The following is a 42,016-nucleotide window of genomic DNA, read 5'->3' on the forward strand; positions in this document are numbered from 1 at the left end:
GGGTAGTTGACGTCGCGACCCGCGCGCGGGCAAGTCCGTACCAAACCACGGCATACCCGCGCTGACTCCATCACCACTCAGAACCGATAGCCGACACCTCCGAGGATCACGTCCGTATCGCGGCTATAGCGCGTGACCACGCGGTTCCACGTGACCCGCGCAGCCCAGTGCTGTGTCAAGCGATATGACGCCGAGACGGAGATGAGCCCCGAGAGAATACCGTCGCCAGTATCACGCTCGTCAGGATGCTCGCCGTGGTGGATTGCCGCGTAGATGCCCGCGCCGAACCCGAGCGTGAGACGCTCGTCGAAGAACGCGCGCGTGAGCCAGAGCTGCGCCGTCGCGCCATCGCGCCGCGCCGAATTGCCGTTGCCCTCGTGCAGATACCCCACCGTAGCGTCGAGAAAGGAATTGATGCCGCGCCGGTACTCGATCGCCTCGGCCGCCGAAGTCTGCGATTCGAGGCTGTTGAGGATCGTCTCGCCCGCCATCAGCGTGATCTCGTTGTTTGTCACTTTCTGCGTGCGCGGCAACGCGAAATCGCGCGGGCCTGGCGTGTCGGGCGCGTCGAGCTGATAGCCCACGCCCAGCATGAGCGATGTCGTCGATGGCCCGCGCGACACCTGCACGCGGTTGAGCTGCAGGTTCGCCGTCCAGCGATGCGTGGAGTACCACGTGGCGCGCGCACTGTAGAGCACGCCCCAGCCGTGCGTATCGGACCAGCCTTGACCCTGTGACGCGGCTTCGGTGTCGAAATAGCGATACGGCCCGACACCCAGCGCGAACACGAAGCGGCGCTGCGCGAGCGGCAAACGCGCCCACGCCTGGATGGCCTGGCCGTCGCGATGATGATCGGGAATATGGCCTTCGTTCAACCACACAATGCTGCCGGCAAAATACTGGCCGAAACCCTCCGTGTAATCCATTTGCCACGAATAGGTATGGTCGGCGCCGCTTTTGAGCGGCCCTGTGTAGAGCGTGAATTCCTGCGCGCAAACCGACCCCGAAGCCATGGCGAGCGCGCTGCCGACAACACCGGCTGCGGCTAGCGACGTGATGTTTCTCATTGAGTGCGTTGGCGCCTTGCGGTTTGGATGGCGAGACTCGCTGCAAGGAAAATGTATGCAACGAAACGCGGAGCATACCGCGCGGCGACATTTCTTGTGTGAACCCACTCTTTCAGTTAATTACGAGATATCGCAGCACAAAATTCTGATTTTTATTTCGCTATCCTAATTACATGATAAAAAAAGAAACGCCGCACAGAAGTGCGGCGCTTTTCCCTACAGTCAGCTTCGCAATCGGCGCAATTTCAGTGCACGTGATGGCAGACGCGCTCAGCGTGATGGTGAACGTGCTCGACGTGGCACACCTCGTGGTGATACGGTGCAGCGACAGCAGCGAGCGGCGCGAAAAGCGCGGCGCAGGAAATCAGGGCGAACAGGCGGACAGCGGGCTTGATAACGGCGTTCATGACTCGGCTCTTGCGTGTGAAAACAGCGTGGGTTGGAACCAAAAGCCAGCACTGTATCGCAGAGTGTTCCGCGGCGTATTACACGGATGTAACGGGCGTAGCGCTCGATGAAACGGCCTTGACACGCGTTGCTGGACAAGACCGGGGCGCGGTGGCTGCTCAAATACTGCGCTCGCCGCCCTCTTCATGCGTGAGGCGCCGCAGCAGTTCGCGACCGCGGGTGGTGAGGCGCAGCGTGGCGTCGCCGCCTGCCTCGTCCATTTCGACGAGACGGTAGCGCTGAAGCGCCAGGAAATCGGAATCGAGCGTCTGAATAGGCGCGTCCGCATCACGGATCAGCAGCAATGTCGCTAGTTCGTGGTGGCTGAGCATCGGGTCTCTCCAGTTGTTGGCCAGAGTCAGCGTTTCAGCGCCGATTCCAGCCACATGCCCGAAAAGCATTCGACCGAAGGGCCGTGGGCTTGAGTCACCCCAGCATAGCGAGTCAATCGTACAGTTTCGCTACAGTCGTGTTTCGCTGTGTTACGTGCCGGTGTCTGAAGCAAGACAGCGGCGCGCAGCTGCACGATATGCAGTCTGCGCGCCGCTCGCTCAACGCCTCTTCAGCCTTAATTGATTTCGAGGCGCTTACTGGCGCTTGCGGCCCGCTTCGGTAGCGCTAGTGTCAGCACACCATCCTTGTATTGCGCGCTCGCCTTTTCATCATCGATTTCCGCGGCAAGCGTGAACGCGCGGCTCACGCTGCCCGCATAGCGCTCGCGACGCACAACGCGCTCACCTTCCTTCAGCTCGCTGCCCCGCTCGACTTTCGCGGCAATCGAAACGAGATTGCCATCGATTTTCACGTCGATGTCGTTCCGATCGACACCGGGCATTTCGGCCCTCACCGTGAAGCCGGCCTCGTTTTCCGTCACGTCAATCCGGATACTGGCCGCCTGCCCTTCCACGCCGCTCGTGGCACGCATCGGCCGGAACAGCCCGTGAAACAGATCGGGCACAATTTCCATCGAAAACGGATCGTTACGCGAGATATTGCTCATTGATGCCTCCATGGGCCGAACGTTTTTCGTGTCCACGCAACGATGATGTTGCATCGGATTCCTAAATTCACCGTCAGTTAGCGCGTGTGCATGACACCTCTGCGGCCAATGACGGAGAATCGCTTGCAACGAAGCGCGCCGCTCGCGCGGCGCGGTCGGTGCCGCTCACCGTTCCAACATGAAGGCGCCTCGCGCGTTTGCAAGCCCCTTTTTTTGCCGCGCGCGAAATTATTGCGTCGCAGCGCGGCGCGTCATTGCATGTGCATGCCGCCGTTGATCGCGATATCGGCGCCGGTGATGAACGCCGCGTCGTCCGAGCAGAGGAACGCCACCAGTGCCGCGACCTCGTTCGGCTGGCCGAGGCGGCCTACCGGAATTTGCGGGAGGATGCGCGCGTCCAGCACGTCTTTCGGCACGGCTTCCACCATTTGCGTGGCGAGGTAGCCCGGCGACACGGTGTTCACCGTCACGCCCTTCTTCGCCACCTCCAGTGCGAGCGCCTTCGTGAAGCCATGCATGCCCGCTTTCGCCGCCGAATAGTTGGTCTGCCCGAAAGCGCCGCGCGAGCCGTTGACCGAGCCGATATTGATGATGCGCCCGAAGCCGCGCTCGATCATGCCGGGCAAGAATGGCTTCGTCACGTTGAAGAGCGCGTCGAGATCGGTGCGCAGCACGGAGTCCCAGTCGGCTTTCGACATCTTCACGAAGCTGCGGTCGCACGTAATACCCGCATTGTTGATGAGCACGTCGACCTGGCCGAGATCGTCGAGCGCTTGCTGTGCCGCGCGCTCGCAGGCCTCGCAGTCGGCGACGTTCATTTGCTGACAGCCGAAGTCGCGGCCTGCCGCGCGTTCGGCGGCAAGCCAGGCATCGGCGCGCGTGTTCGCCGACGAGCACGAGACTGCGACGGTCATGCCCGCGTCGTGCAGGCGCCGGCTGATCGCCTCGCCTAGTCCGCCCATGCCGCCCGTGACGAAAGCAACGCGCTTAGTGGCCATGCTGGCCTCCGCCCGCGCTCACGCCCTGCGCGCGGCCTGCGCCCGCCGCGTTGCCCGGATGCGCCGCGCCATTGGCGGCACTGCTCATCGCACGCTCGAATGCGTTCATCCACTCGCGCATCGGCAACGCGCCCGGCACCTTGGACGCGTTGGCTTGCGCGCCCGCGCAGGCCTCTTGCCACTGCTGCGTGAAGTCTCGCGCGCTGTCCGACCACGTGCTCGCGCCCTGCATTGCCGCCGCGACGCTCTCTTGCCAGAGCGTGGTGCTCGCGCCGAGATAGTCGCGCCAGACCGATTGCGTGGCGACCGCGAAATCGGTCCAGTCGCGCGCGGTACGCAGCGATTCGAGCAGGCCTTCGACCGCCCCGCGGTCGCGCTCGATGCGGCGCTGCTCCAGCTTCAACAGCTGCTCGCGCCATTGCTGCTGCCCGACGAGCAAGCGCAGCGCGGCCGACGTGTTGGTACGATACGTGTCGAATGAGGCGCCCAACGCGTTACCGAGCGAGGCGGCGTCGAATGAGGGAAGGGAAGCGGTAGCCATGGTCAATCTCCTCCTTATGTAGCTTTCGCCCGGCGCGGCCGGATGCGTTTGCTGCCAAAGGGACCGCGGTGGACCGCGATGGGACGCGGGCTGCGGCGAGCGAAATGAAAGCGCTTCACGCGCGACGGTAGGGAACGGGATGCTTCGGAGTGCCGTGTGTTCGCAAGACAGCCGGCTCAAGCCAACATCATAGGCAGGAAGACGGGCTCCCGCGCGACGAATGGGCGATTTGTCGCGTGATCGCCGTCATAATTCGAGATAGTTGATGCGCAGCGAGTCAAAACCAGGCTTTTCATTGCTGTTTTTTCGCGACGGATCGTAAGCGTGGGAACGCTGCGCGGCCGATCGCGCCCTCGCCGCTGACCGGCCGGTGGAACCGGGCGCCCCAGTCAGGCGGATGGCGCCTCTTCGTCGCGCACCAGCATGACCGGCCGGTCCGCCATGCGCAGGAACGATTCGGCCACGCTGCCGAGCAACAGGCGCTTCATGCCCGACAAGCCTCGCGTGCCCATCACGACGAGGTCCGCACCGTCCTCGGCGGCGATGCGTGAGATCACCGCGGCAATCTCCTCGCCGCTCGCATCTGCTGCGCGCGTGGAGCCCGGCACCTGAGCCTGGGCGAACACCAGTTTCGCTTCTTCGAGCGCCGCCGTTGCTGCGTCGTTTTCCGCCGAGTGGCGCGCCTGTTCCTCGGCGAAGCCCGAACTCACGTCCACGAGCCGTGCCGGATGCCGCACGACACACAGCGCCTGAACGGCGCCGCCAGTCGCTTTCGCGATCTTCACGGCCTCGTCGAGCGCGCGCCGGCCGCTGCGGCTGCCATCGACCGCTACCAGAATCTGCTTGTACATCATGGACCTCCCGGGCCTTGCCCATGTTGCGCGGCATGATCGCCGCGCGCGTGCCAGGTGAGCGTCGCGCGCAGCGGGCAGCCGGCCGTTGCGGGGCGCACACCGGCTCCCGGTGCGCGCTATCCGAATAAAGATTGTTGTAGCGCATTTGGGTACGGATGCGCGCCCCGGTCAGTGCGACCCGTTGTCTCCATTGCGTCAGCATCGTGACTCACCTGACCGAAGGCACGTTCAGCACATCGTCAACACCGCCGCGCCCGTGAGCCGTCCCTCGCGCAAATCGGTCAGCGCCTCGTTCGCGCGTGCGAGCGGGTACGGCGTGGTCTCGATTTCGAGCTTTTGCCGCGCGGCGATCGCCATGAAAGTGGCGCCGTCCTCGCGCGTGAGATTCGCCACCGAGACGATGCGCCGCTCTTCCCACAGCCATGCGTAAGGAAACGAAGGAATGTCGCTCATGTGGATGCCGCCGCACACGACCGTGCCGCCCTTCGTCAGCGCCCGCAGCGCCGCGGGCACGAGCGCGCCGACCGGCGCGAACAGCAGCGCAGCGTCGAGTTCCTCGGGCGCCCGCTCGTCGCTGCCGCCGGCCCACGTTGCACCGAGGCGCCGCGCGAACTGCTGCGCCGCAGCATCGCCCGGACGCGTGAACGCGTAGACCGTGCGCCCCTGGTGGCGAGCGACCTGCGCGACGATATGCGCCGCCGCGCCGAAACCGTAGATGCCGATGCGCCGTGCATCGCCCGCCATCGCTAGCGAGCGATAGCCGATGAGTCCCGCGCAGAGGAGCGGCGCGGCCTCAACGTCGCTGTACTGGGGCGGCAGATGGAAGCAGTAGCGGAAGTCGGCGACAGTGCGCGTGGCATAGCCGCCGTCGATCGTGTAGCCGGTGAAACCGGGCGCATCGCAGAGGTTCTCGCGCCCGTCGGCGCAGAAACGGCAATGGCCGCAGGTATGGCCGAGCCACGGCACGCCCACACGGTCGCCGGGCGTGAAACCCGTCACGCCTGCCCCGAGCGCCGCGACCGTGCCGACGATCTCGTGGCCGGGAATGACTGGCCTTTTCGGGTGATCGAGATCGCCGTCCACGACGTGCAGGTCGGTGCGGCACACGCCGCACGCGCGCACATCGATCAGCAGTTCGCCTGCGCCCGGCGCCGGGTCGGGTAGATCGGCTTCGCGCAGCCGCGGACTATCGCCGTCGAACAGCATTGCCCGCATCGCCATCCTCCTCGCCAAAACGCGGCTGACGCGCCGCATCGATCACCATAAAACCATGTTATGCAATCGGGCCGCGGGCTGTCGTGCATTGCACGCTTCAGCGCAGCTACACGGCCCGATGCGACTCACAGCCGCGGGACACCCACGCATGGCGCGCCGCGCGATCGTGGCAACATAAGAGGAATCCCGCAGGACCACGAGGGGCCGCCGCCCGGCCACGCGCGCGGTGTAAGTCCGCCGTGCGAGCCTCAGGCTCGCGCCACGCGCGCCGCCGCGCTGCGCACGCAGTCCGCCTCGGTCCGTCTTCCGCCGCCGCGCAACCGGAGCCCCGCATGAACGCTACCGACACCCCTGCCCACCCGCCGCTCTCCGACGACCTGCTGCGCCGCATGGACGCCTGGTGGCGCGCCGCCAACTATCTCTCGGTTGGCCAGATTTATCTGCTCGCCAATCCACTGTTGCGCGAGCCGCTGCAACTCGCACACGTGAAGCCGCGCCTGCTCGGCCACTGGGGCACGACGCCGGGCCTGAACTTCCTCTACACGCACCTGAACCGGATCATCAACGCACGCGATCTCGACGTGCTATTTCTTGCGGGGCCGGGCCACGGCGGCCCCGCCGTCGTCGCGAACACCTGGCTGGAAGGCACCTACAGCGAAACCTGGCCGAACGTGCCGCTGGACGCAGAAGGCATGGCCGTGCTCTTCAAGCAATTCAGCTTTCCGGGCGGCATTCCGAGCCACGTCGCGCCGCAAACGCCGGGATCGATCCACGAAGGCGGCGAACTCGGCTACGCGCTCTCGCACGCCTACGGCGCGGTATTCGACAACCCGGATCTGATCGTGGCCTGCGTGGTGGGCGACGGCGAAGCCGAGACGGGCCCGCTCGCCACGGCCTGGCACTCGAACAAGTTCCTCAATCCCGCCACCGACGGCGCGGTGCTGCCCATCCTCCATTTAAATGGTTACAAGATCGCGGGGCCGACAGTGCTCGCGCGTATAGGCGACGAAGAACTCGGCTCGCTCATGAGGGGCTATGGCCACGAGCCGATCTTCGTGGAGGCCGAGGAACCTGACGTTGCGCATCGCCTGATGGCCGCCGCGTTCGACACGGCGTTCGACGACATTGCGCGCATCCAGAAGGCAGCGCGCGAACTCGCGGACGAACACGGCAACCTCCCGCCCGGCTATGTGCGCCCGCGCTGGCCGATGATCGTCATGCGCACGCCCAAGGGCTGGACGGGCCCGAAGACCGTGGATGGCCAGAAAACCGAAGGCTCGTGGCGCTCGCACCAGGTGCCGCTCGCCAACATCGCGAAGCCGGGGCATCTCGCGCTACTGGAAAGCTGGATGCGCAGCTACAAGCCCGAGGAACTCTTCGACGCGCAAGGCCGCCTCGTGCCTGAAATCGCCGCGCTCGCGCCGCACGGCGAAAAGCGCATGAGCGCAAACCCGCGTTCGAACGGCGGCGGCCGTGTGCGCGAACTGCGCGTGCCGCCCTTCGAGCACCACGCCGTGGACGTGCCCGCCCCTGGCCAGGTGGACGCCGAAGCCACGCGCGTGATGGGCGCGTTCCTGCGCGAAGTGATGCGCGTGAACGACGCCACGCGCAACTTCCGCATCTTCGGGCCCGACGAAACCGCGTCGAATCGCTGGAGCGACGTATTCGACGTGACGTCGCGCACCTGGCTCGCGGAGGTCACGCCCGACGACATCCAGCTCGCCACCAACGGCCGCGTGATGGAGATGCTCTCCGAGCACACCTGCCAGGGCTGGCTGGAAGGCTATCTGCTCACGGGCCGCCACGGGTTCATGTCGTGCTACGAGGCGTTCATCCACATCATCGACTCGATGTTCAACCAGCACGCGAAGTGGCTGAAGGTGATCCGCGAGATTCCGTGGCGGCGGCCGCTGCCCTCGCTCAACTATCTGCTCACCTCGCACGTGTGGCGCCAGGACCATAACGGCTTCAGCCATCAGGACCCGGGCTTCATCGACTATGCGGTGAACAAGAAGTCGGACACCGTGCGCGTATATCTGCCGCCTGACGCCAACACGCTGCTCGCCGTGACCGACCACGTGCTGCGCACCTGGAACCGCATCAACATCATCGTGGCGGGCAAGCAGCCGCAGGCGCAATGGCTCGACATGGACGCGGCCATTCGCCACTGCGCGGACGGCATCGGCATCTGGCAATGGGCAAGCAACGACAACGGCGGCGAGCCCGACGTGGTCATGGCCTGTGCCGGCGACGTCCCGACCATGGAGACGCTAGCCGCCGTGGACCTGCTGCGCACCTGCCTGCCCGACCTGAAGATCCGCGTGGTCAACGTGGTGGACCTGATGACGCTCGAACCAGCCGACCGCCATCCGCATGGCCTGCCGGACGCCGACTTCAACGCGCTCTTCACGACCGACAAGCCCGTCATCTTCGCGCACCACAGCTATCCCTCGCTGATCCATCGGCTCACGTACCGGCGCGCCAATCACGCGAACATTCACGTGCACGGCTTCATCGAGGAAGGCACGACGACGACGCCGTTCGACATGACGGTGCTCAACCGGCTCGACCGCTACCACCTGTGCGAAGCGGTGATCGACCGCGTGGACGGACTCGCCCAGCGCGCGGCGCACCTGCGCCAGACACTGCACGACAAGCTGGCCGCGCACCGCCGCTACGTGGACGAGTACGGCGACGACATGCCCGAAATCCGTAACTGGCGTTGGCCGGCGGCGCGCACCGCGCAGGGCGGACCCGAAACGGCTTAGTCACGCCGTGTGCCGCTCAAGCCGAAGCCGGCTTCGCGCGCCCGAACACGCGCGCGAACGCGGTAACGAACGTGTCGAGCCGGTTCGATTCGAGACAGTCGATGCCCGCTGCGCCCACCCTGCCGTTTCCGCCGGGGAACGCGCGGCAAAGTTCATCCGCGCCGCGCGGTTCCGCGAGCGGCGCGCGCACGCTCACCGCGTAGTTGCCATCTGCGTTCACGCTCAGCACCGCGTGCGCGCGCGAGGGTTCCTCGTTCGCGAGTACGTTGGCGAACACGCCCCGCACGCGGCGCGCCCACGGCTCGTCGGGCAACACGCAAACGCTGCCGTACTGGAGCGCGATGAGCGGCGCGATGGCCTGGGCCAGTTTGAGATCGTCGTGACGGCAACGGGCGAGCTGTCCGACGATGGGCTCCGAGGCGATGAAATCGAACGGGTTGGCAAAAGCCTTCATCGCCGCATACAGATCGAGCGGCGCGATCACGAGATCTTCGACGCAGTCGCCGTAAGCGTTGTAGTTGATCGACTCGCCAAGCTCGCGCAGCTGTTCGGCCTGCGCGGCGTCGAGCGCGGCCTGCTGTGCAAGCGCTTGCGCCGTGTCGGGCAGGTTGTCGCCCCAGGCCGCCGCGATCGCCCACGGCCGGTAGCGGCCGGCGAGATGCCGGTCGACGAGCACGCTCGTGCAGACCTGCGCCGTCGTGTCGATGTGCGCGACGAGATTCCTGCACATGGGCAGGTCACCCGCGTGGTGATGGTCGAAATATTCGACCGCGACGTCCTTCGCGAGCAGCGCGGTGAGCGCCTTGCGATTCACGTCGAACGAAATGTCGAGCACCGTGAGCGAGTCGCCGGGCTGAGCGGGCACGCGCTCGACGAGTGCGATGTCGCGCTTCGCGCCGGTGATGAGCGTCGCCTCGCGCGGCCTTGCGAGCCGCAGTTGATGGAGCGCGCAGATGCCGTCTGCGTCGCCGTTGAATACGTCGAAATGCGCCATGTCGCCGAGATTCCGTTGGGTTGAACTTGACAGTATCGCGCAGCCTCGCCGTATTGCACAAAACGTGCAATGCGGCGAGGCCCATGCAGGCCGTTTCGGTCAAAGCCTTGACATGCCGCGCAACAGCCTTCCCGCATTTGCTCGCGGTATGCTGGTTCTGACACGTATCGCCCCGTAGCCCTCGATTCCCACGATAGCCACGCCGATGTCCGACACGCCGATCTCACGCCATGTCCTCAACCGTCAGCGCGCGGCGCGGCGCCACAGTCGCCTCGTGGACGCCGCGCTCGCGCGCGCCTCCACGTATGCGCACCCGGCCGGGCGCATCGTGCGCATCGAAACGCATATTTCCGTGGTGTATCTCGCTGGGCGGTACGCGTACAAGATCATGAAGCCCGTCGATTTCGGCTTCGTCAATTTTGTGCAGCTCGATGCCCGACTCCGCTGCTGCGAAGCTGAGATTCGTCTGAATGCGCCCTTCGCGGGACCGATTTATCGCGACACAGGCGAGCTTTTTTTTGACGGTCGGCGTTGCAGGCTCAGGCGCGGCGTGCGCGGCGACGTAAGCGTCGTCGACTATGCGGTTCGTATGCGCCGCTTCGACCAGCGTCTGCTGTTTTCGAACCTGCTCTCGCACGGCGAACTGAGTACGGTCGATATCGATGCGGCCGCAACCAAACTCGCCGTGAGCCATCGGCATGCGCGCCGGGCGGGGCGCGGGCCGATGGCGCCCGCGGCGCGCCTCGGCACAGCTGCACTGCTGCGCGAACAGGTGCTCGCGGCGCTCGCGCCCCTCGAAGCGGATCCGCGCACGGCGCACGCTGTGGAAAGCGCCGCGTTGCGCGCGACTTGCGAAAACGAACTCGCACGCCTCGCGCGGCACCTCGACGCACGCCGCGCGAACGGATTCGTGCGCGCTTGCCACGGCGACCTGCATCTCGACAACATCGTGCGGTACGGGCGGCACGCGCTGATGTTCGATTGCATCGAGTTCAGCGACGAACTGCGCTGGATCGACGTGACCTGCGATCTTGCGTTCCTGCTGATGGATCTGCGCGCGCACGGCCACGCGGCATATGCCCACCGCCTGCTCAACCACTACCTCGAAGCGACGGGCGATTTCGCGGGGCTCGCTGCCTTGCGGCTCTATGTCGCCTATCGCGCGCTGGTGCGGGCATTGGTCGCGATGCTCAAGGCGGGATCGCCTGCCCGGTCCGACGCGCAAGCGAGCGCAGGCGCCGCCTCGCGCTACCTGGCGCTCGCGGCCGGCGAAGCGCGCGCCATGCGCGAACACGCGCCCTGGCTCCTGCTGTGCCACGGCTTTTCTGGCTCGGGAAAGTCGGTGGCAAGCCGCGCGCTCGCCGAATTGAGCGGGGCGATCCGTGTGTCGAGCGATCTCGAACGCAAGCGGCTCGAACCCTTCGCGCCGCCCTCGCTCGATGCGCTGCCGCCAGGCGCCTACACGCAAGCCGCGCTCGACGCGCACTACGTACGCCTCGTCGCCCATGTGCGCGACGTGCTGAACGCGGGCTACACGGCGCTAGTCGATGCGACGTTTCTCAAGGCGGCGCACCGCGCGCGCTTCGCAGCGCTCGCGCGTGAGCTGAACCGGCCGATGCTGATTTTGAACTTCCACGCGCCGCAAGCGCGGCTCGCCGAACGTGTGAACGCCCGCGCGCGCGGGCCACGCGACGCTTCCGACGCCGGCGCCGACGTGCTCGCGGCGCAGTTCGCGCAAGCGGATCCACTAGACGAGCACGAGCGGCAGCGTACCGTTGATCTCAATACCGACGTGGAGATCGAGGCATTCTCGCGCGAGCCATGGTGGGCACCGCTGTTCTCACGCATGCGCGCGGAGAATGGGGGAATTTGATTCTGCGGCAGACTCATGATCCGCCGCCGGAGCCCTGCGCCCTGACCGCTTATCATTCCACGAAAGGCCGCACGAGCGGCCAGCGCAGCGTGGACGCCACCGGCAAGCGCGGCTTGCGGCCGACTGGCGCGCGCCACGGCTGCATGCGTGCGGCCATTGCCGTGCACAGGGCGAGGCCTTCCTCGCCATGCAGACGCTCCATGGCGTGATGCACGAGACCGGCGTCGAACCACAGCTTGAAGCGGCGATGGCAGGTGCGGAAATCGGGATACTGCTCGGGCAACTTCGACCAGACCGAGCCGGTGGCCAGTACCCAAAGGATGCCCGCGAAAACGAGACGAGGATTGTGCGCCGGGCGCCCGCGACGACGACCGTCAACGCGGATTTCGTGAAACATGGGCGCGATGCTGCGCCACTGCGCATCGGTGAGTTCTGGAGATATGCGGGAAGACATCTGATGGTCCCTGTGAGGTTATCTGACACAACAGGACTAAAGTAGCCTCACAGCCCACAAGAAAATATCGGACTTTGCCTAAAAATCGAGATGAACTCGCCAGTTCGGCGTCGGCACACTAACCGGCGGCCGTGGCCAGTGCTGCGCTACACTGCGCCATCCCGGCTTCGATGACGGATTTCCGATGGCCCCTTCATCCAGTTCAAAAGCCCGGCACGGCCGGATCCGCGTCGGCGTGGGCGGCTGGATCTATGCGCCGTGGCGTGGCGCGTTCTATCCCGGCGCGCTTGCGCAGCGCCGCGAGCTGGAATATGCGAGCCGTCATCTCTCGACGCTGGAAATCAACAGTACGTACTACGGCGCGCAACGCCCGGAAAGCTTCACGCGCTGGCACGACGAAACCCCCGAAGACTTCGTGTTCTCGCTGAAAGCCCCGCGTTTTGCGATGAATCGGCGTGTACTGGCCGAAGCCGGGGCAACGATCGAGCGCTTCCTGGGCGGCGGCGTGTTGAACCTGCGCGACAAGCTCGGGCCGATCAACTGGCAGCTTACGCCAGGCAAGCGCTTCGATCCGGAGGACTACGCACGATTTCTCGAACTGCTGCCGGGCGAGGCCGAAGGCCGCCCGCTGCGCCACGCGCTCGAAGTGCGCGACGCGAGCTTTTGCACGCCGGAATTCGTCGCGCTCGCGCGCAAGCACAAGGCGGCGATCGTCATCAGCGGCGATTCCGACTACCCGCTGATCGGCGATACGAGCGCGCCGTTCGTCTATGCCCGCATCATGGGAACCTCGCAGGATCACCCGCAGGGCTATGCTCCCGCCGATCTCGACCTCTGGGCGACGCGCGCGCTCGCCTGGTCGCGCGGCGAAGCACCCGACGACCTCGCCACCTACGCGAAGCCGCTCACCGCGAAGGCCGGCCGGGACGTGTATCTCTACGTCATCAGCGGCTTCAAGGAACGCAACCCGGCGGCAGCCATGGCGCTGATCGAGCGCCTCGGCGCGAGCTAGCCGCGCACGGCGAAACTCATCCGACATGTAAAAGTCCGTAATGTTGTCGCAATGATTTCGTCAGTAGCGAGTTGATATACATCAACATGCAAAGTTGCAACGCAGCGGGATACTGCATTGATGCGTTGCGGGCACTACCGCTCCCGCCGCCCAATCGCACCACGGAGCTCCCTGCCTTTGCAAACCGCAATCGAATTCACTATCCGCACCGGTGTCCTGCTACTCATCATTGCGCTCTGTCATGCCGCTGCACAGCGATTTCGCCTCTCCGATTCGTTAGGCCTGACCAGCGCCGGCGTGCTGCTCGGCGCTGGATACCTCGCCTTGCATCACTTCGCGCCCGTCTTCACCGCTTCGACCGTCGTGCCCTTGATCACGCCATCGCTTCCGCCCGAGGCCTATCTCTGGATATTCTTGCCGCCCATCCTCTTCGAAGCGGCGATGCAGGTCGATACGCGCGGGCTTCTCGCCGATCTCGCGCCCATCCTTTTGCTCGCGATCGGCGCGGTGGTAGCCGCTGCGGCCGGCGTTGGCCTCGCCACGTGGATCAGCAGCGGCGAGAGCCTGATCGTGTGCCTGCTGCTGGGCGCAATCGTCAGCACGACGGATCCTTCCACCGTGATCGCGCTCTTTCGCAACAGCGGCGCGCCCGAACGCCTGATCCGACTGGTCGAGGGCGAAAGCCTGCTCAACGATGCCGCCGCCATCAGCATCTCCACGCTCCTCACCGGCGCGCTGGTGCTCACGCCGTCCGCTGCGCACACGCACGCCTATCCGCTCGCAGCCTTCCTCGTTTCGCTCGTCGGCGGCTGCGCGTTCGGGGCGCTCGCGGGAGCGCTCTTCGTCGCTACGTCGAGCGCGCTGCGCAGTCTGCCCTTTTCCGAGTACGCGCTCTCGCTCGCGCTGCCCACGCTGCTCTATCCGGCCGCGGAACACTGGCTTCACGTTTCTGGCGTGGCCGCAGTGGTGTGCGCGGGTCTCGCGGCCAACCGGCTCATGCAAACACGCCGGCCCGCCGCGAGCCAGGGGCTGTTTCGCCAGCTATGGGCGTACCAGGCTGGCATAGCCTCCGCCGCTGTCTTTCTGCTCGCGTCGGCGCGCGTGCCCGGTCTGGTGGACAAGCTGAATATGCGCGACATCCTCCCGCTCGGGCTCGCGCTGGTGGCCGCCACCCTGAGCCGCTTCGGGATCCTCACGATCTTCCTGCCGCTGCTGAGCCGCCTTCGCATCTGTAAGCCGCTGCCGCGCGCGCATCAATGGCTGATCGCATGGGGCGGTGTGCGCGGGCCCGTCACGCTCACGCTCGCGATTTGCGTCGCGCGCAACGACGCGCTTTCGCCCGACACCCGCGCGTTCGCTGCGGCCATGGCCGCCGCCTTCGTGCTACTGAATCTGCTCTGCAACGGCCTCACGTTAGGGCGTGTTGCGCGATGGCTCGGCATCGCGCAACGCACTTCCAGCTAACGCGCGGCGCGCGCCGCGATGGCGTTCGTGGGATAGCCGGTCAGGCCCACGCTTTCGAGAATGCGGGCAGCGGCTTCGAGTATCGCGTCAACAGTGGCGGCGGAACGGCGCTGCACGGGGCGCTTGCGCGGGTCTAGCAGCGCGGGGCGGCTTCGGCCGCGGGCGGCTGGGTCATGGCGGGAATTGCGCAGCGGGCATCGAATGTGAGCAATGGCTCGTATTTTTCCGCCCTCGGCGCACCCGCCAGAAATCGCCTCGAAGCGTTGCATTGAAGCGGCGTGCGTAACGCAACGTGCAGCCCTTACATCGTCACACATTGCGTTACGCCGGTCACACGCCGCTGACCTCCCCCCGTCATTTGGCACGGAAGCGAAACACCGCGCCTCAAATCTGCCGGCGCATTTCCGCCGCTGGCAGCTTCATCATCTGCCGGTACTTCGTGACCGTGCGGCGCGCCACCTGCACGCCCTGCTTTTCGAGTTCCTGCGTGAGGATGACGTCGGAAAGCGGGTCGCGCGGATCTTCGGCGCCGATCATCTCCTTGATGAGCGCGCGCACCGCAGCCGCCGAGCACGTGCCGCCCGTGCGCGTCTCCAGCTCGCGCGGGAAAAAGCGCTTGAACTCGAAGATGCCGCGCGGCGTGGCCATGTACTTGTTGCCCGTGGCGCGCGACACGGTCGACTCGTGCAGGCCCAGTTCTTCAGCGACATCGCGCAGCAGCATGGGCCGCAGCGCGATTTCGCCGTACTGGAAAAACGCCTTCTGACGCGCGACGATGCACTCGCCCACGCGCAGGATCGTCTCGCAGCGCTTGTGCGCGTTGCGGATCAGCCAGCGCGCTTCCTGCAGTTGTTGGGCGAGCGGCGAGCGGCTCGTCTGATCCGAGCGCGCGAACATCTCCGCATAGAGCTTGTGGATGCGCGCCCGCGGCTCGATGGCCGGGTTCACGCTCACCACCCACTTTCCGCGCACCTGACGCACGATCACGTCGGGAATGACATAGCCGCCGTCCGCACGTCCATAGTGGTTGCCCGGTTTCGGATCGAGGCGGCGCACGAGCGCACTCGCGGCCTGCAGCGAGGCGGCGTCGCAGCCGAGCTGGCGCTGCAGCTCCCCGTGCTCGCGGCGCGCGAGGCGCTCGAGATGCTGCGAGACGATCTGCATCGCCAGTTCGCGATGCGGGGTGTCGTGAGGCATCGCATCGAGCTGAAGTACGAGGCATTCGGAGAGCGAACGCGCACCGATGCCGGGGCGATCGAGCGTCTGCACCACGCGCAGCGCCACACGCAGACGGTCCTCGTCGAGCGTGTCGCCCGCGCCCTCCATGTCGGCGAGATCGGCGAGGTCCTGCCGCAGGTAGCCGTCGTCGTCGAGCGCCTCGATCACGATCTGCGTTGCGATCCGGTCAAGGTCGTCGAGCGGCGAGAGGCGCAGCGCCTCATGCAACTGCTCGCGCAGCGTGAGCGGCACGCGCACCCAGTCGGAGGCCTCGGAATCGCCATCCTCGCCGCCGCGATAGCTCGACGTGCGCAACGCGCCCGACGAAGGCATCTCGGCGGTATAGCCCGAGCCTTCGTCGCTGTAGCTGGCCTCGGCGTACGAGGTCTCGGCGTAGGGAGACGTCTCCTGCGGCATGCCGCCATCGAGGTCGGACTCGCCCGCGCCTTCCGTCGCCATGGCGGGGGCTTCGGCCATGGGTGCCGCCGCTGAGCCGATGCCCGCCGCGCCGTCGGCCGCTTCGGCGGCCTCGCCGGTCTCCGAGGCGGGCGCAACATATTCGAGGAACGGGTTGGTGTCGAGCGCCTCGCGCAGCTCCTGCTGGAATTCGAGCGACGACAGCTGCAGCAGCCTCACCGCCTGCTGAAGACGCGGCGTGAGCGCCAGATGCTGGCGCGCGTGTAACGCGATGGAAGGCATGGCAATCCCGTTTTGTTGAATTGAGTGGTAGCACCCCTCATGCAACAGCCATGCCAGTTTTTACAACGCACTGTTTTGAAACGGGATCGGCGTTGCAACATAGGCTGCGCGAGTCACTTTTCCGACCCCGCCGTGGAGATTTTTACAAAGGTACGGAAAAATTGTTGCGCGTGCCGGGTGGGGAAACCGTGGCCGCATGAAGCGGCGGCGATCCCGCATAGTGGGCCGCGCAAGCGGCTTCCGGCTGGCTTTCAACGGCGCACCGAGCGAGCACGGACGCGGCGAGGCACGCACCTTGCGGAGGGAAGCCGCGACCACAACCAGAAAGGGAGTAGCCATGAAGCGCATTCTGATCCTCAAAACCGCGGCTGGCGCCGCCTGCATGACGTTCGCACTGATGGCCGGTGCGCAGACCACGACGAACAGTTCCGCGCCCGCGGGCAGTTCGGAATCCATGGGCCAGCATGTTGACGACGCAACCATCACGACCAAGGTCAAGGCCGAACTGCTCGGCGCGAAGAACGTGAAGTCCGAGCACATCCACGTGAAGACGCGTAATGGCGTGGTCTCGCTGACCGGCACCGTGCCGAGCGCCGAGGACCGCGACAACGCCAAGCAGGTCGTGGAAGGCGTTTCGGGCGTGAGTTCGGTGAAGAACCATCTGAAGGTCTCGGCGGCGAGCTGATAGCTCCGCCGGGCCACCGGATCGAGCCAGTTTCAAGCCAGACCGCGCCGGCGGCTTCCCCCGCCGGCGCTTTTCATGCCAGCTTCATCCCTGCCTCATTCCTCTTCCTGCCGCGATTGTCTGAGCTGTGCGCGCCGCTGCTCGCCCTGACGCGCGAGCATCCAGCCCGGATACTCTGCGGGCAGTCCGCTCGCCTCGCCAAGCACGCCTAACTCTTCGACACTGAGCTTCACTTTCGTCGCGGCGATGTTGTCGTCGAGCTGGTCCACGCGTTTCGCGCCGATGATCACCGATGTCACCGCCTTCTGATGCAACAGCCACGCGAGCGCGATCTGCGCGACCGACACGCCTTTGGCCTGCGCGATCGGCCGCATCGCGTCCACGCAGTCCCATGCACGCTCGCGGTTCACGGGCGGAAAATCGAAGGTCGTGCGGCGGCTGCCCGCCTCGCCTTGCTGGTCGCGCCCGTACTTGCCGCTCAAGAGCCCGCCCGCGAGCGGACTCCAGACCATCAGTCCGAGCCCTTCGCTTTCCAGCATCGGCACGAGTTCGCGTTCGAGATCGCGCCCCGCGATCGTGTAGTAGGCCTGCAGCGACTCGAAGCGCGCGAGCCCTTCGCGCTTTGCAATGCCGAGCGCCTTCACGATCTGCCAGGCCGCCCAGTTCGAAACGCCGACGTAGCGCACGTGCCCCTGCTGCACGAGCGCATCGAGCGCGCGCACCGTCTCCTCGATCGGTGTAACGCGGTCGAAGGCATGAACCTGATAGAGGTCGATGTGCTCGAGCTGCATGCGTTTCAAGCTCGCCTTCGCGCCGTCCATGATGTGATAGCGCGTGGCGCCGCGCTCGTTCGGCGACGAGCCCATTTCGCCGAACACCTTGGTCGCGATCACCACCTGCTCGCGCGCGATCTTGAGGTTCTTGAGCGCCTGGCCGGTGATCTGCTCGGAAACGCCTTGCGAGTAGACATCGGCCGTGTCGATGAAATTGACGCCTGCGTCTAGCGCGCGTCCAACAAGCCGTTCGGCGTCGGACTGCTGGAGATCGCCGATCTGGTTCCAGATGCCGGCGCCGCCGCCGAACTCATCGTGCCGAGGCAGAGTTCCGAAACGAACAGGCCGGTGCGACCCAGTAGGTTGTAACGCATGGTGTGACTCCGTCGTGGTTCGAGGGAAAGTCCAACGCGGCGAGGATACTGCGTTCGCGGCGCGCCTGCCGGACGGCCGCCACGGCTTGAAACGCCGCAAGGCGGCCGTACATCCGTGCTTACGCACTGCAACGCCAGCACCCGGCCCGCCCCGTGCCAGGCAGGCGCGCACGAAAGCTGCGAGACTGGCAGACGTGCAATGCTGCCGCCTCTGCCGCCTGCTATCCGCATGACAACGCCTTCGCCCGTATCCGATCCGCACGCGTCCGAAGCTGCCGCCAATCCCGACGGCGCGGACAGCGACGTGCTCGCGCGCTTTCATCCGGCCGTGGCCGGCTGGTTCCGGCGCAGCTTCGACGCGCCCACTGCCGCGCAGCGCGCCGCATGGCCGCTCATCGCGAGCCGGCGCGCGACGCTGGTGGCCGCCCCGACCGGCTCGGGCAAGACGCTCACCGCCTTTCTCGCCGCGCTCGACGAACTGGTGTGCGAAGGCCTCTCGAACGGCGGCGCGCTGCCCGACACGACGCTCGTCGTCTACGTGTCGCCGCTCAAGGCGCTCTCCAACGACATCCGGCTCAATCTCGAACGGCCGCTCGAAGGTATCGGCGCGGAACTCGCGCGCCTCGGCTTGCCGCCGGTCGACATCCGTACCGCGGTGCGCACCGGCGACACGCCGCAGCCCGAGCGCGCAGCGCTCCGAAAACGCGCACCGCACATTCTCGTCACGACGCCCGAATCGCTCTACGTGCTGCTCGGCTCCGAATCGGGCCGCCGCATGCTGGCGAGCGCGCGCAGCGTGATCGTCGACGAGATTCACGCACTCGCGGGCAACAAGCGCGGCTGCCATCTCGCGCTGAGTCTCGAGCGGCTCGACGCGTTGCGCGGCTCGCGCCTGCTGCGTATCGGGCTTTCGGCCACGCAAAAGCCGATCGAAACCGTCGCGCGCTTTCTGGTGGGCATGGGCGACGCGGCGCAAGATCCGAACGCCAGGCCGCCCGCGTGCGAGATCGTCGATGTGGGCCATACGCGCACGCGCGACCTTGCGATAGAAATGCCGCCCGTGCCGCTCGAAGCCGTGATGGCGAACGATGTGTGGGAGCGTGTGTACGACCGCATGGCCGAACTCGTCGCCCTGCACCGCACGACGCTCGTGTTCGTCAACACGCGCCGCATGGCCGAGCGCGTGGCGCGCCATCTCACCGACCGTCTGGGCGCCGAAGCCGTGGCCGCGCACCACGGCAGCCTCGCGCGCGAGCATCGTTTTCTCGCTGAGCAGCGGCTAAAGAGCGGCGATCTGCGCGTGCTCGTGGCGACGGCGTCGCTCGAACTGGGCATCGATATCGGCGACGTCGATCTCGTTTGCCAGATCAGCTCGCCGCGCTCAATCGCGGCCTTCCTGCAGCGCGTCGGGCGCTCGGGCCACCAGGTTGGCGGCGTGCCGAAGGGACGGCTCTTCCCCACGTCGCGCGACGACCTGATCGAATGTGCGGCGCTACTGGATAGCGTGCGGCGCGGCGAACTCGATCGCCTCGCGCTGCCGCAGGCGCCGCTCGATGTGCTCGCGCAGCAGATCGTCGCGGAAGTGGCCTGCGAGGCTTGGGAAGAAGACGCGCTCTACGCACTCGTGCGGCGCGCCACGCCATGGGCGGCGCTCGAACGCGCGCAGTTCGACGCCGTGCTGCGCATGCTCGCCGAGGGTTACACGAGCCGCCACGGGCCGCGCGCCGCCTACCTGCATCGCGACGTGGTGAGCCACACGCTGCGTGCGCGGCGCGGTGCGCGGCTCGTCGCGCTCACTTCGGGCGGCACGATTCCCGACAACGCCGACTACTCGGTGCTGCTCGAGCCGCAGGGTGTGCAGATCGGCACCGTCAACGAGGACTTCGCCGTCGAAAGCCTCGCGGGCGATGTTTTCCAGCTCGGCAACGCCTCGTACCGGATCCTGCGCATCGAGGCGGGCCGTGTGCGCGTGGAAGACGCCCAAGGGCAGCCGCCCAACATACCGTTCTGGCTGGGCGAGGCGCCGGGCCGCAGCGACGAGCTTTCGTTCGCGATTTCGCGGCTGCGCAAGCAGGTGGAAGCTGCGCTGATCGATGCGAGCGCAAACACTAGCGCGACGGATGACGCCGCGTCGGCCGCCGTGGTCGATCGCGCCACGGCTGCGCTCGCCGCTTCGCTCGAGATCGACGATGCCGCCGCGCGCCAGATCGTCGAATATCTCACGCGCGCCCGCGCCGCGCTCACGGTGTTGCCCACGCAGGACACCCTCGTCATGGAGCGCTTTTTCGACGAGGCGGGCGGCACGCAGCTCGTGATCCACACGCCGTTCGGCAGCCGCCTGAACCGCGCGTGGGGCCTCGCGCTGCGCAAGCGTTTTTGCCGCCAGTTCAACTTCGAGCTGCAGGCCGCCGCGACCGAGGACGCCATCATTCTCTCGCTCACCGGTGCGCACAGCTTCGCGCTGGACGAGGTGTGGCGCTATCTCCATTCGAATTCCGCAGAGCATCTGCTCGTGCAGGCGCTGCTCGACGCACCGCTCTTCGGCGTGCGCTGGCGCTGGAATGCGACCACTTCGCTCGCGCTGCCGCGTCAGACCAGCGGGCGCAAGACGCCGCCGCAGATCCAGCGCATGCGCAGCGAAGACCTGCTCGCGGCCGTGTTTCCCGACCAGGCGGCGTGCGTCGAAAACATCGCGGGCGAGCGCGAAGTGCCGCGCCATCCGCTCGTCGACCAGACGCTCGACGACTGCCTGCACGATGCTATGGATACCGAAGCATGGATCGCGCTCCTGCGGCGCATCGAGGCGGGCGACCTGAAGCTCGTGGTACGCGAACTGCCTGCGCCCTCGCCGCTCGCGGCCGAAATCCTCACCGCGCGCCCCTACGCATTCCTCGACGACGCCCCGATCGAAGAACGCCGCACCCAGGCCGTGCTGTCGCGCCGCTGGAGCGACCCCGAATCCACCGACGATCTCGGCGCGCTGGACCCCGAAGCGATTGCGAGCGTGCGCGAAGAAGCCTGGCCGCAAGTACGCGACGCCGACGAAATGCACGATGCGCTCACGAGCCTCGGCGCGCTAGCCGAAAGCGAGGCGCAGCAGGAGCCGCAGTGGCTCGCATGGCTCGCCGGTCTGGCGGCGGCGGGCCGCGCAACGCGGCTGCCGGTCGCGGACCACGACGCGCTGTGGGTGGGCATCGAGCGGCTCGCATGCGTCCGGGCCATCTACCCACAGGCGCAGTGCGAGCCGCCGCTCACGCCGCCACCTGAATACGCGGATACGTGGACCGAGGACGCGGCGCTCGCCGAGATCGTGCGCGCACGCCTGTCGGGCTTCGGACCGCTCACGGTCGCGCAGGTGGCGCGGCCGCTCGCGCTGGAGGCGAGCGTGGCGGCGCTCGCGCTCACGCGCCTCGAAACCGAAGGCACCGTGATGCGCGGACGCTTCACGCCACAAGCGATGAGCGGCGGCCAGGAGGAATGGTGCGAACGCCATCTGCTCGCACGCATCCACCGCTATACGGTGCGCAAGCTCCGGCGCGAAATCGAGCCGGTCGAGCGTCACGACTTCATGCGCTTCCTGTTCGAGTGGCAACGCGTGGCGCCCGGCACGCGCGGCTCGGGCCGCGACGCGCTGGCCGCCGTGCTCGACCAGCTCGAAGGCTGGGAAGCCTCGGCGCTCGCGTGGGAGGACGACATCCTGCCGGCGCGCATCGACGATTACACGCCCATGCTGCTCGACGATCTGTGCCGCTCAGGGCGCCTCGCCTGGGCACGGCTGCCCGCGCGCGCGGCGGCTGCTTCGACGGTACGCAGTACGCCGGTCGTGCTGCTCGCGCGCCGCGAACTCGCGCGCTGGATGGCGCTCGTCGAAACGCCCGGCACGGCCGGTCTATCGGCGCGCGCGCAGCGCGTCTACGAGGCGCTGCTGCGGCACGGCGCGATGTTCTTCGACGAACTGGCCGCCGACGCGCACTTGCTCGGCGTCGAACTGGAGAATGCGCTTGGCGAACTGGTGGCGGCGGGCCTCGTCAACGCAGACAGCTTTGCCGGGCTGCGTGCGCTCGTGAAGCCGGCGGCGCAGCGCAGCGCGCATCATGGCAGACGCCGGCCGCGCGGCTTCGGGCCGCTCGCGGGCGGCATGGCCGACGCGGGGCGCTGGGCGACGCTGCGGCGCGTTGCGTTGGCCAATGGGTTGGCCGATAAGTTGGCCGCTCCGCTTGCAAATCTGGACGACGAGGCGGCGCTCGTCGCGGCGGAATCGGCTATATCGAATTCGGGCGTAGCAGCGGGCCCGCGCTCGCGGGCGCTTGCGCGTGCAAGGCAAACGACCGCCAGCACGGCGCGCCGCGCGCCCGCCGACCCGGACCTGCTGGAGCACGTCGCCAAAGTGCTACTGCGCCGTTACGGCGTGGTCAGTTGGCACCTGCTCGGACGCGAGGCGGCGTGGCTGCCGCCCTGGCGCGATCTGCTGCGCGTGCTGCATCGCATGGAGGCGCGCGGCGAGGTGCGCGGCGGGCGCTTCGTCACCGGCATTTCGGGCGAACAGTTCGCGCTGCCCGAAGCCGTGGCGCTGCTGCGCGACGTGCGGCGGCGCGCTGCGGCACAAGGCGAAGGCGGCGCGCTCGTTTGCATGAGCGCCGCCGATCCGCTCAATCTCGTCGGCACGCTGCTGCCCGGCGAGAAAGTGCCCGCGCTCGCCGGCAACCGCATCGTGTTCCGCGACGGCATGCCGGCCGCCACCCTCGTTGCCGGCCGCTTCGGTTTTCTCGGCGACTTCGACGAGAGCATGCGCGCCGAACTCCGCGCGCGGCTCGCCAAGCCCTGGTGAGGCGCGCTGGATGCGCGAGGATGGGACTGGCTGTTAGTTGCGTTGCGCCGACTACGCGGAAGGCTTCATCACGTTGCGCGTGCCGTCGAAATGCCGGCGCACGCGCAGACCGTTCGCCACGACGAGCAGGCTCGCGCCCACGTCGGCGAATACGGCCATCCAGAGCGTGGCCTCGCCCGCCATCGCGAGCACAAGAAACACGGCCTTGATGCCGAGCGCAAGCGCGATGTTCTGCTTGAGCACACCCGCGGTCTTGCGCGAGAGGCCAATGAACGCGGCGATCTTGCGAGGATCGTCGTCCATGATCGCAACGTCGGCGGTTTCGAGCGCGGTCGCGGTGCCCGCCGCGCCCATCGCGAAGCCGATGTCGGCGCGCGCGAGCGCGGGCGCGTCGTTCACGCCGTCGCCGACCATTGCCGCCATGCCGTACTGCTTCGAGAGCGCGGCGATCGCGTCCTGCTTGTCCTGCGGCAGCAGATTGCCGCGCGCGTCGTCGATGCCGAGTTGATCGGCGATCGCACGCGCGGTCGACGCGTTGTCGCCGGTCAGCATGATGGGCGTCACGCCGAGCGCGCGCAAGGCCCGCACGGCCGGTGCGCTTTCCGTACGCAGCGCGTCGGCCACGGCGAACACGGCGACGGCCTCCTGCGGCGCGCACAGCACGATCGCGGTCTTGCCGGCCCGTTCCAGCGCTGCCAGTTGCGCTTCGAGTTCGGACGAGCACAAACCGAGCTCCTCCACGAGACGATGATTGCCGAGGCTCCAGAGCGTGCCGTCGATGCGCCCTTGCACGCCGCGACCGTTTAGCACCGCGAACTGATCGACAGCGAGCAGGCGCGCATCCGGCTGACGCTCCCGCCAGCCTTCGACCACCGCACGGGCGACGGGATGCGTGCTTGCATCGTCCAGACTCGCGGCGATGCGCAGTGCTTCTTGCGTCGAAAGCGGCGCTTCACTGGACTCCCCTGCGGTGGCCAGCGCCCGAACCGGTGCCGCGAGCGCATCGGTCAGGACAGGCTCGCCGCGCGTGAGTGTGCCGGTCTTGTCGAGCGCGACGGCCTTGAGCAGCCGGCCGCGTTCGAGCCACACGCCGCCCTTCACGAGCATGCCGTGGCGCGCGGCGGCGGCGAGGCCGCTCACGACCGTCACCGGCGTCGAGACGACGAGCGCGCACGGGCAGGCGATCACGAGCAGCACAAGCGCCTTGTAGAGCCACGCACTCCAAGCGCCGCCGAACACGAGTGGCCCAGCAAGCGCCAACACCACGGCGAGCACGACCACGGCCGGCGTGTAATAGCGCGCGAACTGGTCGACGAAGCGCTGCGTGGGCGCGCGTTGCGCCTGCGCCTCCTGCACTGCCGCGGCGATGCGCGCGAGCGTGCTGTCCTTCGCGGCCGCGGTGACGTGCGCCTCGACGACGCCATCGACTACGATGCTGCCCGCGTAAAGCCCCGCGCCGGTCTCCTTGTCGACAGGCAGGCTTTCGCCCGTGATCGGCGCCTGATCGAGCGCGGCCCGGCCGGCAATCACGCGCGCGTCGAGTGGCACGCGCTGACCGGTACGCACGCGAATACGGCTGCCGACAGCCACGTCGCCCACCGCGTACTCGCGCCATTCGCCTTGCTCGGGTGCGCCATCGGCGGCTTGCCAGACCTCGGCAATTTCCGGCGCGAGCGCGGTGAGCGCGCGGATGGCCTGACGGGCGCGTTCGAGCGAAAGCGCCTCGATTTCCTCCGCGAGGGCGAACAGGAAGACCACCATCGCCGCTTCAGGCCATTTGCCGATCGCAATGGCGCCGATCAACGCAAGCGACATCAGGAAGTAGATGTTGATCGTGAAATTGCGCAGTGCGATCCAGCCCTTGCGCAGCGTCGGCAAACCCGCGCAGACAATCGAGATGACTGCGCAAGCGAGTACAAGCAGGCTGGTTTCCCGGCCGGTGCTCCAGGCGAGCACCTCCGCGCCTGCGGCTGCCACGCCGCTCACCGCCAGCAACAGCTTCTGGCGCAGTGCGAGGCCAACAGGCGCAGGCGGAGCGGCTTGCGCGGACGCGCTATCGTCTAGCTCACGCGGCGCCATGTCGAGTGCGCGCAGCGCGGCGACGACAGGCTGCGTATCGTCGAGCTGATGATGCACGGTCAGTTCGCGCGCAAGCAGGTCGAAGTCGAGGCGCACGACGCCCGGCATGGGCTCGAGCCGGTTGCGGATCAGGCGCTCCTCAGTTGGGCAATCCATGTTTTCGATGCGCCAGCGCGCGCGGCGCGTGCCTTCGGGCGCCGGGGACGAGTTGCGCTGACGTTGGGGCGGCGTGCTGTGCGCCGCGCCGCCGTGACAGCAGCTGTGAGCGTGCGCGTGGCCATTCGGCCCGGCTTGTCTATGGTCGTGACCGTGGTTATGGCCGTGACCATGGTCATGCTCGTGAGCGTGGGCATGATCATGGTCGTGCCCTTGATCCAGGCCATGGTCATGCTCGTGGCGGCCGCATGCGCCACCCACGTCGCCAGACCCATGAGCGCCGCCCACCGTCCGTTCCTCATCACGCGCGCGCAGGCGCTGCGCAATGCCGAGCCGCGACACGTAGCTCTGGTTCATAGCCGGTTTCTCCCAAAAGTGACACAATCATTGAACAGCCTGTAGCCACTACAGGGTCAAGTCATTTGGGAGAGCCGCGACTATGCGAATTGGTGAACTGGCGCGCTGCGCGCACTGCGATGTCGAAACGGTGCGCTTTTATGAGCGCGAAGGCCTGCTGGACGAGCCCGCGCGCGAAACCAACGGATACCGCTGCTACACGGCCGTACACGCCGCGCAACTCAACTTCATCCGCCATTGCCGGTCGCTGGGCATCGGGCTCGCGGACATCCGCATGCTGCGCCGCTTCCAGGCCGACCCGAGCCAGCCCTGCGACGAAGTCAACGAATTAATCGACAGCCAGATCGAGCGCATTCATCAGCAGATCGAATCGATGCGCGTACTCGAGCAGCAATTACGCACGCTGCGCGAGAGCTGCCACGCCCACCAGAGCAGCAGCGCGGAGTGCGGGATCATGAAGAGCCTCGAACAGCCCATCGACGACGAAAGCTGCTCATGCCACGGCGACGGGCAAGCTGCACACGACGCGCCGCCTGCAGACGGCGCGCCTTCCCCTCACCGCCACTAGAAACTCAACGCGCGGCAGCGATCACTTCGGCCACGGTGGCCGTGAGCTTTTTCGCATAGGGAACATGCAGGAACTCGTTCGGTCCGTGCGCGTTGGACTTCGGGCCGAGCACGCCGCACACCATGAACTGCGACTTGGGAAAACCTGCCTGCAGCACGTTCATGAGCGGAATCGTGCCGCCCTGCCCGAGATAAGCGCAGTCCGCGCCGAAATGCGTGCGCGAGGCGGCGTTGAGCGCTTCGGTGAGCCACGGAGCGAGTTCCGGCGCGCTCCAGCCGTTGGCCGCGCCCGCGTCCGGCTTGAAGGTGACCTTTGCGTTATACGGCGGATCGAGTTCGAGCAGCGCCTTCAGTTCGGCTACGGCCTTCGAAGCCTCGACTAGCGGCGGCAAACGCAGCGAGAGCTTGAACGCCGTGCGCGGCCGCAGCACGTTGCCGGCGTCGGCGAGTGCGGGCAGGCCTGCCGCGCCCGTGACCGAAAGCGAGGGCCGCCATGTGGAATCGAGCAGCGCCTGCTGCGGGTCAGTGGTGGTGGGCAGCACGCGCCGGCCGTCCAGGCCGCATGCCCAAGGCATACTCTTCCAGACGTTTTCGCCAAGGATCTTCGCCGTGGCCTCGGCTTCGCTCAAGCGCTGCGAGGGAATCGCGCAATGGAAACCCTTGGGCAGCAGCGTGCCGCTCGCGGCGTCTTCGAGACGCTCGAAGAGCTGCCGCATCACCCGGAAGCTGGACGGCGCAATGCCTCCGTATGAGCCCGAGTGAATGCCCTCCTCGAGCACTTCGACTTCGAGGTCGCCCGCCACGAGCCCGCGCAGCGACGTGGTAAGCCATAGCTGATCGTAATTGCCCGCGCCCGAATCGAGACAAACGACGAGACCGACATTGCCGAGCCGCTCGCGCAGCGCATCGACATAAGGCAGCAGGTCGTAGCTGCCCGACTCCTCGCAGGTTTCGATGAGACCCACGCAGCGCGGACGCTCGATGCCTTGGGCGTCGAGCGCCGCGAGCGCCGTGACGCTCGCGTAGATCGCGTAGCCGTCGTCAGCGCCGCCGCGACCGTAGAGGCGGCCGTCTTCAAGCTTCGGCGTCCAGGGGCCGAGGTCGTTGCGCCAGCCAGCGAATTCCGGCTGCTTGTCGAGGTGGCCGTAGAGCACGACCGTCTCGCTGCTTCCCGAGCGCGTGGCGGGCGCCTCGAAGAAAATCACCGGCGTGCGATTGGGCAGGCGCACGATCTCCAGCGTCAGGCCGCGCACCGGCTGCTGTTCCGCCCACTTCGCAGCCTCTTGCACGACGCGCTCGAGATAGCCGTGCTGCGCCCACTGCGGGTCGAATGCCGGACTCTTGGCGGGCACCGCGATGTAGTCGGTCAACGCGGGCACGATCTCGTCATGCCATTTACGTTCGACGAAGACGCGCAATTCGTCGTGGTCGAGTTGGCGGGCGGCCTCGGACGGGTCGGAGATCATGGTGTGGGTTCCCAGCGATGAAAAACTCGATGATAGACCCGAACCCCGGCCCGCCGACACCCCTCGCGCCCAGTGTTGACCGTTCGGCCAAGGCATGGCGTGCGCTCAGGGCCAATCCGCGCGACAATGATGAATCGGGCATATTCCGCCCTTTTTTCTGGAGAATGAAAATATGGTGAGCCGTTCCGTCTTCGAGATCGTCGTTCTCGCAGCGGTGGTCGCGCTCTACTTTCTCCCGGCGCTGATCGCCGACAGGCGTCAGCGTCACGACCTGCTGGTCATCGCGGTGTTCAATGCCGTGCTCGGCTGGACGCTGCTCGGATGGCTGCTGGCGTTCTTCTGGGCGCTTCAACCGAATCCGCCGAAGGATCTCGGCGGCCAGACCAAAGTCCGCAGCCGCCGGCTCGGCATGCTGCTCTTCTCGCGCCGTCTCGACGATCGGGTCCAGGCGCGCGAAACGCGCACCTCCGAGAGCAAGCGTTCCCCGCATTGAGGCCGTCCCGGCTTGTCCATTTGGCCAACGTTGCAGGCCATGGCGCACACGCGCCTCCGTCGCATGAAATAATGAGCCGGAATCGAGCTGCGGTGGCCGCCCCGTTTTGATCGCGCAATATGAGGCTGAAGTACACAGGCCTGTGCCACCGCTCAAGTCACCCTGACACCGATCAGCAACCCTCAACACGGAGCCCCCGTCATGCCACACGCCGCCCCGCTGCTCGCCTTTGCCGCCGTCGCGCTCGGCATGGCGCTCACGCCCGGACCCAACATGATCTATCTGATCTCGCGCTCGATCTGCCAGGGTCGCAAGGCTGGCCTGATTTCCCTGGGCGGGGTCGCGCTCGGCTTCGTGTTCTACATGCTCTGCGCCGCCTTCGGCATTACCGCGTTGCTCATGGCCGTGCCGTTCGCCTACGACGCGCTGCGCCTGGGCGGCGCGCTCTACCTGTTCTGGCTCGCATGGCAGGCGCTCAAGCCCGGCGGCCGCTCGCCGTTCCAGGTGCGCGACTTGCCCGCCGACCGCCCGCGCAAGCTCTTTCTGATGGGGTTCGTCACGAACCTGCTGAATCCGAAAATCGCCATTCTGTATTTGTCGCTGCTGCCGCAGTTCATCGACCCGCATCACGGCAGCGTGCTCACGCAGTCCATCGTGCTCGGCAGCGTGCAGATCGCGCTTTCGATCAGCGTGAATGCAGCCGTTGCGATGACGGCAGGGACGATTGCAACGTTTCTCGGCGACCGGCCAGGCTGGCTCAAGCTTCAGCGCTGGCTCATGGGTACGGTGCTGGCTGGACTCGCCGTGCGTATCGCAGCCGAAGGCCAGCGATAAAGCAAACGGCCGGGCGCATTTGGCCCGGCCGCGACTTCGTCCGTTTTGGCACGCCTGCGGCGCGTGTGCGCGTCCGCAGATCTGCCTCGGTCTGCGCTTCAGATCCCGCCGATGGCCCTCCCGCCAGCCGGGCTGCGCATCTTGACGAATGCCGCGGGGATCGAGCGGGGTTCGATCTGCACCATGTCTTGAGCGAACATATCCTGGCGCAGTTCGCCGTGCTCGTCGAACCACTGGCAGATCAGCCAGTGACCGCTGGCAAAGCCAACCGGGCCCGCATACATGACGGTCATGCGCGGACCGCCCGACTTCAGGGTGACAACGTCGCCAATTCCGGCCATGGCAGCGAGCGGCTTTTCGGCTACGTCGATGGTCGTATCAAGCATGATGTTCCCCGTTAAAAAAGTCGCACAGAGAAAAAACCCGGGCGGGTTAGCACCCCCGGCTCCCTACCGCCCTTTCGATAATGAGAATGGGGCGGTCATTAATAAGTTTCGCAAGACTAACAACTCGAATTAATGCGCGCAAGTGATTTCCATTAAACCTGCCGAAAACCCTGTTATTCGACGCACGGCGAAACCACCGTTTATTCCCGCCCCGCACAATTTACGCAGAAGCCGTACACGGCTGGCAAAAGCTACCGGACACGGTGCCTCCACGAAACAGTCATATTATTTCGAATCCACAGCCAGAAAATACCGCATCGCAACGGCAATAAACATGGCACGGAGCGACCGCATTAACGTTTACGTCCGGGCCCAGCCAGAGCGAGTGGAAACGTTTTCCGCACCAATAAACCGCCCGTTCGATTAATTCGCTCGCGCCGCACTCGAACTGTTCGTCTGCGCGCAAATCCTCATGTTTTACTGGAGGGCTTCAAAATATATGCGGTTGAAATACGGCTGTCACTTAAATCGAATTGCACTGCGGTGCAAAAAAACCCCATCCGCCAAAACCGGATGGGGCGCGCGTGTGCAGGGCGCGGTCAGGCCGCGCTTATTCAGCAAACGGTAGTGTCGTCTGGCCTTCGGCGCGCATGCCGAAGACGTTGAGCGTCACCGCGACAAGCGCGTAGTAGCCAAGCAGTCCGACCAGATTGATCGTGGTTTTGTGGCCAAAGCGCTCGATGGCACGCGCGTAGGTCGCGTCGGAAACACGCTTCGTGTCGTACAGCTCGGTCGTGAATGCGTAGATCAGCGCGTCGTCGGGCTCTTCGAACTGCGGCGTGGCGCCCGTACGGATTTGCTCAGCCAGCGCCTCGGGTACGCCCGCCTTCAGCGCGATGGGATAGTGGATGTACCACTCGGCCTGCGCCTGCCAGCGTGTAGCCGTGACGAGAATCGCCAGTTCGGAGAGGCGCAGCGACAGGCCCGTCTGGTAGCGGCAGAACGCGCCAAGGCGCTGCGCATGCTGCGCCAGTTCCGGGCTGTGGATCCAGCCGAGGAACGGGCCGTTGAGGTTGCCGCGCGGACCGGAAAGAATCTCGTCCAGCACCGCCTTCTGCTCCGGCGAAGCCTGGGCAGCGTCGAATGCGGGAAGCCGCGAGGTCGGGTTTTGCGTCATCGATGGACTCCGTTGGAGGTCATAGCCGGTCGCGCGCGACCGTTCGCGGTCGCCGCGATTGCGGTCGCCGCGATTGCGGTCGCCGCAAGCGGCGGACAGTTAGTTGCACATCATTCCCACACGGCGAAGCTTACGCCGGACGCGCCACACCCGTTGCGTCGAGCGCACCGTCGACTGCGGCGGCAAGGCGCTCGACGATCGTGTCGATGTTCTGCTCCGTGCAGATGAAAGGCGGCGCGAGCAGCACATGATCGCCGTTGCGGCCGTCCGCGGTGCCGCCCATCGGATAGACCATCAGGCCGCGTCCGAACGCTTCGCGCTTGATCGCCGCGTGCAGCTTGAGTGCCGGGTCGAAGGTCGCCTTCGTGGCGCGGTCCTTCACTAGCTCGACGCCCACGAAAAGGCCGCGGCCGCGCACATCGCCGACGTACGGATGGTCCGCATAACGCTCGCGCAGACGCGCGCGCAGTTGTTCGCCGCGGGCGAGCACGTTGTCGAGCAGCTTCTCTTCGGCGATCACGCGCTGCACTTCGAGCGCCGCCGCGCACGCCGTGGCGTGGCCGATATAGGTGTGGCCGTGCTGGAAGTAGCCGCTGCCGCCCACGATCGTCTCGTAGATGCGCTGGCTCACGAGCGTCGCGCCGATCGGCTGGTAGCCTGCGCCCAGGCCCTTCGCAATCGTCAGCAGGTCCGGCGAAACGCCGTCCTCCTCGCAGGCGAACAGATAGCCGGTGCGGCCCATGCCCGACATGATCTCGTCGAGTATCAGCAGCACGCCGTAGCGGTCGCACACCGCGCGGATCTTGCGGAAGTACTCGCGCACGGGCGGCACCGCGCCGGCCGTTGCGCCCACCACGGTCTCCGCGACGAAAGCCGCGACCGTCTGCGGGCCGAGTTCGAGAATCTTCTGCTCGAGTTCGTCGGCAAGGCGCTGCGCGTAGGCCTCGTCGGTTTCGCCCTCGTTGCGCTCGCGGTACGCGTAGCACGGGCTCACGTGATGCGATTCGATCAGGATCGGCAGGAACGGCTCGCGGCGCCATGCATTGCCGCCTATCGCGAGCGCGCCGAGCGTGTTGCCGTGATAGCTCTGGCGGCGCGCGATGAAGTGGCGGCGCGCAAGCTCGCCCTTTTCCACGAAGTACTGGCGCGCGAGCTTGAGCGCGGCCTCGATCGCCTCCGAACCGCCCGACACGAAGTACACGTGGTCGAGCCCCTCGGGCGCGGCGGCGATGAGGTGATCGGCCAGTTGCTCCGAGGCCTGGGTCGTGAAGAACGAGGTGTGCGCGTACGGCAGTTGTTGCGCCTGACGCTGGATTGCGTCGATCACGCGCTGGTTGCTGTGGCCGAGGCATGAGACAGCGGCGCCGCCGCTTGCGTCGATGTAGCGCTTGCCGGTGGAATCGATGATTTCGATGCCTTCGCCCGCCACCGCGACGGGCAAGGTTTGCTTCGGCATCCGGTGAAACACCTTGGTCATATGTGTCCTCGATGAAGTCCGCGAATATTAACGGGTCGCGCCGTTTGCATGGCGCGCGTTCGAATCGATAAAGAGGCCGAGTACGCGCTCGCCTCCCTGCCAGACGTCGAACGCCACGCCGCGCGGCTCGACGCGCATGCAGGCGGTCGCGAGCGTGTTCTCGTCGTCGGGGTCGTGCGGGTCGTCGCGGAAGATCGGCAAGCCAGCGCCCGCGCGATCCTGCAGCACCTGCACGAAGGCCTCGCCGTTGGGCTGCGCGCCAAGCGCAGGCAACAGTTCGGCGAGACGGATCTGACGATCGCGCGACGAATCGGTGACGATCTGCGCCTCACGCTCGCAGCCCGGGTGAATGAGGTGATTCGCGTGTCCCGATGGCGTGCTCACTTCGCGCGCCGAAGAGCGCTGCGCGGTCGCTTCGACGCTATACACACGCACCTCGCCCGCCTCGTCGGTCCCGCCGATCGTGTGGTGGAAACCGCTCGCGCGCGGCGTGTCGCGCAGCAGCGCGAGGGCTTCTCCCAGCGTCGCGCAATCGAGCACGGCGCGCGCGAGAATCATGCGCGGCACACCCACCCGCGGCTCGCGAATGCGTACGTTGTTGATCGCGTGCGCAAGTCCCGCGCGCGTGGCCGCGAAGGTATGCCCCGGCAGCGAGCCCGGGTAATAGAAACTCGCGAAACCGGGCTTCCCTTCAGGTTCGACCTCGACCACACTGCATCGGCCGTGCAGCCAGGGGTCGCCGTCTTCGTTGTGCGCAATGAGGCCTGCGCCCGGCGTGCGTGCTGCAAGCGTCGTGCAGCCGTCCGGCGCATTGTGGATCAGCTCGCCGCGGCAATTCCAGAGGAACAGGTCGTCTGCGGACCAGTCGAGCGCCTGCGCCATTGCGTCGATTTCCGCGACATAGGCCGGGAAATGGTGTGCGGCTGCGGCGCGCAACTGCCGCGCGAACGCACTGCCGCGCCAGCGGTTCACCGCCTGCCAGGCGCTGCTTTGCGCCATGTAGTCGGCAAAGATCGGCTTCACGTGTGCGCCGAGCTGGCGGCCGATCGCCTCGGGCGAGCCGGTTACCCGGAAGGCCGGCCCCCGGAAGGCCGGCCCCCGGAAGGCCGGCCCCCGGAAAGTCTTGAGTTCCTGCATCAGTTTTCTCGCCTCGCTACCGGTATGGGTCTTCCACTTTCTGTAGTGAGCTTTATACGTCTCAACAACATACGTTGTCAATCCAAATATAGATTGCAACAAATGAGATAGAAACGGGCGAAACAAACCCGGACGCCGTCTCACAACGGCATCCGACTGCAGGAGAACAAGCGTGAATTGGCGTGGAAATTCCGGGGAGGTGCGCTCAGGGCACGTAAGCGCCGCGTGCGTTCAAGGAACGCTCGGCCTGTTCGAGCTGCGCGATCGCGCCCGAGCCTTCGAGCGCCAGCAGATGGGCGACGAGCGACTCCGCCAACGCCGTCGCGGCCACGAGCGAAGGAAAAAACGACGGGCTTTCGTGCGTGAAGATCAGCGCCTTGTCGGCGTTCAGCGCAATGGGCGAGACGGCGCTGTCGGTAATCGCGATCAGGCGGCTGCCTTTGGCGAGCGCGGCCTCGGCCACGCGCACCGCCTCCACCGAATAAGGTGCGAAGCTGACAACAATTGTTGCGCTGTCGCGCTCGATGCCGAGCAACTGCATCTCCAGCGTGCCCGCCTCGCCGCCCAGCAAGGAAACCGAAGGCCGGAACAGGCGATATCCGTAGACGAGCCCGAACGCCACCGCATAGCACGAGCGAAAGCCCGCCACGTGCACATGCTTCGCGCGGCGCAAGACACGCGCCGCCTCGACCATCGAACGCGTGTTGTGCGCGGCGCTCGCCTCCAGATTGTGCTGTTGCGCCACGAGCAGGTCGCGTGCAAGACCGTCCTTTGCATTGCCCGCCACGAGTGAGCGAGCCCGCGAGGAAAGCGGCTCCGGCCGCGTGCGCACACGCGCGACGAACAGGTCCCGCAGCTCGTTCCAGCCCGGAAAGCCCAATTGCTGGGAAAGCCGCACCAGCGAAGCGGGTTGCACACGGGCGCGCTCGGCCACTTTGCGCATGGACGAGACGGCCACTTCGTCGGGATGGTCGAGCAGAAAGGCAGCGCCGGTCTGGAACTGCGGGCTCAAGTCGGAGAAACGCGCGCGGATCAGCGCGGCGAGCTGGTCGAAACTGTCTGGCATGCGTCGCTCGGGCAGTGGATGACAACAAATGTTACCACTCGTGTTGCCAGATGTTGCAAGTCGGGACAGATGTGGTGATTGGCAAACGAAACCTGTTCTAGAATCAGTCACTTAGCCATATTCGCTGCAAGTTTCGCAGGCGAATGTCGGCCCGCATCTGGATTGCGTTGCGCGAGCGCCGGCGCTTTGCATTGAAAGTGTTGCGCGCCAGTGGTTTCTCCCTGTACCTTGAGATCGCCTAAGCCGGTCACAAGGTACTAGCCCATGTTTAAGTCGAAACTACGCCGAGCGCTCGTTAAGGAGCGTCGAACCACGATGGATAGCCAGCGCTTCGATCGTGAAGCTTCCGCGCAGCGTCAGGCGGCTGGCCAGCCGCCTGAAGTCGAACCGAAATCGGATATACCACGCTTTGGTGAGCGCCCATCGCGCCACTGAGCGCTGACGCATTCGCGCGCTCGGATCGAACTCGGGCAGACTCGAAGTGGCGGGCGGCGACATCGGCTATTCGCCGATGACATCCGCAAGGTCGCTCGGGTTGACGTTGCGGGCTGCCGCCTCGCTGGCAACCCATTCTCCATTGATCAGATTCCTGAACTGGCTCACGGCTTCATTTCCCCCAACGCAGCACGAGCGGATCGAGGCGCCGCGCCGTGTCGATGAGGCCGCGACGAACCTCGGGATGCAGCGCAGGCCACGGATGCCGCGGCGCCTCACACGCGATCACACCGCCCTCTTTCATCAGCGCCTTCGCCGTAAGGAAGCCGGCCTGCCGGTTCTCGTAATTGATGAGCGGCAGCCAGCGCTGGTACTGCGCGAACGCGGCGTCTTGATCGCCTTTGCGATATGCCTCGATGACCGGGCGAATGCCGTCGGCGAAACCGCCACCCGTCATCGAGCCGGTGGCGCCCGCGTCAAGGTCCGGCAGCAGCGTGATACCTTCTTCACCGTCCCATGGCCCTTCGATCGCTTCGCCGCCAAGACGGATCAATTCCCGCAACCTCGACGCGGCACCGGCGGTTTCGATCTTGAAGTACGCGACGTGCTCGATCTCCTTCGCCATGCGTGCAAGGAACGGCGTGGAAAGCGGTGTGCCGGCCGCCGGGGCGTCCTGAATCATGATGGGAATGCCAACCGAGTCGGAAATCCGTTCGAAGAATGCTTGAATCTGCGCTTCGGGAAAGCGGAACGTCGCGCCGTGGTACGGCGGCATCACCATGAGCAACGACGCGCCCATTGCCTGCGCGCGGCGACTGCGTTCGACACACACCATCGTGCTTGTGTGCGTGGTGGTGACAATGACCGGCACCCGGCCGGTGACGTGCTCGAGCACCGCACGCGTGAGCACCTCGCGCTCTTCGTCCGAGATCAGAAACTGCTCGGAGAAGTTCGCGAGAATGCACAGCCCGTCCACACCCGACTCGATCATGAAGTCGACGCAACGCTTCTGGCTTGCGAGATCGAGCGTGCCGTCCTCGTGGAACGTGGTCGGGACGACCGGGAAAATGCCGCGATAGCGGGGGTTCGAAAAGCCTGGCATACGCACCCTTACTCGATGATCTCGAACTGGTCGAGGAATTCAGTCTTGAGCGTGAGGCCGAGGCCCGGCACGTCGTCGCGCAGTTGCAGGAAGCCGTTGTCGGCAACGGGCTCGCCGTCGAAGATGTAATAGAACAGCTCGTTGCCAACCTCGACGCCGAACATCGGGAAATATTCGCTCATCGGCGAAGCGACCGAGCTCATCGTTAGGTGGTAGTTGTGCATCTGGCCCGCGTGCGGCACCACGGGAACCGAATACGACTCGCACAGCGCATTGATCTTGTGCGCAGCAGTGATGCCGCCCACGCGATTCGTGTCGTACTGGACGACACTCACTGCACGCTGTTCGAGCAGTTGCTTGAAGCCGTAGAGCGTGAATTCGTGCTCGCCGCCCGAAATGGGAATGCTCCACGCCGCGTTCAGTTCTGCATAGCCGTTGATATCGTCGGCGATGACCGGCTCTTCGAGCCAGCGCGGTTCGAACTTCTCGAGCTTCGGCAACATGCGCTTCGCGTACTCGAGATTCCAGCCCATGTAGCATTCGAGCATCAGGTCGTTGTCGTAGCCGATCACTTCGCGGATCGCCTCGACCGACTTGAGGTTTTCCTTCACACCGTGTTGCAGGTGAGCCGGCCCGTAGCCGAAGCGCATCTTGAAGGCGGTAAAGCCCTGGTCGAGATACTTCTGCGCCTCGTTCTGCATTTCCTTGAGGTCGGTGCGATAGAGCTTGCTGTAGTAGCAGGGAATCTTTTCCTTGGTGCGTCCGCCCAGCAGCTTGAAGACAGGCTTACCCACCGACTTGCCGAGAATGTCCCAGATGGCAAGATCGACCGCCGAGATGGCGGCCATGCCCACGCCCTTGCGGCCCCATGCGTGGGTGCTGCGATACATGCGCTGCCACAGGTACTCGTAATCCCACGGATCCTGGCCGATCACGAGCGGCGCAAGGTACTGATCGATGATCGCCTTGGCGATGGCCGGGGCGAGCGCCACGTTGCCGAGACCGACGATGCCGTCATCGGTTTCGATTTCGACCACGGTCCACGAATGAAAGCGGAACGTGCTCATGGTCTCCTGCGGCGCATATAGCAGGTCCATGGCGTTGGAGCAAAAGTTGCGTTGCGGCGGCACGGTCTTGCCCTTCCATTGAAAGAGGCGGGCACGTACTGATTTGATCTTCATAAGCGTTCTCAGGAGTACTTCGGTTGAGAAATGGGATCGTCGTCGTCATTGACAGCTACGGCGACTGTTGAGTGATGCGCAGCCGGTGCCTGGCGGCTAGTTGCGCCGCGCCGCATCCATGCGGCATGCAATCCGCAGGGCCTGGCAGGTGGCCTCGTCGTCGGCGCGCCCCTGGCAGGGCGCGCCCTTCTTTCAGGTGGTCGCCGATCGCACCTGCGGCTGCGCCGTGTGCGACGCGCGACGCATCAACATCAGCATCACGGCGCCCGCGAAGGCGACGCACGCGAGGCTCAGCATGCCGGCGCGCGGGTCGACGAACGCCTGCTCGGTCCAGGTCTTGAGGTTCGGTGCGACGAAGCCGCCGACATTGCCGAGGGAGTTGATGAGCGCGATGCCGCCCGCCGCGGCCACGCCGCCCAGGTAGTTGGTAGGCAAAGTCCAGTACAGCGGCTGCACGGAAACGAAACCGCTCGCTGCGAAACAGAAGGCGACGATGACGGGCACGAGGCTCGACGAGAGCGCGGAAGCCGCAATACCGCAACCGGCGCAGACGAGCATGAGCGCGGCCAGCCCGCGGTGCGCGCCGGTGCGGTCGGCAAGACGCGTGACCCACCAGGTCACGCCGAGTGCGCAAAGCCAGGGAATGGTGGTGAGCAACCCCACGGCGAGGTCAACCTTGCCGCCAGAGAGTTCGGCAATACGCGTGGGCAGATAGAACACGACGCCGTACACGCTCATCTGCACGGTGAAATATACGAGGCAAAACGCGGCGAGCCGAGGGCTGCGGAACATGTCGCGCAGCGTCGCCGGGCCGTGGCTTAGCTTGGCCGCGTCCTCCTGCGACAACGCGTCGGTTAGTGCGCGGCGCTCGTCGTCCGCAAGCCAGTCGGCCTTGTCGGGACCGTCGTTCAGATAGAAGAACGCGATCACGCCCACGATCGAAGCCAGCAGCCCTTCCACCACGAACATCCACTGCCACGGCTTCAGGCCGAACGGCGCCTGCAACTGAAGCAAAAAGCCGGACAGCGGGCCGCCCAGCACCAGCGCAAGCGGCAAGCCGAAGTAGAAGACCCCCATGGCCTGCGACCGAACGTGCTTCGGAAACCAGTAAGTGAGGTAAAGGATCACGCCGGGGAAGAAGCCGGCCTCGGCGGCGCCGAGCAGCACGCGCAGCGCGTAGAAGGTGGTAGCGTCGTGCGCGAAGGCCATGCCCGCCGAAACGATGCCCCACGTCACCATGATGCGGGACATCCACAGTCGCGCGCCGAAGCGGTGCAGCGCCAGATTGCTCGGCACCTCGAAGATCGCGTAGCTGATGAAAAAGATGCCGGCTCCAAACGCGAATGCGGCGTTTGACAACCCCGTATCGGTCTGCAGTGTCGCCTTGGCGAAGCCCACGTTGGCGCGATCAATAAAGGCAATCACGTACATCAGCACGAGGAACGGCAGCAAGCGCAAAAGGCACTTGCGGATGGCGGCATTGCACGCAGGGCTGGCGACGGGGCTCAAAAGCATGTGGACTGTCTCCGGATACGCGTCGCGGCGCGGGCTCGTGCCCGGTGGCGACGTCTACGTTTTGGCTCGAAACTGGCGCAGGGGCCTGATTGGGGGAAAATATATGAGGGGGAGGCGATAAAATCCATTGACGTTTTTCTATGTCGTGATAACAATTATTGATATACCCTGCCGCGGGACGCCATCCGGCTGTCCGGCTGTGTCTCCTTCCTCTGCGTCAGCCCCGTGCGCCTCAGCCCTTCCACGATTCCGCCAGTCACGAGCCTCCAGAGCCGCCTGAAGATGCAGCACCTGCGTCTGCTGCTCGCGATCGAGGAGCGTGGTTCGTTGCGTCAGGCGGCGGACGCGCTCTCGCTCACGCAGCCGGCAGTGACAAAAATGCTGCAGGACATGGAAGCGCTGCTGGGCGTCACGCTGTTCGACCGGCATCTGCGCGGCCTGCGGCCCACGCGCTTCGGCACGGCCGTCACGCGCTACGCCACGCTGGTTTTCTCGGACATGGCGAATCTGCGCGACGAGCTGGCGTCGCTCGAAACGGGCAAGGTAGGCAAGGTGCGCGTGGGCGCGGTCATGGCGCCCACGCCGGTGCTGATGGCGGAGGTGATCCGGCGGCTCAAGCGCGATCATCCGCGGCTGAACATGACGGTCCAGGTCGACACCAGCGACATGCTCGTGCCGCTACTCGAGCGGGATCAACTGGATCTGGTGCTGGGTCGCGTGCCCGAGGGTTGGGATTCCAGCCATCTGGCTTTCGAGCAACTGGGCGACGAGCGGCTTGCCGTGGTCGTGGGATGCGATCACCCGCTGATCGACCAGAGCGCCCCGAGCTTTGCCGAACTGGCGACTTATCCCTGGATCCTGCAGCCCCGGCCGAGCCCGATGCGGGCGTTGATCGACCGCTCCTTCGCGGACGCAGGCGTCACGCCGCCGCAGAGCACGATCGAGACGGCGGCAATTTTGATGACGACGTCACTGCTGCCCGGGAGCGACCTGATCGCCGTCGTGCCGATGGCAGTGGCGGATTTTCATGCCCGCATGGGCTTGCTGCATATCCTTCCAGTGCCGCTACCGCGCAAGCTCGGCCCCTACGGCATCGTCACGCGCGTGGGAAGGCCGCCGAGCGCGTCGACGTCGCTGCTAATCGATGTATTGCGCGCCGTGGTGGCAGAGGGTGTGCAGTAGCAGCCGATAGTGACATTCGCCGATGGTGCTGGGCGTTTTCGGGCGCCCCTCCAGCGCTAGTCCCGAGCACCTGCGGCGCGTCTGCACAGGGCGATGCCCCGGACACTTTCTATTGCGAGGCCAGGACAGATTTCGTTTGCCCCACAGAACATGCAGCGAACACGCCATAGACCAGGATTCATTGCGACGAGCATGAGTTGCTAGAATTACAATCCCTTTATGTTCAATAGGTTAGGCAGCGCCCTGGGGAAATAGGCGTTATGGTCGATTATTTTGAGCAGTAAGGATATCTTATCGAATCGACAGGACCGCATTCCAGACCGCGGGCGCATCGGAATTCTTGAGACCGAGCTTCGCTAGGTTGAACTGGCCTTTGCGAATGCGTTGCATCAACTCGATGCCAAGATCGGTCGAAAACGTTCTTTTGCGTAGCCGCCATCGCGACGAGGACGCGCTACCGTGACCCGGGCACCCGCTGCCCCGGCAGGAATCCGCCATCGAAGCCAGACAGCGCCGGAAAGCTGGTTGATTTCCCGGGCGCGGTGAGGCCGCCAGCGTTGCTCTGTGCGGTTCGCAGGCCCGGGGCCAGGAAGAGGAACTTCCACCCGTCATACGTCTGTGCTCCCTCAAAGTCCTCATATTGCCGCGGAAATCCCGCGCGCTTGATCGTGGCCTCCTCTGATCTGCTGAATACACCGTAGAAACGATCGCCCTGCAGCATGGGTACCCAGTCGTTCTTACCCGTGATCGGATCCGGATAGGCAAAGCGCAGATGATGCAAGGGCTTGGGAAACCGTCTGTCGTCGAGCAGTTCATCGACCGATGCGGGATAAGCCCGGCCGACGCGGTAGTACCGCAGAATCGCCAACCGGTACTGGTTGCCAGCGAACAGCAGTTGCTTCTCCTGCTCGCGTCGGCGTTGCAGCGACCACACGTCGAGCGCGCCCGCCAATGCGATCGACATCAGCATCAGCGCAATCAAAAGCGCCAGCAGCACGAGTCCACCCTCACGCGCGGCTCGCGGCCGCAAGCGCCGCCTCGCCCGCGCTTTCGCGCGCGAGGCGACGCGCGACGTGCGGGCCGCGCTACTCATTTGGCGCTCCCGTCCGCGCGCGGTGGCGCTCCCTGCGGACTGCTCGCCGGTGCCACGTCGTAGACACCCGGCTTGTTTTCGTCCGGCGAAGCGATCACCGCCCATTTGTCATCGCCATTAACCGGATCGACAGGTACAGCGCGCAAGTAATGCTTCGCTACCAGTTCGTCGAGCGTCTCGGGATACTGGCCGTTGTCTCCGTAGTACTGATCGATCGCATTGCGCATCACCGCGACGTTCTGCTGCCTGACCTGCTCTTTTCCGCGTTCGATGCTGTGCATATAGCGCGGCACCGCTATTGTCAGAAGCAGGCCGATAATGGCCATCACGACGACGAGTTCGATCAGCGTGAAGCCGCGTGCCTTGTGCATGCGAACAGGTTTCATGATGCATCGTCACCATTGTTTGTACGGGACGCCGTTAATGCCGACACCTTCGGATTTCGACGACACGTCGAACACATCCTTGCCAGCCTGTTCGCTGCTCATGCCCGGGTCGCCTCCCGCAGCCTGATCCGGCGGCTCTCCATAGGCCCGCACGCTCCACGTCTGCTCGGCAAGCGTGTCAGAGTCGCCGCTAAAGAAGGGATCGCGCGGCACGTGACGCAGGAACATCAGCAGTCCGCCTTTTGGATCCCTGGCGTTCTTCACGCCCGTCACGAGCACGGTCAACGTCGGCGGATAGCCGGACGCTTCTGCATCCTTGTCGATGAGACCGGTATCGCTCGCCTCCTTGTAGGCGTCGAGCGCGGTACGGATCTCGCGCAATGCGTCGCTCAACTGCTGCTCCTTCTGTCGCTGCACCATCAGTTCCGAAAACGGCATGATCGCGAGCGCGAGTATGCCCACGAGCGCGAGCGTCACCACCAGCTCGATCAACGTAAATCCACGCTGATCGAGTTGGCGTGTGGCGCGCAAGCGCATCGTGCTCTTTCCGGTAGCCACGGTTCAGTACCCACTCTCGACCGGGCGAAGCGGGTTATCGCTCGGCATCGTGCCAGGCGGCATCGTCAGCATCGGTGGCGGTGCGGCGGGCGTTGCTGGCGGGGG

Annotated in this window: 35 protein-coding genes and 2 pseudogenes; 10 read left to right on the forward strand and 27 right to left on the reverse strand. The window is 65.7% G+C overall.

What is annotated here, in order from left to right; genetic code table 11:
• Nucleotides 1-77 precede the first annotated feature (77 nt).
• The 8 genes from M3I54_RS34980 to M3I54_RS35015 all read right to left on the reverse strand — a co-directional run bounded on the left by M3I54_RS34980 (nucleotide 78) and on the right by M3I54_RS35015 (nucleotide 6,122).
• Complete coding sequence (locus tag M3I54_RS34980) at nucleotides 78-1,124, reverse strand: hypothetical protein (protein WP_375542266.1); 1,047 nt, start codon at nucleotides 1,122-1,124, stop codon at nucleotides 78-80.
• Nucleotides 1,125-1,312: 188 nt separating this feature from the next.
• The gene (locus M3I54_RS34985) at nucleotides 1,313-1,474 is read right to left on the reverse strand and encodes a hypothetical protein (RefSeq protein WP_201699257.1); all 162 of its coding nucleotides are present in this window, start codon (nucleotides 1,472-1,474) and stop codon (nucleotides 1,313-1,315) included.
• 159 nt (nucleotides 1,475-1,633) lie between these two features.
• On the reverse strand, nucleotides 1,634-1,846 hold the full coding sequence (locus M3I54_RS34990; protein ID WP_254344041.1) for a hypothetical protein: 213 nt from the start codon (nucleotides 1,844-1,846) through the stop codon (nucleotides 1,634-1,636).
• Between the two features lie 236 nt (nucleotides 1,847-2,082).
• A complete protein-coding gene (locus tag M3I54_RS34995) occupies nucleotides 2,083-2,514 on the reverse strand; it encodes an Hsp20/alpha crystallin family protein (RefSeq protein ID WP_254344043.1) in 432 nt (143 codons plus the stop codon).
• Nucleotides 2,515-2,765: 251 nt separating this feature from the next.
• Nucleotides 2,766-3,512, reverse strand: coding sequence for an acetoacetyl-CoA reductase (phbB, locus tag M3I54_RS35000; protein WP_254344045.1), 747 nt, complete (start codon nucleotides 3,510-3,512; stop codon nucleotides 2,766-2,768).
• The gene (locus M3I54_RS35005) at nucleotides 3,502-4,053 is read right to left on the reverse strand and encodes a hypothetical protein (RefSeq protein ID WP_254344047.1); all 552 of its coding nucleotides are present in this window, start codon (nucleotides 4,051-4,053) and stop codon (nucleotides 3,502-3,504) included. The genes phbB and M3I54_RS35005 overlap by 11 nt, the downstream gene beginning before the upstream one ends.
• Nucleotides 4,054-4,442: 389 nt before the next feature.
• The gene (locus M3I54_RS35010; RefSeq protein WP_254344103.1) at nucleotides 4,443-4,904 is read right to left on the reverse strand and encodes a universal stress protein; all 462 of its coding nucleotides are present in this window, start codon (nucleotides 4,902-4,904) and stop codon (nucleotides 4,443-4,445) included.
• A 231-nt stretch (nucleotides 4,905-5,135) separates the two neighbouring features.
• Nucleotides 5,136-6,122, reverse strand: a complete 987-nt coding sequence (locus M3I54_RS35015; RefSeq protein ID WP_254344049.1) for a zinc-dependent alcohol dehydrogenase family protein — start codon at nucleotides 6,120-6,122, stop codon at nucleotides 5,136-5,138.
• A gap of 332 nt (nucleotides 6,123-6,454) precedes the next feature.
• Here M3I54_RS35015 and M3I54_RS35020 point away from each other — a divergent pair, with 332 nt between their 5' ends.
• A complete protein-coding gene (locus M3I54_RS35020; protein WP_254344051.1) occupies nucleotides 6,455-8,890 on the forward strand; it encodes a phosphoketolase in 2,436 nt (811 codons plus the stop codon).
• A gap of 16 nt (nucleotides 8,891-8,906) precedes the next feature.
• Here the strand turns inward: M3I54_RS35020 and M3I54_RS35025 are convergent, their stop codons facing one another.
• The gene (locus M3I54_RS35025) at nucleotides 8,907-9,884 is read right to left on the reverse strand and encodes an acetyltransferase (RefSeq protein ID WP_254344053.1); all 978 of its coding nucleotides are present in this window, start codon (nucleotides 9,882-9,884) and stop codon (nucleotides 8,907-8,909) included.
• Nucleotides 9,885-10,089: 205 nt separating this feature from the next.
• Here M3I54_RS35025 and M3I54_RS35030 point away from each other — a divergent pair, with 205 nt between their 5' ends.
• Nucleotides 10,090-11,757: a bifunctional aminoglycoside phosphotransferase/ATP-binding protein gene (locus M3I54_RS35030; protein WP_254344055.1), complete on the forward strand. Its 1,668-nt coding sequence runs from the start codon at nucleotides 10,090-10,092 to the stop codon at nucleotides 11,755-11,757.
• 52 nt (nucleotides 11,758-11,809) lie between these two features.
• On the opposite strand, the gene M3I54_RS35035 is transcribed toward M3I54_RS35030, so the two are convergent.
• Complete coding sequence (locus M3I54_RS35035; protein ID WP_254344057.1) at nucleotides 11,810-12,211, reverse strand: transposase; 402 nt, start codon at nucleotides 12,209-12,211, stop codon at nucleotides 11,810-11,812.
• A 184-nt stretch (nucleotides 12,212-12,395) separates the two neighbouring features.
• On the opposite strand from M3I54_RS35035, the gene M3I54_RS35040 reads away from it, so the two are divergent.
• Nucleotides 12,396-13,223 (forward strand): DUF72 domain-containing protein, encoded by an 828-nt coding sequence (locus M3I54_RS35040; protein ID WP_254344059.1) that lies wholly within the window; start codon nucleotides 12,396-12,398, stop codon nucleotides 13,221-13,223.
• Between the two features lie 177 nt (nucleotides 13,224-13,400).
• Entirely contained in the window at nucleotides 13,401-14,687 is a 1,287-nt protein-coding gene (locus tag M3I54_RS35045) for a sodium:proton antiporter (RefSeq protein WP_254344061.1), read from the forward strand.
• A gap of 5 nt (nucleotides 14,688-14,692) precedes the next feature.
• Here the strand turns inward: M3I54_RS35045 and M3I54_RS35050 are convergent.
• Together M3I54_RS35050 and M3I54_RS35055 are read right to left on the reverse strand one after the other, a co-directional pair.
• Nucleotides 14,693-14,827: pseudogene (locus M3I54_RS35050) on the reverse strand (TetR/AcrR family transcriptional regulator); the annotation flags it as partial.
• A 244-nt stretch (nucleotides 14,828-15,071) separates the two neighbouring features.
• Entirely contained in the window at nucleotides 15,072-16,604 is a 1,533-nt protein-coding gene (locus M3I54_RS35055; protein WP_254344063.1) for an RNA polymerase factor sigma-54, read from the reverse strand.
• 337 nt (nucleotides 16,605-16,941) lie between these two features.
• Here M3I54_RS35055 and M3I54_RS35060 point away from each other — a divergent pair, with 337 nt between their 5' ends.
• A complete protein-coding gene (locus M3I54_RS35060) occupies nucleotides 16,942-17,289 on the forward strand; it encodes a BON domain-containing protein (protein WP_254344065.1) in 348 nt (115 codons plus the stop codon).
• Between the two features lie 95 nt (nucleotides 17,290-17,384).
• Here M3I54_RS35060 and M3I54_RS35065 read toward each other — a convergent pair.
• Nucleotides 17,385-18,436: pseudogene (locus tag M3I54_RS35065) on the reverse strand (aldo/keto reductase).
• Between the two features lie 199 nt (nucleotides 18,437-18,635).
• Here M3I54_RS35065 and M3I54_RS35070 point away from each other — a divergent pair.
• Nucleotides 18,636-23,264, forward strand: coding sequence for a DEAD/DEAH box helicase (locus M3I54_RS35070; RefSeq protein ID WP_254344067.1), 4,629 nt, complete (start codon nucleotides 18,636-18,638; stop codon nucleotides 23,262-23,264).
• A gap of 51 nt (nucleotides 23,265-23,315) precedes the next feature.
• Here the strand turns inward: M3I54_RS35070 and M3I54_RS35075 are convergent, their stop codons facing one another.
• On the reverse strand, nucleotides 23,316-25,856 hold the full coding sequence (locus tag M3I54_RS35075; RefSeq protein ID WP_254344069.1) for a heavy metal translocating P-type ATPase: 2,541 nt from the start codon (nucleotides 25,854-25,856) through the stop codon (nucleotides 23,316-23,318).
• An 82-nt stretch (nucleotides 25,857-25,938) separates the two neighbouring features.
• On the opposite strand from M3I54_RS35075, the gene M3I54_RS35080 reads away from it, so the two are divergent.
• Nucleotides 25,939-26,424, forward strand: coding sequence for a Cd(II)/Pb(II)-responsive transcriptional regulator (locus M3I54_RS35080; protein ID WP_254344077.1), 486 nt, complete (start codon nucleotides 25,939-25,941; stop codon nucleotides 26,422-26,424).
• A gap of 4 nt (nucleotides 26,425-26,428) precedes the next feature.
• On the opposite strand, the gene M3I54_RS35085 is transcribed toward M3I54_RS35080, so the two are convergent.
• The gene (locus tag M3I54_RS35085; protein ID WP_254344079.1) at nucleotides 26,429-27,889 is read right to left on the reverse strand and encodes a M20 family metallopeptidase; all 1,461 of its coding nucleotides are present in this window, start codon (nucleotides 27,887-27,889) and stop codon (nucleotides 26,429-26,431) included.
• A 172-nt stretch (nucleotides 27,890-28,061) separates the two neighbouring features.
• On the opposite strand from M3I54_RS35085, the gene M3I54_RS35090 reads away from it, so the two are divergent.
• The gene (locus M3I54_RS35090) at nucleotides 28,062-28,382 is read left to right on the forward strand and encodes a superinfection immunity protein (protein ID WP_254344081.1); all 321 of its coding nucleotides are present in this window, start codon (nucleotides 28,062-28,064) and stop codon (nucleotides 28,380-28,382) included.
• Between the two features lie 201 nt (nucleotides 28,383-28,583).
• Nucleotides 28,584-29,216 carry a LysE family translocator gene (locus tag M3I54_RS35095; RefSeq protein ID WP_254344083.1) on the forward strand — a complete coding sequence of 211 codons (633 nt, stop codon included), beginning with the start codon at nucleotides 28,584-28,586 and terminating at the stop codon, nucleotides 29,214-29,216.
• 98 nt (nucleotides 29,217-29,314) lie between these two features.
• Here the strand turns inward: M3I54_RS35095 and M3I54_RS35100 are convergent, their stop codons facing one another.
• The 9 genes from M3I54_RS35100 to M3I54_RS35140 form a co-directional block, all read right to left on the reverse strand.
• On the reverse strand, nucleotides 29,315-29,602 hold the full coding sequence (locus tag M3I54_RS35100) for a YodC family protein (RefSeq protein WP_201699280.1): 288 nt from the start codon (nucleotides 29,600-29,602) through the stop codon (nucleotides 29,315-29,317).
• Nucleotides 29,603-30,212: 610 nt separating this feature from the next.
• Nucleotides 30,213-30,779: a carboxymuconolactone decarboxylase family protein gene (locus M3I54_RS35105; RefSeq protein ID WP_254344085.1), complete on the reverse strand. Its 567-nt coding sequence runs from the start codon at nucleotides 30,777-30,779 to the stop codon at nucleotides 30,213-30,215.
• 130 nt (nucleotides 30,780-30,909) lie between these two features.
• Entirely contained in the window at nucleotides 30,910-32,256 is a 1,347-nt protein-coding gene (locus M3I54_RS35110; protein ID WP_254344087.1) for an aspartate aminotransferase family protein, read from the reverse strand.
• 27 nt (nucleotides 32,257-32,283) lie between these two features.
• The gene (locus M3I54_RS35115; RefSeq protein ID WP_254344089.1) at nucleotides 32,284-33,393 is read right to left on the reverse strand and encodes a C45 family peptidase; all 1,110 of its coding nucleotides are present in this window, start codon (nucleotides 33,391-33,393) and stop codon (nucleotides 32,284-32,286) included.
• 205 nt (nucleotides 33,394-33,598) lie between these two features.
• Nucleotides 33,599-34,459, reverse strand: a complete 861-nt coding sequence (locus M3I54_RS35120; RefSeq protein ID WP_069261977.1) for a MurR/RpiR family transcriptional regulator — start codon at nucleotides 34,457-34,459, stop codon at nucleotides 33,599-33,601.
• Between the two features lie 279 nt (nucleotides 34,460-34,738).
• The gene (locus M3I54_RS35125) at nucleotides 34,739-34,957 is read right to left on the reverse strand and encodes a hypothetical protein (protein ID WP_254344091.1); all 219 of its coding nucleotides are present in this window, start codon (nucleotides 34,955-34,957) and stop codon (nucleotides 34,739-34,741) included.
• A gap of 109 nt (nucleotides 34,958-35,066) precedes the next feature.
• On the reverse strand, nucleotides 35,067-35,996 hold the full coding sequence (locus M3I54_RS35130; protein ID WP_254344093.1) for a dihydrodipicolinate synthase family protein: 930 nt from the start codon (nucleotides 35,994-35,996) through the stop codon (nucleotides 35,067-35,069).
• 8 nt (nucleotides 35,997-36,004) lie between these two features.
• Nucleotides 36,005-37,177, reverse strand: coding sequence for an L-rhamnonate dehydratase (locus M3I54_RS35135; RefSeq protein ID WP_254344095.1), 1,173 nt, complete (start codon nucleotides 37,175-37,177; stop codon nucleotides 36,005-36,007).
• A gap of 192 nt (nucleotides 37,178-37,369) precedes the next feature.
• Nucleotides 37,370-38,692 (reverse strand): MFS transporter, encoded by a 1,323-nt coding sequence (locus tag M3I54_RS35140; protein WP_254344097.1) that lies wholly within the window; start codon nucleotides 38,690-38,692, stop codon nucleotides 37,370-37,372.
• A 282-nt stretch (nucleotides 38,693-38,974) separates the two neighbouring features.
• Here M3I54_RS35140 and M3I54_RS35145 point away from each other — a divergent pair, with 282 nt between their 5' ends.
• Nucleotides 38,975-39,874 carry a LysR family transcriptional regulator gene (locus M3I54_RS35145; RefSeq protein ID WP_254344105.1) on the forward strand — a complete coding sequence of 300 codons (900 nt, stop codon included), beginning with the start codon at nucleotides 38,975-38,977 and terminating at the stop codon, nucleotides 39,872-39,874.
• A gap of 454 nt (nucleotides 39,875-40,328) precedes the next feature.
• Here M3I54_RS35145 and M3I54_RS35150 read toward each other — a convergent pair whose 3' ends face one another.
• Genes M3I54_RS35150 through M3I54_RS35160 form a run of 3 tightly spaced genes read right to left on the reverse strand, consistent with a single transcriptional unit; the run spans nucleotide 40,329 to nucleotide 41,890 of the window.
• Nucleotides 40,329-40,967, reverse strand: a complete 639-nt coding sequence (locus tag M3I54_RS35150; RefSeq protein WP_375542265.1) for a type II secretion system protein — start codon at nucleotides 40,965-40,967, stop codon at nucleotides 40,329-40,331.
• Nucleotides 40,964-41,353, reverse strand: coding sequence for a type IV pilin protein (locus tag M3I54_RS35155; RefSeq protein WP_254344099.1), 390 nt, complete (start codon nucleotides 41,351-41,353; stop codon nucleotides 40,964-40,966). The genes M3I54_RS35150 and M3I54_RS35155 overlap by 4 nt, the downstream gene beginning before the upstream one ends.
• Nucleotides 41,354-41,362: 9 nt before the next feature.
• On the reverse strand, nucleotides 41,363-41,890 hold the full coding sequence (locus M3I54_RS35160) for a type II secretion system protein (RefSeq protein WP_254344101.1): 528 nt from the start codon (nucleotides 41,888-41,890) through the stop codon (nucleotides 41,363-41,365).
• Nucleotides 41,891-42,016 lie beyond the last annotated feature (126 nt).

It is taken from the genome of Paraburkholderia sp. CNPSo 3274 (genome assembly GCF_024206475.1).
Classification (GTDB): Bacteria; Pseudomonadota; Gammaproteobacteria; order Burkholderiales; family Burkholderiaceae; genus Paraburkholderia.

Coding starts and splice junctions, on each gene's coding strand:
- M3I54_RS35130 (WP_254344093.1), bottom strand. CDS start 35,996: ATGCCAGGCTTTTCGAACCCCCGCTATCGCGGCATTTTCCCGGTCGTC.
- M3I54_RS34985 (WP_201699257.1), bottom strand. CDS start 1,474: ATGAACGCCGTTATCAAGCCCGCTGTCCGCCTGTTCGCCCTGATTTCC.
- M3I54_RS35025 (WP_254344053.1), bottom strand. CDS start 9,884: ATGGCGCATTTCGACGTATTCAACGGCGACGCAGACGGCATCTGCGCG.
- M3I54_RS35135 (WP_254344095.1), bottom strand. CDS start 37,177: ATGAAGATCAAATCAGTACGTGCCCGCCTCTTTCAATGGAAGGGCAAG.
- M3I54_RS35030 (WP_254344055.1), top strand. CDS start 10,090: ATGTCCGACACGCCGATCTCACGCCATGTCCTCAACCGTCAGCGCGCG.
- M3I54_RS35040 (WP_254344059.1), top strand. CDS start 12,396: ATGGCCCCTTCATCCAGTTCAAAAGCCCGGCACGGCCGGATCCGCGTC.
- M3I54_RS35150 (WP_375542265.1), bottom strand. CDS start 40,967: ATGAGTAGCGCGGCCCGCACGTCGCGCGTCGCCTCGCGCGCGAAAGCG.
- M3I54_RS35115 (WP_254344089.1), bottom strand. CDS start 33,393: ATGCAGGAACTCAAGACTTTCCGGGGGCCGGCCTTCCGGGGGCCGGCC.
- M3I54_RS34990 (WP_254344041.1), bottom strand. CDS start 1,846: ATGCTCAGCCACCACGAACTAGCGACATTGCTGCTGATCCGTGATGCG.
- M3I54_RS35105 (WP_254344085.1), bottom strand. CDS start 30,779: ATGACGCAAAACCCGACCTCGCGGCTTCCCGCATTCGACGCTGCCCAG.
- M3I54_RS35015 (WP_254344049.1), bottom strand. CDS start 6,122: ATGCGGGCAATGCTGTTCGACGGCGATAGTCCGCGGCTGCGCGAAGCC.
- M3I54_RS35125 (WP_254344091.1), bottom strand. CDS start 34,957: ATGTCGCCGCCCGCCACTTCGAGTCTGCCCGAGTTCGATCCGAGCGCG.
- M3I54_RS35155 (WP_254344099.1), bottom strand. CDS start 41,353: ATGAAACCTGTTCGCATGCACAAGGCACGCGGCTTCACGCTGATCGAA.
- M3I54_RS35075 (WP_254344069.1), bottom strand. CDS start 25,856: ATGAACCAGAGCTACGTGTCGCGGCTCGGCATTGCGCAGCGCCTGCGC.
- M3I54_RS35160 (WP_254344101.1), bottom strand. CDS start 41,890: ATGCGCTTGCGCGCCACACGCCAACTCGATCAGCGTGGATTTACGTTG.
- phbB (WP_254344045.1), bottom strand. CDS start 3,512: ATGGCCACTAAGCGCGTTGCTTTCGTCACGGGCGGCATGGGCGGACTA.
- M3I54_RS35090 (WP_254344081.1), top strand. CDS start 28,062: ATGGTGAGCCGTTCCGTCTTCGAGATCGTCGTTCTCGCAGCGGTGGTC.
- M3I54_RS35085 (WP_254344079.1), bottom strand. CDS start 27,889: ATGATCTCCGACCCGTCCGAGGCCGCCCGCCAACTCGACCACGACGAA.
- M3I54_RS35145 (WP_254344105.1), top strand. CDS start 38,975: ATGCAGCACCTGCGTCTGCTGCTCGCGATCGAGGAGCGTGGTTCGTTG.
- M3I54_RS35020 (WP_254344051.1), top strand. CDS start 6,455: ATGAACGCTACCGACACCCCTGCCCACCCGCCGCTCTCCGACGACCTG.
- M3I54_RS35120 (WP_069261977.1), bottom strand. CDS start 34,459: ATGCCAGACAGTTTCGACCAGCTCGCCGCGCTGATCCGCGCGCGTTTC.
- M3I54_RS35070 (WP_254344067.1), top strand. CDS start 18,636: ATGCTGCCGCCTCTGCCGCCTGCTATCCGCATGACAACGCCTTCGCCC.
- M3I54_RS35140 (WP_254344097.1), bottom strand. CDS start 38,692: ATGCTTTTGAGCCCCGTCGCCAGCCCTGCGTGCAATGCCGCCATCCGC.
- M3I54_RS35060 (WP_254344065.1), top strand. CDS start 16,942: ATGAAGCGCATTCTGATCCTCAAAACCGCGGCTGGCGCCGCCTGCATG.
- M3I54_RS35035 (WP_254344057.1), bottom strand. CDS start 12,211: ATGTCTTCCCGCATATCTCCAGAACTCACCGATGCGCAGTGGCGCAGC.
- M3I54_RS35010 (WP_254344103.1), bottom strand. CDS start 4,904: ATGTACAAGCAGATTCTGGTAGCGGTCGATGGCAGCCGCAGCGGCCGG.
- M3I54_RS35095 (WP_254344083.1), top strand. CDS start 28,584: ATGCCACACGCCGCCCCGCTGCTCGCCTTTGCCGCCGTCGCGCTCGGC.
- M3I54_RS34995 (WP_254344043.1), bottom strand. CDS start 2,514: ATGAGCAATATCTCGCGTAACGATCCGTTTTCGATGGAAATTGTGCCC.
- M3I54_RS35055 (WP_254344063.1), bottom strand. CDS start 16,604: ATGCCTTCCATCGCGTTACACGCGCGCCAGCATCTGGCGCTCACGCCG.
- M3I54_RS35110 (WP_254344087.1), bottom strand. CDS start 32,256: ATGACCAAGGTGTTTCACCGGATGCCGAAGCAAACCTTGCCCGTCGCG.
- M3I54_RS35100 (WP_201699280.1), bottom strand. CDS start 29,602: ATGCTTGATACGACCATCGACGTAGCCGAAAAGCCGCTCGCTGCCATG.
- M3I54_RS35080 (WP_254344077.1), top strand. CDS start 25,939: ATGCGAATTGGTGAACTGGCGCGCTGCGCGCACTGCGATGTCGAAACG.
- M3I54_RS35005 (WP_254344047.1), bottom strand. CDS start 4,053: ATGGCTACCGCTTCCCTTCCCTCATTCGACGCCGCCTCGCTCGGTAAC.